Source organism: Actinomyces vulturis, from assembly GCF_001687305.1.
GTDB classification, from domain to species: domain Bacteria; phylum Actinomycetota; class Actinomycetes; order Actinomycetales; family Actinomycetaceae; genus Actinomyces; species Actinomyces vulturis.
Window position 1 is genome coordinate 1 of the sequence record NZ_LZRK01000008.1, and the last position, 45677, is coordinate 45677.

Annotated in this window: 58 protein-coding genes and 3 tRNA genes; 4 read left to right on the plus strand and 57 right to left on the minus strand. The window is 48.5% G+C overall.

Annotated elements, in window-relative coordinates; all coding sequences use genetic code 11:
• The 12 genes from A9753_RS08835 to A9753_RS09680 all read right to left on the minus strand — a co-directional run.
• Positions 1–2706 (minus strand): hypothetical protein (locus A9753_RS08835; protein WP_176702780.1); only part of this gene is annotated, 2706 nt, incomplete at its 3' end.
• Positions 2707–2854: 148 nt separating this feature from the next.
• Positions 2855–3190, minus strand: coding sequence for a hypothetical protein (locus tag A9753_RS08840; protein ID WP_067783566.1), 336 nt, complete (start codon positions 3188–3190; stop codon positions 2855–2857).
• Between the two features lie 19 nt (positions 3191–3209).
• Positions 3210–3449 (minus strand): hypothetical protein, encoded by a 240-nt coding sequence (locus tag A9753_RS08845; protein ID WP_141673390.1) that lies wholly within the window; start codon positions 3447–3449, stop codon positions 3210–3212.
• Complete coding sequence (locus A9753_RS08850) at positions 3446–3910, minus strand: YpsA SLOG family protein (protein WP_067783571.1); 465 nt, start codon at positions 3908–3910, stop codon at positions 3446–3448. Before A9753_RS08850 ends, A9753_RS08845 begins: the two co-directional genes overlap by 4 nt.
• Entirely contained in the window at positions 3911–4171 is a 261-nt protein-coding gene (locus A9753_RS08855) for a hypothetical protein (protein ID WP_067783574.1), read from the minus strand.
• A gap of 345 nt (positions 4172–4516) precedes the next feature.
• Positions 4517–4592, minus strand: a tRNA-Thr gene (locus A9753_RS08860).
• 256 nt (positions 4593–4848) lie between these two features.
• Positions 4849–4922, minus strand: a tRNA-Thr gene (locus A9753_RS08865).
• Positions 4923–5085: 163 nt separating this feature from the next.
• A complete protein-coding gene (locus A9753_RS08870; RefSeq protein WP_067783577.1) occupies positions 5086–6024 on the minus strand; it encodes a radical SAM protein in 939 nt (312 codons plus the stop codon).
• A gap of 11 nt (positions 6025–6035) precedes the next feature.
• Positions 6036–6185: a dihydrofolate reductase gene (locus A9753_RS09485; RefSeq protein WP_083090452.1), complete on the minus strand. Its 150-nt coding sequence runs from the start codon at positions 6183–6185 to the stop codon at positions 6036–6038.
• A 21-nt stretch (positions 6186–6206) separates the two neighbouring features.
• Positions 6207–6279, minus strand: a tRNA-Arg gene (locus A9753_RS08875).
• Between the two features lie 171 nt (positions 6280–6450).
• Positions 6451–6786: a DUF4313 domain-containing protein gene (locus A9753_RS08880; protein WP_067783580.1), complete on the minus strand. Its 336-nt coding sequence runs from the start codon at positions 6784–6786 to the stop codon at positions 6451–6453.
• Complete coding sequence (locus A9753_RS09680) at positions 6783–7115, minus strand: hypothetical protein (RefSeq protein ID WP_067783584.1); 333 nt, start codon at positions 7113–7115, stop codon at positions 6783–6785. The genes A9753_RS08880 and A9753_RS09680 overlap by 4 nt, the downstream gene beginning before the upstream one ends.
• A 147-nt stretch (positions 7116–7262) precedes the next feature.
• On the opposite strand from A9753_RS09680, the gene A9753_RS09875 reads away from it, so the two are divergent.
• A complete protein-coding gene (locus A9753_RS09875; RefSeq protein WP_067783587.1) occupies positions 7263–7472 on the plus strand; it encodes a hypothetical protein in 210 nt (69 codons plus the stop codon).
• Positions 7473–7561: 89 nt separating this feature from the next.
• On the opposite strand, the gene A9753_RS08895 is transcribed toward A9753_RS09875, so the two are convergent.
• The 43 genes from A9753_RS08895 to A9753_RS09095 all read right to left on the minus strand — a co-directional run bounded on the left by A9753_RS08895 (position 7562) and on the right by A9753_RS09095 (position 38231).
• Positions 7562–8005: a hypothetical protein gene (locus A9753_RS08895; RefSeq protein ID WP_067783590.1), complete on the minus strand. Its 444-nt coding sequence runs from the start codon at positions 8003–8005 to the stop codon at positions 7562–7564.
• A 53-nt stretch (positions 8006–8058) separates the two neighbouring features.
• Positions 8059–9018, minus strand: coding sequence for a hypothetical protein (locus tag A9753_RS08900; RefSeq protein ID WP_067783593.1), 960 nt, complete (start codon positions 9016–9018; stop codon positions 8059–8061).
• Between the two features lie 33 nt (positions 9019–9051).
• The gene (locus tag A9753_RS08905; protein WP_176702781.1) at positions 9052–9870 is read right to left on the minus strand and encodes a DNA adenine methylase; all 819 of its coding nucleotides are present in this window, start codon (positions 9868–9870) and stop codon (positions 9052–9054) included.
• Between the two features lie 27 nt (positions 9871–9897).
• Entirely contained in the window at positions 9898–10473 is a 576-nt protein-coding gene (locus A9753_RS08910) for a DUF6939 family protein (protein ID WP_067783599.1), read from the minus strand.
• A gap of 40 nt (positions 10474–10513) precedes the next feature.
• Complete coding sequence (locus A9753_RS08915; RefSeq protein ID WP_067783602.1) at positions 10514–11044, minus strand: ImmA/IrrE family metallo-endopeptidase; 531 nt, start codon at positions 11042–11044, stop codon at positions 10514–10516.
• Complete coding sequence (locus A9753_RS08920) at positions 11038–11691, minus strand: hypothetical protein (protein ID WP_067783605.1); 654 nt, start codon at positions 11689–11691, stop codon at positions 11038–11040. The genes A9753_RS08915 and A9753_RS08920 overlap by 7 nt, the downstream gene beginning before the upstream one ends.
• Before the next feature lie 22 nt (positions 11692–11713).
• Entirely contained in the window at positions 11714–12247 is a 534-nt protein-coding gene (locus A9753_RS08925) for a HEAT repeat domain-containing protein (protein WP_067783608.1), read from the minus strand.
• Entirely contained in the window at positions 12240–12554 is a 315-nt protein-coding gene (locus A9753_RS08930) for a hypothetical protein (RefSeq protein ID WP_067783611.1), read from the minus strand. Before A9753_RS08930 ends, A9753_RS08925 begins: the two co-directional genes overlap by 8 nt.
• A 77-nt stretch (positions 12555–12631) precedes the next feature.
• A complete protein-coding gene (locus A9753_RS08935; RefSeq protein WP_067783613.1) occupies positions 12632–13399 on the minus strand; it encodes a hypothetical protein in 768 nt (255 codons plus the stop codon).
• Positions 13399–13971 carry a hypothetical protein gene (locus A9753_RS08940; RefSeq protein WP_067783617.1) on the minus strand — a complete coding sequence of 191 codons (573 nt, stop codon included), beginning with the start codon at positions 13969–13971 and terminating at the stop codon, positions 13399–13401. Before A9753_RS08940 ends, A9753_RS08935 begins: the two co-directional genes overlap by 1 nt.
• Before the next feature lie 18 nt (positions 13972–13989).
• Positions 13990–14691: an LPXTG cell wall anchor domain-containing protein gene (locus A9753_RS08945; RefSeq protein ID WP_067783620.1), complete on the minus strand. Its 702-nt coding sequence runs from the start codon at positions 14689–14691 to the stop codon at positions 13990–13992.
• Positions 14681–15130 (minus strand): signal peptidase I, encoded by a 450-nt coding sequence (locus tag A9753_RS08950; protein ID WP_083090454.1) that lies wholly within the window; start codon positions 15128–15130, stop codon positions 14681–14683. The genes A9753_RS08945 and A9753_RS08950 overlap by 11 nt, the downstream gene beginning before the upstream one ends.
• Entirely contained in the window at positions 15127–15795 is a 669-nt protein-coding gene (locus A9753_RS08955; protein ID WP_067783626.1) for a hypothetical protein, read from the minus strand. The genes A9753_RS08950 and A9753_RS08955 overlap by 4 nt, the downstream gene beginning before the upstream one ends.
• Positions 15796–15865: 70 nt before the next feature.
• On the minus strand, positions 15866–16063 hold the full coding sequence (locus tag A9753_RS08960; protein ID WP_067783629.1) for a hypothetical protein: 198 nt from the start codon (positions 16061–16063) through the stop codon (positions 15866–15868).
• Positions 16056–16592, minus strand: a complete 537-nt coding sequence (locus A9753_RS08965) for a hypothetical protein (RefSeq protein WP_067783632.1) — start codon at positions 16590–16592, stop codon at positions 16056–16058. The genes A9753_RS08960 and A9753_RS08965 overlap by 8 nt, the downstream gene beginning before the upstream one ends.
• On the minus strand, positions 16589–17425 hold the full coding sequence (locus A9753_RS08970) for a HEAT repeat domain-containing protein (RefSeq protein ID WP_067783635.1): 837 nt from the start codon (positions 17423–17425) through the stop codon (positions 16589–16591). Before A9753_RS08970 ends, A9753_RS08965 begins: the two co-directional genes overlap by 4 nt.
• Positions 17409–18167: a hypothetical protein gene (locus tag A9753_RS08975; protein ID WP_141673398.1), complete on the minus strand. Its 759-nt coding sequence runs from the start codon at positions 18165–18167 to the stop codon at positions 17409–17411. Before A9753_RS08975 ends, A9753_RS08970 begins: the two co-directional genes overlap by 17 nt.
• A 91-nt stretch (positions 18168–18258) precedes the next feature.
• Entirely contained in the window at positions 18259–18999 is a 741-nt protein-coding gene (locus A9753_RS08980; protein ID WP_067783640.1) for a hypothetical protein, read from the minus strand.
• Positions 18996–19904, minus strand: coding sequence for a HEAT repeat domain-containing protein (locus A9753_RS08985; protein WP_067783642.1), 909 nt, complete (start codon positions 19902–19904; stop codon positions 18996–18998). Before A9753_RS08985 ends, A9753_RS08980 begins: the two co-directional genes overlap by 4 nt.
• A gap of 39 nt (positions 19905–19943) precedes the next feature.
• Positions 19944–20927: a DUF7007 domain-containing protein gene (locus A9753_RS08990; protein ID WP_067783646.1), complete on the minus strand. Its 984-nt coding sequence runs from the start codon at positions 20925–20927 to the stop codon at positions 19944–19946.
• On the minus strand, positions 20911–21633 hold the full coding sequence (locus A9753_RS08995) for a HEAT repeat domain-containing protein (protein ID WP_067783649.1): 723 nt from the start codon (positions 21631–21633) through the stop codon (positions 20911–20913). Before A9753_RS08995 ends, A9753_RS08990 begins: the two co-directional genes overlap by 17 nt.
• Before the next feature lie 19 nt (positions 21634–21652).
• Complete coding sequence (locus A9753_RS09000) at positions 21653–22153, minus strand: HEAT repeat domain-containing protein (protein ID WP_067783652.1); 501 nt, start codon at positions 22151–22153, stop codon at positions 21653–21655.
• A gap of 18 nt (positions 22154–22171) precedes the next feature.
• The gene (locus A9753_RS09880; RefSeq protein ID WP_176702782.1) at positions 22172–22330 is read right to left on the minus strand and encodes a hypothetical protein; all 159 of its coding nucleotides are present in this window, start codon (positions 22328–22330) and stop codon (positions 22172–22174) included.
• A gap of 150 nt (positions 22331–22480) precedes the next feature.
• Positions 22481–23197: a hypothetical protein gene (locus tag A9753_RS09005; RefSeq protein WP_067783655.1), complete on the minus strand. Its 717-nt coding sequence runs from the start codon at positions 23195–23197 to the stop codon at positions 22481–22483.
• Position 23198: 1 nt separating this feature from the next.
• Positions 23199–23423, minus strand: a complete 225-nt coding sequence (locus tag A9753_RS09010) for a hypothetical protein (RefSeq protein WP_067783660.1) — start codon at positions 23421–23423, stop codon at positions 23199–23201.
• Positions 23423–24172 (minus strand): hypothetical protein, encoded by a 750-nt coding sequence (locus A9753_RS09015; protein WP_141673400.1) that lies wholly within the window; start codon positions 24170–24172, stop codon positions 23423–23425. The genes A9753_RS09010 and A9753_RS09015 overlap by 1 nt, the downstream gene beginning before the upstream one ends.
• 28 nt (positions 24173–24200) lie before the next feature.
• Complete coding sequence (locus A9753_RS09020) at positions 24201–24983, minus strand: hypothetical protein (RefSeq protein WP_176702783.1); 783 nt, start codon at positions 24981–24983, stop codon at positions 24201–24203.
• A 16-nt stretch (positions 24984–24999) separates the two neighbouring features.
• Entirely contained in the window at positions 25000–26016 is a 1017-nt protein-coding gene (locus A9753_RS09025) for a HEAT repeat domain-containing protein (protein WP_067783669.1), read from the minus strand.
• 2 nt (positions 26017–26018) lie between these two features.
• Complete coding sequence (locus tag A9753_RS09030) at positions 26019–26699, minus strand: HEAT repeat domain-containing protein (protein WP_067783672.1); 681 nt, start codon at positions 26697–26699, stop codon at positions 26019–26021.
• Complete coding sequence (locus tag A9753_RS09035) at positions 26692–27840, minus strand: HEAT repeat domain-containing protein (protein ID WP_067783675.1); 1149 nt, start codon at positions 27838–27840, stop codon at positions 26692–26694. Before A9753_RS09035 ends, A9753_RS09030 begins: the two co-directional genes overlap by 8 nt.
• 35 nt (positions 27841–27875) lie before the next feature.
• On the minus strand, positions 27876–28157 hold the full coding sequence (locus tag A9753_RS09040; protein ID WP_067783678.1) for a hypothetical protein: 282 nt from the start codon (positions 28155–28157) through the stop codon (positions 27876–27878).
• Between the two features lie 254 nt (positions 28158–28411).
• Positions 28412–28861 carry a hypothetical protein gene (locus A9753_RS09045; protein WP_067783682.1) on the minus strand — a complete coding sequence of 150 codons (450 nt, stop codon included), beginning with the start codon at positions 28859–28861 and terminating at the stop codon, positions 28412–28414.
• Positions 28858–29607 carry a HEAT repeat domain-containing protein gene (locus tag A9753_RS09050; RefSeq protein ID WP_067783685.1) on the minus strand — a complete coding sequence of 250 codons (750 nt, stop codon included), beginning with the start codon at positions 29605–29607 and terminating at the stop codon, positions 28858–28860. The genes A9753_RS09045 and A9753_RS09050 overlap by 4 nt, the downstream gene beginning before the upstream one ends.
• A 3-nt stretch (positions 29608–29610) precedes the next feature.
• Positions 29611–30039, minus strand: coding sequence for a hypothetical protein (locus tag A9753_RS09055; protein WP_067783688.1), 429 nt, complete (start codon positions 30037–30039; stop codon positions 29611–29613).
• Between the two features lie 2 nt (positions 30040–30041).
• Complete coding sequence (locus tag A9753_RS10190; RefSeq protein WP_083090455.1) at positions 30042–30434, minus strand: zinc-ribbon domain-containing protein; 393 nt, start codon at positions 30432–30434, stop codon at positions 30042–30044.
• A 149-nt stretch (positions 30435–30583) separates the two neighbouring features.
• A complete protein-coding gene (locus tag A9753_RS09060) occupies positions 30584–31183 on the minus strand; it encodes a hypothetical protein (protein WP_067783691.1) in 600 nt (199 codons plus the stop codon).
• A gap of 163 nt (positions 31184–31346) precedes the next feature.
• Complete coding sequence (locus tag A9753_RS09065) at positions 31347–32690, minus strand: KTSC domain-containing protein (RefSeq protein ID WP_067783693.1); 1344 nt, start codon at positions 32688–32690, stop codon at positions 31347–31349.
• Positions 32691–32715: 25 nt separating this feature from the next.
• The gene (locus A9753_RS09070; protein ID WP_067783696.1) at positions 32716–33135 is read right to left on the minus strand and encodes a hypothetical protein; all 420 of its coding nucleotides are present in this window, start codon (positions 33133–33135) and stop codon (positions 32716–32718) included.
• 36 nt (positions 33136–33171) lie between these two features.
• Positions 33172–33702: a hypothetical protein gene (locus A9753_RS09075; RefSeq protein ID WP_141673402.1), complete on the minus strand. Its 531-nt coding sequence runs from the start codon at positions 33700–33702 to the stop codon at positions 33172–33174.
• The gene (locus A9753_RS09080) at positions 33680–35407 is read right to left on the minus strand and encodes a hypothetical protein (RefSeq protein ID WP_067783702.1); all 1728 of its coding nucleotides are present in this window, start codon (positions 35405–35407) and stop codon (positions 33680–33682) included. Before A9753_RS09080 ends, A9753_RS09075 begins: the two co-directional genes overlap by 23 nt.
• Positions 35404–35751: a hypothetical protein gene (locus tag A9753_RS09085; RefSeq protein ID WP_067783705.1), complete on the minus strand. Its 348-nt coding sequence runs from the start codon at positions 35749–35751 to the stop codon at positions 35404–35406. Before A9753_RS09085 ends, A9753_RS09080 begins: the two co-directional genes overlap by 4 nt.
• A gap of 9 nt (positions 35752–35760) precedes the next feature.
• A complete protein-coding gene (locus A9753_RS09090; protein ID WP_067783707.1) occupies positions 35761–36231 on the minus strand; it encodes a hypothetical protein in 471 nt (156 codons plus the stop codon).
• Complete coding sequence (locus tag A9753_RS09095; protein WP_067783710.1) at positions 36228–38231, minus strand: DEAD/DEAH box helicase; 2004 nt, start codon at positions 38229–38231, stop codon at positions 36228–36230. The genes A9753_RS09090 and A9753_RS09095 overlap by 4 nt, the downstream gene beginning before the upstream one ends.
• An 852-nt stretch (positions 38232–39083) precedes the next feature.
• Here A9753_RS09095 and A9753_RS09100 point away from each other — a divergent pair.
• Positions 39084–39524: a hypothetical protein gene (locus tag A9753_RS09100; RefSeq protein ID WP_067783713.1), complete on the plus strand. Its 441-nt coding sequence runs from the start codon at positions 39084–39086 to the stop codon at positions 39522–39524.
• Between the two features lie 51 nt (positions 39525–39575).
• Positions 39576–42344, plus strand: coding sequence for a DUF3854 domain-containing protein (locus A9753_RS09105; RefSeq protein WP_176702784.1), 2769 nt, complete (start codon positions 39576–39578; stop codon positions 42342–42344).
• Between the two features lie 64 nt (positions 42345–42408).
• On the opposite strand, the gene A9753_RS09110 is transcribed toward A9753_RS09105, so the two are convergent.
• Positions 42409–42627, minus strand: coding sequence for a hypothetical protein (locus A9753_RS09110; protein ID WP_067783719.1), 219 nt, complete (start codon positions 42625–42627; stop codon positions 42409–42411).
• Positions 42624–42800: a hypothetical protein gene (locus A9753_RS09885; RefSeq protein WP_176702785.1), complete on the minus strand. Its 177-nt coding sequence runs from the start codon at positions 42798–42800 to the stop codon at positions 42624–42626. The genes A9753_RS09110 and A9753_RS09885 overlap by 4 nt, the downstream gene beginning before the upstream one ends.
• Before the next feature lie 246 nt (positions 42801–43046).
• Between A9753_RS09885 and A9753_RS09115 the strand changes: the two genes are divergently transcribed.
• Positions 43047–45677 (plus strand): hypothetical protein (locus tag A9753_RS09115; protein WP_176702786.1); only part of this gene is annotated, 2631 nt, incomplete at its 3' end.

Sequence of the window (45677 nt, forward strand, 5' to 3'; positions counted from 1 at the left end):
TCCGGAGGTGGTGTTGCCAAATCTCATGGTCCAGCCGATGTCTGTTCCTGAGAATTCAAGGGTGTTGAGGCTGGCTTTAGCCTGAATAACCGACTGGATCTGTCGAATAGGAATCGTTATGACAGAGGTGTTATTGGATGCTCGGTTATTTTTTAAGCCACCACGCGTTTCTGTCCAGTTCGGGTTATACGTTGTTGAAATAGAAACCTGGTCTTTGGCTGTTGCGTAGTTAGGCACAGAGATTCTGGTTTTAATCTCAACCCAATCAAAATTACCTTTCTTTGATAAAATCCCTCGTCCACCATTGTCGTCGTTACGAGGGTTATATTCTTCAAACATAGATGGCTTAGTGGTTCCACTAATAATCCAGCCATGTATATCATCGTCAGTGCAAGCAAGCTCATCTGGACCGAAATCAGGCTTTTCTACCGAAGTGACCTCTACACGATCATCGGTGATTTCTGCTTTCTCGGCACAAGAAGATATTTTCATGTTAAATGATCCTGATGGATCGGTAAGAAGATTTTTATCCGGCTCATTGAGCCGAGAGTTTTGTGAAGAGACTTCAAAGCGGAAAATCGATCCATTGTATTCTTTCGATGCGCCAGCAATAATAGACTCTTTCTTATCTGGCCACCCAGAGATGCCGAAAGTAGGTGGTTCAATCCTGTGTGATGCATGAGATGTACCAATCGCTGTGTAACTACCATCATTTTGATAGCCAGTTAACCAGCGGTCATCGATTTCGTAGTAGTCCTTTTCAGAGAAGTTGTAGTGACTTGGTTCAAGACCTGTGGTGGGGATACCCACAACACCAACAATCTGATTAGAACTCACCCAACTCTTTTCTCCTGTAACGATAATCTTGGCTACATTAGAGTCAGACTTGATTTCGTTAGACCACTGAATGTTTTCATCAGTAACTATTGCAAGGCGAGCATCAAGATTTTTCTTGTCGTCATGACGAGATTCTGCCGATTCATTGGGTAACTGTCCCTCCATAGAGGGGTATTTCAAATTGGCATGCCCATATTGAATGGTAAACGGAACATCAACCAGATCACCGTTAGCCGATTCACGCCAAAGAACCCGCGCTTGGCGGTCTGCGTCAAACTTTTGATCATTATCAATGATTTCGTAAAACACTGGCTCGGCAGTTGTTAGTTGTGAATGAACCTTTGTTGTAGACCAGTATTTTGTTGATGGTGAACCAACAAGTTGTTGTCCGAAGTCTCCCTGTTCTTCAATACCGCCACTTTTTACGTTGACATTAAAAACAGGATCATCATTGTTTGGATATTCATTCTTTTTTACTGGACCATTGCCTAGATCAAAATGATATGGACGGATAGACCAGTCATTGTTGTTGTTGTCCATAAAATGCCATTGACTGTAATACGGACTTGTTTTTTCAACAGAACCAGTATTTTTGGTCAAAAAGTCATGTGGTTGACCAGCACCAGGCTGCTTGAAGTTTGCACCATACATGTTCATGTAGGGGCCACCATCATGTACTGAAGTACGGTCTTCTTTGATGTGAGCCTTTAAAACAATGTCTGGTGTTTCTTCAAGAGTTGATTTGGGGACAAATACTTTGAAAATAAAAGGTGTGTTGTAAAAAAAGAAGTCGTCTGTGGGTGATGGTGTGTTATATTTCCCGGCGTGCCCATTGATAGCATAATTTATTCCTGCTTTGTAATGAACGATATTCCCTTCGACAGAAACATTATTATCGTCGGGGATAAGAGCAGCCCCCTTGGGAGGATCTAAAAGTTCAACGTCAGTATCGTATTGAAGCGTTGCTCTTTTGTAATCAAACTTGCTTTGAATATAAAGAACACCATAAGTAAAAATCATCCCATCTTCGCCATTGTACGAGTAGGGGCGAGGTTTATCTCTACCACCGTTGATATATCCAAAAATAACAGGATCAATAAAAGGTGCGTCAACAACAAGGGTTTTGGGTGTCTTTAATGTTGACTCAGAGGTTGCGTTGGCGAGTTTCCATTCTGTTGAAACGTACCTATTAGCAGGAACTAAATCCACTCTGCCGCTATTATTTTCTGCGAGGCTAAATGTTCCTGCAAGTGATTGCTCTGATGCAGGAATAGTGATCGTACAGGTGGAACTCCCCCCTTCACCGAAAGACCTTTTGACAGTAGCGCCGGGGATAACACCGATGTCACAGAACTGACTAAATTTTTCTCCATCGACAGCATCCGCGCCATGTTTTCTTAATCCTCTATTGCCTACAAGATCGCGAGATGACTCTTCGTAGCCAGGAAGCGCTTCTGGATAGGAGTTCTGAGTAAAGGAAAAGGTTCGTTCAATATCACTCGGCGTAATTGAGTAAGAAATCTTGTAAAGATTGCTTGATTGTACGCAAGCAATACCGTCGAGAGGACCGTTGTCACCAACGGGGAATCCGTTATCAGAATTGATGAAACAGTGTTCGTCTCCCTCTCCCCAGTTACCGTCATAAGTCTTTTCGATTGAAAAGGTAATACCGTCATCTGTTTGAATTTGTCCCAATACTCCTTTTGATGGAACCTCAATATCAGGGATCGATCCGTATCCAGGGCCTTCTGAAAGTGCTTGTGTTTCTAGGACAGTATTCGATGCTGCTATTGTCGCAGGAAGCGGAGCAAGCACAAGGCCAATGCTTGCTATGACTACTACCTTAGAAAGAGTTTTTCTTACTAGCATAGAGTGCCTTTCTTTTTTATTAGCCCGCAAAGTTCTACTAGGTGTAGTCAAAATAAAACAGAAAAAATCGATCCCTTATTAGAAAACCTAATAGGGGATCGATTTCTGGTCTATCTATCTTCTTTTATAGGCAAGGTCTTTACGGCACTTAGTTTCCGATCAGCAACTCGATCAACTGTTCGTTGCTTAATGCCATAGTTTCTGTGTCTTCGTTCGACACAAACATCGTTTCAATGTTGCGCGAAGCGTAATTGATCTTCATGACCACTTTCGTCCACGCCTTGTTTGTGACCATCCACAGCACGCGCAGCTGTTCAAAAGCAACGTCATCAACGTTGAATGGTGCATCAATTTCGGTGATGTCTTCGTTGACTGTGCAGACGACGGTGAACTCATCATCGCTTTGTGCACTGCCGACCAAAAAGAGAGCAAACAGTCCAGTAATCTCATTGAGGAGCGGGGTGGATTCAAGAGTTTGTTTCATGATCAAGTCTTTACTTTTGTCAGAAAATGTTGAACTGATTTTCAACCAGAATGTCTTCGTATTGCTCTCGCTGAGCAATCCCTTCACAGGTGAAAGCCACGGGGGCAAGGTCGTCGGTGTTGAGATAGTGCAACTCGTTTTGAGCCTGTTGAATGACGGCGGCAATCTCTTGTTCGCTATACCGAGACAAGATCTCTTTTGCTTGAGTGAACACATAGAGTTGCCCAAGCCAGTATTGCTCATTGTTTGACGTACTCATGATTCACTTATGGTCGTGAACACCTGATCAAGCAGGTCTTTTGTTCGCCCGTAGATTCCAGGAGACTCACTTTGCCTGTCACCGGCCACATTGAGATCCATAGGTGTTTTCAGACTGCGCAGCCACGTGACAATCACGCTTCGATCAACGTCGCTAGGAACAATCAGACATGGCTTGTCTAGCAACTGGCATAGTTGGGCGGTAAGCAGTGTGCCAGGTGAGTCATTGTCACTGATAATCAATGTGAAATCGCTGTAGACCACGTTGAGCGTAGTGCGCACGTTGGGGTCGCTAGAGGGCGTTTTTGTCAGCGTCGGATAGTGTTTGGTTAGATCGTCAATGTCTTCTGCCCATCCGCCAGCGGGGGTGAAGCCACACACGGCGATACCATGCTTTATGGCGCAATCGAGTGCCGCCCGATCTACACCAGACTGTCCCCCGCTGCGAATGGCTGCAAACATTCACCCCACCTGCTCGTAGATTTCAAAAATGTTGTCAGGCAGAATGTCGTCATTCATCATGAGGCCAATCAGGTCTTTGACCTGACGTTTTGTTGGCTGCTTGCCACGCCAACACACGGTTCCGTTGCGCTCGACTGTGGCCGGACCGATTGCGTATTCACGAGTGGATCGGTTGTAGACGGCCTTGATCTCGTAGAGTGCTTGGACGTTGGCGACGATCTTTGTGCGCTTGTTCGCTGGCACGTTGTAGACGAAAATCATGATGGTTTCCTTATTTTTTTAAAACGGATAGACACTGTGCCAGGTTCGGTTCTATCCAGATCCCACGTTTAGCCACGTGTGCAACCTCTATGTGACGCTTTTCAGCAGTCAAGATCGCGCGGGGTGCGGGGCTTTCACCCGCTCTCACCACCTGCGTGCTTCCACATACACCATGAAGCCGGATTTGAACCGGCACCTCAAAGCGGTGAGTGCCGTCGAGCGGCCCCCGTGCCTTTGTGCAGAATCGAACTGCATTGTTTTTAAGCACCATGCTTCAGCAAAGGCGGATTGTTGATCCATCACATATATGGTCGGATCGGTTTTCTACTGGAGCATTTGTTTCAGTGGAGCCACCTAGAGGGTTTGAACCTCTGACCTGCCGACTACGAAACGGCTGCTCTACCAACTGAGCTAAGGTGGCAGGCACGAAGTAAGACAGGTTGCAACACTGCGTTTACTTCGTGGTTCTGGTTCTTCAAAACCATACCTGATAGTCGGCCAAGACTTCAGTGCTAAGGCTGGGCTACGTACCCAAGATACCGACAGTTCACACCTGGCTAGTATTCTCCAACCACTGACAGGGCCTCATTTCATCGCAGTCATGAGAGAACTGCTGGCAAATACTTATTTCTCCCTGTAGATCGGCTAAATCTACATTGTTTGCCAGTTTAAACCAGAGCCACCTATCGGACTCGAACCGATGACCTGCCGATTACAAAACGGCTGCTCTAACCAACTGAGCTAAGGTGGCATGTCGCGTAAGTGCTGAGCCTTGCCACAGGCCCAGCCTTTGATCACCCGACGACTTACGCTTCACCGGGAAGAGGTAATCACCGATGGTGCTGATGCAACGGCGAACAAATGAAAGCCCATCCAGCCTTCACTGTCATATATGGTCGGATAGTTTTTACTAACTAACTAGCGTGAATAATCGGCAAGTTGTGTCCGACAGAGGGGCGCACCTTATCAGGGTTGTTGCGCATCCACTCCTGGACATAATGCAACTGCCCACATCCACCGCCAATGTCGTCTTGACCGGCAGGATTGAAAACACGAGTAGTGAAGCCTGCTTCATCCATTTTGGCGCTGAAGGCACTGGTGAGTTCGCGCTGACGATCATGAGCAGCCTTCATGGTTTCATCGCGCTCACAGATCACACTGATTGTTGCGCGCCAGATGTCAGGGTTGAACAACTTTGCCAGACGTTTAACGTCTTCGGCAGTGTCGTTGCCTTCATGGACACAGTAGTTGAAGAATGGTGGGCGAGACGTGAGTTCATGAAAACGTTCCCCACGCTGAGCAATCTGTTCCAAAGTCAACTTGCGCTTGAACGGAATCAGTTCATCACGAGCCTGGTCAGTAGATTCATGCACAGAGAACTGTAAACCCACAGTGTCAATACGCTGAGCCACATCGAAGAAAGCATCGTAAGAAACATTGGGGCCAGAAGTGGAGACAAGAAGGGCTGCATGAGGATACTTCTCATGCAATTGCTCGATGGCTTCCACCAGACGCTTCTGGTTGAGCATTGGCTCCCCCATGGACATGAACATGATCTGAAGATTTTCAATGTCGGTTACACCGTGCTCCTTTTCGATCAAGTCAAGAAGGTAGACGCTTTGAGACACGATTTCCTCAGTAGTCAGATTGCGAGCAAAGTTGTCACCAGCCCCGCAGAAGCGACAACCTACAGGGCAACCGCTCTGTGTGGAGCAGCAAATGACAGTGCGAACGTCATAAGTCGGATAACGATAGAGCACAGACTCAGCCACGGCATTATCTGTTGAGAAAACGAACTTTTCGACATTGCCTTCGCTAGAAACTAAGCGTTCGATGTTATCCCAGGTGTTCATTTTTATTCCTTTCAAAAAGCGATCTGGTGGCCCATGATGACGGGCTTGCCCATAGTCAGTTCTTTGAACCGTTTCAAATCTTTTGGGCAATCCCAAGGCAAAGCACCATCCACGCCAATGACACCATTGATGTCTTGTGCCCACATGAGCGTGACCTGCATGACTGTGCCTTTCTTTTATCGTGCCCCCGGCGGGACTCGAACCCGCAACACCCGGATTAGAAGGCCGGTGCTCTATCCTTTGAGCTACGAAGGCGTGTGTTTGCGTAAGTGTCAGACCTTGCATCAGATCTGACCTTTGATAACCCGACGGCTTACGCTCCACCGGGAGAAAGGAGTGAGGGAAATCCCCAGGCCAACGTTGCTGAGGCATTGGCCCCGAAAGCCATGACAACCAGCTTTCACTGACATATATGGTCGGAAAGTTTTAGTAGTCCTCCATGCCAGGCATTGCATCCAAAACATTTGGTAAAAACTCCATGACCGGATATGCGCAAAAACCGCTGCGTGCGATCAATCCGGTGGACACAGCAATCTTGTTGTCAATGAGCCACTGTTCAATACTTTCGCCAAGATTGTTGGTGTCAATACATGCCTGACGGTCAGACAAAATCGGCGCATCTTCGATGTTTTTTGTCAGATTGCCAAACAACCCCTCGCCATCTAAAAACATGAAAACTGCCAAGCGACCGTTAGAGACATAGGTTGTTTTGGCGAGAGTCACCGTATAAATTCCCGAGCCGAATGGGAGACATACTTTCATTCGTCCTCCAGTGCAATCAGAAGCCCTGTCGTTGTCATGTCGTATGCGGTAGCAACGATCTTGCATTTCAGCGCATCATCGTCTGATTGATCAGATTCGCTCGCATTGAAGACGATGTATTGCCCTGGTTGATGCAACGCCTTGTATGCCGAGTCTTTTGCAGCATCAACAATCGTTTCAATGTTCGCTTCATTGTTGTTGGTGAACTTTTCGTAGAACGCCGCCGAAGTGACAACAGGGAATGACTCAGGGCCAACGCTGACATTGCCGAGCGCATACGCATCTCCAAACTCAATAAGATCGGACCAACCAACAAAAACTGTTTCCATGCCTTACTTATGGTCGGGAATCTGCTGGGCAGCGAACATTTTGGGCAGCCAGGCGCAGCTCACGAGACGGCTCATCTAGTCATCGTTGAATTAGCCCCAAACACAAAACGGATACTGGAAAGCCAGGCATAACAGCAGATGAACACCATGACCGCACAGAACATGCCAATGGATGCATACGCAACGTTTTTTGGGTGTCCAAGTGCAATCCAGGTCAGCGCAGCGTGCGCAAACTCTGTGCAGGCTTTCAACTGTAAAAAAGATATGACGGTTGAAAACAAGAAAAACATCATCGAGTACAGCAGGCGTTCAAGACTCATTTTTCACACCGATCCTGTGCGCCGTATAGAGGCATAAAACCAAAGCGAAAATGTTGAAGTAGGCAAATGATGTACTGCTCGATGTGATCAGCATGGTCACGGACACAAAGGCGCAGAAAACAATGATCAGCCCTGCCACAGTGACAGCCCAATCGTCATATTCATGGTGTAGCGCAAGTGTTCCAGCATTTTTTCAAACGCTTTGTTGTCAGTGACGCTCTCATAAAATAAGGCCACAGTTTCGCAGAGGTTAGCCACACATGTCATTGCGGCGAAACGTTGATCATTGTTGATGTTATGCCAAACCAGGTAGTTCTCCTGGTCATTGAAGCGCAGCGACGTAAAAGGCTTGCCTGCACTAGCGCAGACACTCTGATGAAAAACGTCTAGTTCTCGCGCGGCTCTGAGTGCAAAATCTTCACTCCTGTCACCACTGGCATGTTTAGCCATCAATGACGTGTAGGCAATCCACGAAGCAACCACTTGATTGTTGACATTCGGGATTCCTACGTCTTTGCGAACATCGAGGTGGTACAAGCCTTGTACTTTTTTGGTAGGAATGTTGGTCATGCTCAATATATGGTCGTAAAAACAAAAGCACCCCGTTCAGAGGTGCTTTTGTTTCACTTTTTGGCTGCGTTCAGTGCCGCATTCCAAAGATCGTCTGCGTTTTGTGGGTACTGCTTGAGCATGGCACACACACGGTCGCGCCCGTCTTCGTCCAGTCCAGATCCAAACGGTGCAAACAGTGCTGCTGTACCCTCGTCGTCTTCTGCTCGCTCCCAGGTGTCTACTGCGCCCAGAACACCACCTGGATATTCATTCATGATCGAGCGGCATTGAACAACAACACGTTGGTTGTAAGAGGCGCGTTGAACACGCGGAGCATTAGACATGCTTGCTAGTGCATCCCAAACCTCCAACTTGGCTTTCTCTTTTTGGCCAGAGTTGAGCAAATGGTTGGCTCGTCCCATCTCAGAATTTTGGTCTTCACCCTCGAAAGAGTCAGACGAAGTGAAGGCGTTAATACCTTCAACCATTGATCCGTCTTCACGAATAATGGTTCCCATTTGAGCCATTCGTGCCTTTTCCAGCAAGTTTTTGCTTGGGCGGTGGTTGGGATCATGCCAGGTCTGACGCACGTAGTCGGCCAATTCTTGATGTTCTTGGCTTGAAAGTTTGCGTCCCAACTCTTCTTCTCGCAAAGCCTTCTCTTCAGAAATGATTGTCATCGCTTTGCGGTCAGTGGGGTTTAAGTTCAAATGTCCAGATGAGCGTGACACTGCGCGCTTGACTGCTGTCGTCAGCACCGGCCTGGGTACTCCCCCACGATCTTTATAACTGGTCCAAAGGTCGGCAATGACGTTAGAAACAACGTCATCGTAGTCAAACGCGTTCTTAAAAACGCCCTGCCGGTTCATCTCATAGTGAGTCAGTTTTTGAACATGCGGAAGAATCTCATCGAACTGAATCTCTTGAGGTGTGTTCAGGCTGACTACAGGCGCGCCAGCCTTCTTGAAATCGAATTTGCCGTCGCGTGCGCGGTTGACCTTGGACTCATCGAAGTTGCTCTCTTTGCTCATGCCACCTACTAGGTGGCTCGGAGCGCAAACAGATTAGTTAGAGATCAGCACTTCTCTTGTCATGTATTGACCACGAGTTCTGGCAGAGATTTTTCTACGAACGTCAACAGTTTCAATGGTGAACCCTGCATAGAGGTCACGGACAATCTCGGTGTCAGAGTTTGACTGAACAAACTTTATTCCGCGACCATCTAGTTCTAAACACAGGTTTCTCAGTTCAGTGTGCTGCTTTAGACCAAACTCTCCGGGTTGATAGCCCACAAAACTTTCGCTCGCGCTGAGCGGCACATAGGGCGGATCTAGATAGACGAATGAGTTTTCTGGTGCACGCTTAATCGCTCGAACATAGTCCATACATTCGAGTTGTACGTCTTGATCCAGTTGTTTGCTGCATTGGCGAAGCAGACTGGCATTAAACAACTCTCGTTTCTCGTTGTGGTTATACGAGACGTTGCACTGGCCAGCACGATTGGTTCGATACAAGCCACAGTAGCCACGGCGGTTGATGTACATAAACCGCGCTGCGCGTTCTAAGTTGCTCAGTGATGCAAATGCTTGATCGTCTCTATCCAGGTTGCGGATAGCGTAGTAGAACTCTTGACAACTGCGTTGGCTGTACTCAGTTAACAGGTCAATCAGATTGTCCAGGTCGTCTCGCACAACACGAAACGTATTGATCAGTTCAGTGTTAATGTCACTGAGCAGAGCGTTGTTCAGGCCGTTTCTAAAAAAGACTGCGCCGCTACCAACAAAAGGCTCAACGTATGTTTGTGTGTTTTGAGGAATCATTGCACCGATACGCGGTGCTAACTGAGTTTTAGATCCAGGCCATAGCAAAAACTGTTTGTTCACGCCCATCTACTAGGCGCACAAGTTTGCTCACAGGCTGAGAAAAGACTCGTCTTCTATCGCCTGGGCCAAGACAAAAGAGTGCCCCATGATTCTGTCAGCATTGTTCACCACGTCAGCAAAACTCATGCCAAGTGCCTTGTGGTCATATCCGTCAAAATCAACGAGAGCAATGTCCATGTTTTTTATGGCGCGCCGGGTGCTCACAACAATCTCCATACTGCGCTCATTGTTGCTTAATGCTTGCAGATAGAGCGGAATATAGATCTGTTTGCGAGCCTCAATGTAGGAGAGTTTTTCACCATTGAAAAGGCTGTAGGCCACCTTGCCACGCTGACCATGGCGGATCGCCTTATGAGAGGCGAACATGAACCGCTGGTAGTCAAAAAACTCATCCGTTGGCTCGCCATTGTCGTCCAGCATGTGCTCATAGACCTTGCACCCCTGGTAGGCATTCTCCATACGAATGGACTTGCTACCGTCTGGCAAACAAACAGGTCCAAGATAGAACGGTGAAAGATACTGACCATATTGCCCACGGCTGGTGACATCGAAACGTCTGAAACCGTCGGGCAGAGCTTGAGAATACTTCAGCACTCTCAACATGAGATCCTGGCTTCTTTCTTGTCAAGAATAAACAAGTCAATCATTCGCCGTCTATTCCTAAAGTTTTGGATAAAAGCGTCTTGTTGAAGTTTTCGATGAGACGCTTTCGATATAAAGCATCGACCCTTCTCACACCAAAAAAGTCAGCAATCTCCTGTGTTTTCATACCTTTTTCAACCATGAGGTTGAACTGCCACCTGGGCATGAGCAGGGCCATGCTGAAAACGTGAGCGAAGTACTCATGCACACTTTGGCCTTTTTCTATGCGGTCGGGCGAATGGCATTCAAAAGAGTACCTGTGAGAAAAATCAGTAACCTCTCGCTCTTTCACGTGCCCAAGACCATGAGAAACCATGAGACGGCGTTCAACTGGCGTGAGTTTTTCGGACACAACGATGCACGGGTAGCGGTCATGAAGTTTCAGGGTGTAGGAAACTTCTTCTGGACCTGACAAAGCCACGCCAATGTTGAGTTTCTGCGCAATCTGGAATGGGTCGATGGCCTGAATAGGTATCTCCATATCACGACGTAGACTGTCTGCTGCGATTTCTGCGGCTTCAAAAGTCAGCATGTGTAATCAACACCTTCGCGCGCATAGATTTCTTTAGCGTCAGCAACACTTTGCGTTGCGATAGCAACAATCTGGTCACTGAACTCTTCATGGTTGCGGCAAATGATTTGCGCTGCCCCCAGCTGGCGCGCTACACGCTTGAGAAAAATGGTTGGCAAGTCACCAAACTGTTCGATCAACACCTCATCGTTTTCAGCGTATGAGTCCACAGTTTTTTGCATGACTTTAGGCATGTAGTGATAGCGACGCTCAGCCTTAGCGCGAACCTTGCAGGAACGGTCAGCAAGAAGCAGAGCCAGTTGTGCCTCATTGACGTTTTGAACAATCATGGTGCGCACCTTGCGATTGAGCGAACCAAGAGCCAACCACAAGGCTTGATCGCGTAAAAGCGGCGCTAGATTCTCATCTACATCTTTCAGATTCATCGTCAAATAGAGAGCCTGATATTTACCAGGCATGTTTTTTAGGCAAGCAATCGGATCGCGCTCAAAAAGAAGTGGCCACATACGTTCGTTTTGAGCAAGAACACAAACTTGCTCATCACTGAGTGTGTCAATCAGTTCATTAATTGCAGTGTCTGTACCAAAAGGTTCAACTCCCACGGCTTTAGCCGCGTTGTAAGCCAGATGTTCGTTAGCGGTTTCCATGCCTTATTCATGGTCGGATGAACTACGGCGAAACTGAAGAATTCGCCGTTTTATCGCCATGGTCGGACAAAAGTTCCTGCACGACATTGCCGCCGTACCGAGCAACACATGTACGAACCCACTCATCTTCGTCGTCAACTAAAAACATGCGCTGCTCATCGTTGCCACATACGGCAACTTCTGCTCGCACGATATAACTGTCGTCTTCGAGCAAAACCCACCGCTGGTTTTCATTGCCATAGGTGGCAACATTGAGCCTGACACGCTCATCTGGGTCATCAAGAAGTTGCTGGCGCTGCCTATCGTTTCCATAGCGTGCCACAGCAAAACGCACATTCACGCTCTTGTCATGAACAAGTTTGTCTCGGTGATGGGCATTGCCGTGCTGAGCGATAGCACTACGAACCTTGTCACTTACATCATCAATCAAAGCGTTACGCATTTTTGTACTGCCATAGACGGCAACAGCAGCGCGAACATTCTCATCCTTATGCTCCATCAGTAGAGCCTTTTGCTTAGCTCCGCCGATAGCGGCAACAAAACGTAAGTCATTCATTGCTCAGCACCAGAGCCATGTCATGTGCGGTAACGCGAGAATCTTTATCGACGGCAATCATGGATTCATCAAATGCATCCACCTGCGCCCCCTGATTGGCAAAAACTCGCCCACGGTTAATGGCTCGCCCTTTGCCACCATTGAGAGTAATCAGCGAATCATTTGCGACAGTCACCATGGAAGCCGGATTGTTAAACACCAGGTGCTCGCTGCTGTCCACAACAATGTCATGCCCTTTGGCTAAAGCATCGTTTGCCTCGTGTTGGGTGTGAACAATGGTTCCGTAATTACAGGAGTAGTCGATCATGTCTTATTTATGGTCGTAAAAACACGACAGCCCCAGACTTTTGCCTGGGGCTGTCGTGTTGATGGACCCATCAACCATCACTCGCTACTACACGCACCAGGGGTAGGTGTAGACAGACGAGAAGTAAAAGGTGTAACCGAAACCGCTGGCTGCTCAAGTTTTTTCGCTAACTCACTGTAATCAACAGTGATCGTATGAAAATCAGTTGTCCATGAATCAGACGCGCTGATTTCCATTGGTTCACCATCTTCGCCAGTTGTGGTGGCGTTGACCGTACCAACGTTGGTGTATGTACCATTTTCGCCGGTTTCACTGGGCAAAGTGGCCACCATACAATAGAGAGAAGTTTTCTTTCCGCCTGTGGCATCAGAGTCGGTGAGTTTGCCACCCTGATCGATCAGTTTCTCCACATTGGCCACTGAACATTCTTCACCTTCTGGCAACCAGCCCGTGTGAACCTGTGCCCCTTCGACACCTTCAAAGAAGTCTTTGAAAGCTTGAGAGTCAACAATAACGTTTGTTGAACGATGTGGTGTAGATGAACCAGTGAAACTGATTGGAACCGCCAACTCGTGAGAGCCTGTGGTCAACTGGGAGATTTGTTCGGCAGTTAACGTGCCCTGGGTGGTGGTGTAGGTGTGCGTGAAGTTTTCACTTTGCACTGACTCCCCCGTTGCTCCCTCAATTCCTGTCAATGGTGTTTCGACAGTAATGGAGGTTCGAGCCAGGCTTGCGCCAGCACCAGGATCGAGAGCAGTGTCATGCCAAAAAGCCGACGCTGTGCCACTCAATCCGGCACTTGCAACGGCGGCAAGTGCAAAAATTCCTGTCATGCGCTTGTTCATTACTTGGCCTCCTGATCCAGTGCAACGGTAAACGACAACGCTGGGGTGTCACGCACCTGATCAGAGTCATCGAAATCGCCATAGGTGCTTTCGACAATGACAGTGAACTGGGTACTGCCTGGCTTAATGCCAGTAACGTTCAGTTCAGTGCCAATCGGACTGGGACCAGCAAGAATTTCACCGGTAGATGAAGCCAAAGCGATGGTAGATGCGGCTTGTTCTGCGCCACCAGTAGAGTTCACCGTGAGTTTGCCGGTGATGGTTGTGCCCTCCAACTCCACGTTGAATACGGCCTTGCCTTCAACAATGTCACCAGGGGCAATAGGCGTGGTGAACTTCCCGCCCTCAACATGCAAATCATGAATAGGTTCACGGTCGCATGTCATCTCACGCCAGGAAATCACATTCTTTTCGCTCAAGTCGAGAGTTCCAGATTGCAATGTGATTGCCGGAATAGAGGCGGTGTCACGCCATGCGGAGTAGGCACGCTGCGTGCCCACACCAGCAAGTGATCCAACACCTACTGCACCAAACAAGCCTAAGAAAAGGGCGTTACGTCGTGTAAGTTCCATTTGTTATACTCCCCTTCCTTATTCGGAGTCGTTCTTACGGCGCGACAGCATAAAACCCGCACCGGCAACAGATGCGGCACCGGCAATGCCCAGCAAAGAGAGTGCGTCTGCGCCCGTCTTTGCCAGCGACTTCTTGGGCTGTCCGTCGATACGAACAAGCAGATCGACGTGGGCTTGACGGCTACCTGGTGTGTACTCGTTGGGTTTGTATTCCGAAGTAGTGGCGTTAGAGCCAGCGCGGTTGCCAGACTCATCTTCGAAGGCAAAAACAGCGTTAAGCGTGTAGTCGGCAACTTCACCTGGCGCAATCTTTCGAGAGTCGATTTCTACGCCCTCATATCCACCAATGTCTTTTGCCTGCTCGATCCAGTTGTTCACGCTCTTGTCGTTGATTTTCAGATCGGTGAACCAGGGGTCTTCCTGGCTGTCAGGTGAGGTGGTTTCAGGTTTGAGAAGGTACACGTGCATGGTTCCGGCACTAGAGCCAGAGTTTTTTACATGCGCAATACCGCTCACCTCATCCCCTGGAACCACCATGATCGGCTTATCCGGGTCGCCACCAGGTGAGCGCAGAACCACCGGAATAACAACCTCATGGGTGTATGGGCCGTCCTGGGTGGAAACATCTACGCTCACCCCATCGGCCAGCGCTGTTGGTGCGATAGATACACCAACAACACCTAACGCAAGCGCGCTAAGCGCATTTCGCCTAGTCAACATCGTCTTGTTTTCCTTGTTTTGTTGAAAAAATGATGGGTAAGAGGGCCATACACATCGCACCGACAATGACTGCCGTCTTATGGATCAGTACGTACCCCATGAAAGGTAAACGTGGCCCAAACATGACTCCTGTAATGTGGTCGTAAGAGAAAGAAACATCATTAGCTCCGTTCGCATCTCCACGTGTGGTCACTAAAGAACCCAAATCCACGACACGATGAGCAATACTGACTCCTTCAGCGTTGGTGTAAGTGATCACATCACCCACATGGACTGATGAAGGGTGCGTCAAAATTGCATCCCCGGCATGGAACGTTGGAACCATGGAGTCAGAAAGAATCGTGACCGTATGAACGTCCAGCAGTGGGAATAGGACGGTCAGCGTGACCAACACGCATAGAACACCTACCCCCACCCGCTGAATAATTCTCAAAATCACTGACCGAGCACCTGATCGAGTTGTACGAGTGTTTCGTCAATGACGGCGGTGGTTTTCACACGCGTCTGCTCAGGTGTTTCAGGATCGAAAAAGGCAGTAATGACTGCGGTGTAGTCGGCAGTACCGTCGATTTCTGGGGTGATGAACTCACTCTTAGGTTTCAGAGCAATCGGGTCAGTTGCAGTGGAAGCACCATAGACTTCCTTGCCACTGCGATCAACAACGCTCAGGCTCACGTCCACACCCTTGTCCGATGTACCAGGATCGCCTGCGGAAAGTTCCTGCTCAGCGCCCTCGTGGGAAACCACGGGGTTGCCCTTCAAAAGATCACCATTGCCAGAACCGAGAGTCTGAGACAACTTTGCCTTCAATGTGTCACCATCAAGACCAACATCCAGACCATACTTGCCCACGATCTTGTCACCGGGAACCATCTTGAAGGTGGACAGGTCAATCTTTTGGGGGGAGTCAGGGTCATTGATCAAGAACCATTCACCCTCGCCAACAACGGCCACGTCCAAGTTACCGGAGGTGATTGTTGCGCCAGGAATCTTAACCTCATCGTGCCAGGCAGAAAATGCGCCAGAAGAACCAGCAAGAATTGTCAGGCCACCAAGGCCAAGCACACCTGCACCGGCAAGAACATTACGTCGAGTCGTTTCCATGGGTTTATGTCTCCTAAAGTGGTGAGGAATATCGACACCACCTACTAGTGGACGAGACATGTCAGTGAGCTTATACGTCGTCATTTGACGCGTATTCTTGCGCCCACTCGCGCACAGATTCACTGTCGTCATTGAGCAAGATTTTGAGTTGTCTTTCATTGGCGTTAAGCGCACAAGCACTACGCACCATCGGATCTGGGTCCCGCATAAGGTGTTCACGCGTTTCATCGCGCTGGCGGTTGACCTTGGATTCGTCGAAGTTACTCAAAATATTCACCTGCTTCAAAAGCGCGTTCCTCAAAAACGTTTTCCCACAACTGCCTGCTTGCTTGACGGTCAAGACGCATACGAGCCTTAGCTGAGCCAAAATGTCCTTTCATTTCGGCTTTTTCACTGTAAGGATCGAATTCAACGTCAATACAAGGGCCACCACCGGAATAGTTGATCGATACGGGTCTGCCGATCTTGAAAACTGTGTATTCGCCTTCCAAATTGTCATAAGCACTATACTCATCAGCAAACATGTCACTGTCTTGATCCCGCATTTGCTCGCGATCCTCGTCGTTTGCATGGCAGTAGGCTAGGTTTTGGTAAATGTAGTCACGGGTCGCTTTCATCGCGTTTTCAAGCCTGGTGTTGAGTTCTTCTTGACTATCACGAGACTTAAAAACGATTGGTGTCTCGTCGTAGCCAAAAATAGTGCGATCTTCCAGGCTCGCAGCCGGTGCACCAGCACTCTTAAAACCGAATTTTCCATCGCGCTGGCGGTTGACCTTGGATTCGTCAAAGTTACTCATTTTCTGTTCAGATCCTCGATAGTGCTACGAAGTAGCCATGACGGGTTGTTGGCAAGCATGTGGTTGCGATGCTGTTTGTTGCCATACTTGGCAACTGCGTTTTTCACCATGTAGTCAGGGTCGTCCACCAGTTCCCAGCGCAACTCATCGCTCCCTCGCTGAGCAACAACGCTGCGAACGGCAGCGTTGTCATCGGTACTCAGGTAACTGAGAACTTCTTCGTCACCGTATTTGGCACACTCATAACGCACGGTGTGATCGGGAGACTGAGCGCACTCGAACAGTTCGCTCTTGTCTGCATTCTCGAAGTTAAAAGTCTTGCTATGTAGGCGCTCGTAGACGCTCGCACTACGTCTAACCGACTCATCTTTGTCATTTTCCAGTCTGGCGAGCAGATCCATGTTTTTCGTATTTCTAGCCACGCTGGAACGAACGTAAGGCTCTTTATCTTTGGCAAGATACTGAAGCAGGCGCTCATCGGCGTTGTAGGCGCACGCTCCGCGCACAATCTTGTTTTCGTGATCGAAAAGACGATTCACCTGAGAACTGTTGCCGTTTTTAGCAACGGCACTGAGCACAGATACATCGGTGTCGCTCATGAGCATTTCACGGTGAACGTCTTTGCCATGGACAGCAACTTCATAACGCACAGCGGCATCAGGATAGGTGGCGTAGACGGCCATTTGTTCATCGCCACAATCGCGCACTTTGTCGGCGTGATCTTCGAAACTGTTTCCTAGTGCGTCAAGTGAAGCGGCAGGTCGTCCAGCGGCCTTGAAGCCAAACTTGCCGTCAGACTGCCGGTTTACCTTGGACTCATCGAAGTTGCTCATGAGTTCTCCTGTGCGGAAAAGCAAAAAAGTCTGATGTGAGCGCGTCAGCAATTTTTTCTACGTAGAAACCTTCTTCACGAAGAAGGTCCATGTCATAGAAGCAGCAATTGTCGAGGGCCTTTTCGACAATTTTTTCATTAGTTGTTTTACGGACGATTTTCGCGCAAAACTCACTGGGGAAAAATGGCATTGATTCGATTACGGCTTCGTCGTTGGCTATCTGATCAAGCATTTGTTCCAGAATCTTTTCTGGCGCGTGTGCGTAGGCAAATCCGCGCACCGAAGCATCTTCGTCGTCAAGCAAAATACGTAGTTGCCTAGTATTCGCCCTCGCAGTGCACGCATGGCGCACACAACTAGATGGGTCATTGATCAATGCATCGCGCTGAGCGTCGTTGCATTTTTGTGCAACAGCCGAACGTACTTTCTCGCTAGGGTGGCTCAGAAGAATAGAGCGGTGAGTCTCATTGCACGCAAAAGCCACATTGCGCATGACTTTCTCAACGTCGTAGTGATTGTCAATTAAGTATTGGCGGTGAGAGTCTGTGCCGTAGAGAGCAACTTGAGAAAGAACTTTGGGAATACCGCTTTTAAGCAGCGCAGTTCGGTGTTCGTCGTTGCCACGTTCAGCAATGCAACAAAGCACCTCTGAATGCTTAGAGCTCAGCAAGGCAATGCGGTCATCGTCATCGCCACTGTAGGCCAGTTTTATCTCTTCTTTTTTGCTCAGCATGATCGCCAATCTTTTTTTTGCCAATCGGATGCTTTATTGATAGTCGGAGAAGCAAAAACAGAAGCCACGTCTTTGCTAGTTGAGACGTGGCTTTTGCTTGTCAGTTCATAGCGCCGAGACGAATTTTCGCTCCATTACTGACTATGGGAATATCGCAACGGGAAAGATGCTCGACAACTGAGCGGTCTTTAGTGGCGGCAAGAACATTGGAAAGAACTCTAGGGTCGGTGTCGTTCATGAGTTGTTTCTTTAGGTTCTCTCCCCCACGCATTGCAATGATCGCTCTAACACGCTGATCTTTGTCGGTGACGAGCATGTTCATAGTTTCTTCATTGTTCGTGAACTTTGCGACGCTGTGGCGCACAAGATAGTGCTCATCTTTTGCTAGCTCACTGCGCAGTTCTTCGTCTGCCCCTTCTCCGGCGCAGGCTTCTCGAACCGATGGTTCTTTGTCATTTTTGAAAGCACGCTTGACTTCCACCCCACCGTCAAAAACAGCCGTGTAACGCACAAAGATAGACGGGTCATTGACAAACATTTTGCGCTGCGCGTCTGTACCAAAAGAAGCGACTGTGGAGCGCACGCTGGGGTGTTCGTCATGAATCAGCATGTCACGGTCTGTGTCCGATCCGTACTGAGCAGCAACCTTGCGCACCTGTGGATTGTTGCACGCAACAAGCGGAGCAAAATCGGTAATCTCGCCACTCTTGGCCTTCTTTTCCAGGTTCTCTGGGCTTTCACCTGAAAGGTCTGAAAGGCTTGCCGTAGGCACACCAGCACTCTTGAAACCAAACTTGCCGTCGCGCTGACGGTTGACCTTGGACTCATCAAAGTTGCTCATAGTCCACGTACTTCCCTATTGATTTCTACATTCCTGCGAACATCTTTGCTCTCGTCGTTAGCCAACTTTTCAAGAAGTTTCTGGTCAGACGTTTTGAGCGCAACGCCAGATCGGACATTGCTGGAAGGATCGTCTGAAAGTTCCTGGTGAATACTTAGATCTTTGGTCTGTCTGGCCACGCTCTCACGCACAAACTCGTCCGGATCGTTTTTCAGATGCTCATGCACTGCTGGGTTATTGCACGTTGCAGCCGCTCTGCGCAAAACGCTGTCTGGCGAGTTGGCAAAACCGACCCGAATGTTTTCAGAGACGCTGCAAGCCAGAGAGTAGCGAACAGACTCATCCCTCTCTTTTCCTATGTATTTAGTGCGCAACTGGTCAGTGATTTTGTCTGAGAAAGCCGCAGATTCTCTGACCTTCTCATTGCCATTAGTAAAAAGGTAGTCGTAATCGTCTTCGGTGAGATAGTCGTTGTAAATCGCTAAATATCTCAGTTCCTCTTGGCTAAGACCACCAATGACTTTGCTGGGATAAAAAGTTACACCGAGAGCGCGTTTGCGTGCCCCTGGATCACCACTACAAACGACATGGTGGGCATACTTGTTGTAGTCACACAGCGGTTTAAGGTCTTCAATGTTGCCACCTTTGAGCAGTTCGTCAACAACCTCGTCTCTTTCGTATTCGTCAACAAGATAGAGACTTTCTGCTACGGCGCGACGAACAGACGGATCTGTGCTGCCACTGTATTCTTCGATCAAGTCCTCGTTCTCGGAAAACTTTTCCACATACTCGTTGTATAGCCCCTCATCAAACGACGAAAGGCTCGCAGCAGGCTTGCCAGCGCTTTTGAAGCCGAATTTGCCGTCGCGCTGACGGTTGACCTTGGACTCATCAAAGTTGCTCATACACTCATCTGTGCGGAGAAAGCGCATGAGCACTTTGGACTACTTGCCCTTTTCTCCACCCAGACACTTAAACAACTCAGCGTTGATTTCGTAGCAGTCGTAGTGGTTGTTGCCATCGGCAGGCAGTTTGAGCAAATAGTGGTTTTTGCCGTTATCGGTGTAATGCTGCACGCCAGCAAACATGCCACTCTCGATACCTTCTTCGAAGGTGATGATTTCACCGCCTTCAGTACGGATACGTTTGTTCAACTCTTTTTTCAGCCGTCGATGTCCGGCTGGTGTTTGAGGCTGACGCACCAACTTCACTGGCTCATAGGGCTGGATCTGCTTTGCTTTCTCTTCGCGGTCAGCCGTGTAGTCCAGGTCTTCGATCACAGACTCTGGCGGAATAGAAACGACATTGCCCTTGTCGTTGAGTTCAGCCTTGTCTGGGTCAAAGGTGAGTTTATGGCGGTGTCCGTTTTCAGAGTAGGCGGTGATAAATGCGCGCCCCTGATCGTCATGAAGATAGGGCTGTGGTCTGCCCAACTCAGGAGAAAAATGGCCTTTGGCAAAGTTGTTTTCTTTGAACAGTCGGCGGTCTTTTTCGTAAGACTCACCTGGTGGGATCGTTTTACCAGTGAGTTGTTCATACTTGTCTGGGTAGTAGTTTTTCATGCCCTTTTCAGCGATCTGGCAAACTTCATCGCTGCTGTAGTCCTTGCTGCCCATCTCATTGCCATAAACGAAGGCAACCTTATTCCATTCACAGTCTTCTTCGTAGATCCCGCCCTTTTGCCGCAGGCAACTGGGCATGGCTGCGTTACGCTCAGCACTGAGTTTGATACCGCCATGTGAAGCGGTGAAGAACTGCTCGATACCAGGAGCCAGGGTTTCCACATGCTGAACCTTGCCAAAAGGCGTATTGGAGCCGGTATGCAGCATTGGCTGGCAATCAAGAGAAATCTGCGGCGCACCGGCAGATTTGAAACCGAATTTGCCGTCACGCTCGCGGTTGACTTTGGACTCATCGAAGTTGCTCACGATTCATCTCCCTGTTTACTACGCAAATTCGTTCGAGTGCTTCTCTGGCGATTCCATTGTTTCTTTCGCGCGCACACTGTTGAAGTACTTGGATGTTACGAGACCTTCTAGCAACAACCATTCTCACGTCATCGTCAGGATCGTTGGCGTAATAGTCAACGTCAGATTCGTTGCACTTCCAGGCAACAGATTTTCTTACCTTTGGACTAGGATCGTCTTTCAGCGTTTGAAGAAACTCAGGTTCTCCCGTTGCAGCGATACAGGAACGAACCTCGTCATCGTCGCTGTTAATGAGTTCTCGCCTTTCTTGTAACGAAAGCCCGCAACATGCAAAATGGCGTGTAAGAGGATGCTCATTTTCTGATAAAAGCATTTGCTTCAAGATGTCTTTTTCCACAGAAGGATTGCAAGACAGGGCTTGACGAACACCAGTGTCTTCGTCTTTAGACAAGGCTCTCTGATGTTCAACTGGCAGATCTGCTCTTTGTGCATAGCATGAACGAACATTTGGATTGCTATGCGTAAAAGCCAAATCTGGATATTCGCTGGCAATAAACTCTGCCGCTTCGTCGGAAGTCTCGTCGTTACTCAAAATCATGTCAAAGTATTCATCGCGACTAAGGGTAACAACGGGGCCACCGGCTTTTTTGAAGCCAAACTTGCCATCTTTCTGACGGTTAACTTTTGATTCATCGAAGTTGCTCATGGTTTCTCCTTGTAGCGCTCTACTGCTGGGCAGATGTGCGAACATGCTCATTTTCATCGTGCATAAGAGCCTGGCGTTGCTCTGGTGTGCCGAATTTAGCCACGGTTGCGCGAACCATCCAGTCGTCGTTGTCAATGAGAGCCTGGCGCTGCTCGTCATTGCCGTGTTCTGCTATGGCAAGCAAGACATTGATATTGTCATCGTTAATGAGAGCCTCACGTTGCTCGTCAGTTCCATTCTCAGCTACACCACTGCGAACCAATCCATCCTTATCGTTCATGAGAGTTTGACGCTGTTCTTCAGTGCCATATAGGGCCACGGTGTAGCGAACCCACTCGTTTTCGTCATTCATAAGAACCTGACGTTGCTCATCAGTACCATGTTCAGCCATGGCTCGACGGTCACGAATATCCATGGATGAAAGATCATTATCTAAAGACGCTGCTGGCGCACCAGCAGTCTTAAAACCGAATTTGCCGTCGCGCTGACGATTGACCTTGGACTCATCAAAGTTGCTCATACACTCATCTGTGCGGATTCACTCCCCTGACAACATGAAACGCTCATAATCGCTGACAGTTTTAGCGATAGCCCGACGAACGCTTTCGTCTGGGGCGTTGAGAAGTTTGTCACGGAGAGTTTTCGATCCGTTAACTGCTAAAGCAGCACGAACACGTGGACTGTTATCATCAAGCAAAACACTCTTGCTGAGTATTATTGCCGTCTTTGATTAAATGGATTTTCTCAAAGTGGGTCATGTTTTGAAGGCAACTAGCAGGCTCGTCAGCGCACTTAAAACCGAATTTGCCGTCGCGCTGTCGATTGACCTTTGATTCGTCAAAGTTGCTCATCTAAACAACGCCAGCTGTCCTGGTAGCGGCTCGTATTTCTCGCGCTCGCGCAACGTGTCAAGGTCAATGTATGGCTCTTTGGTTTCGTCATAGTTGATGAAAGACGAATCCATATCACCGATCACAGCGGGGTCAATGAAAGGTCCACTGCCAGGATCAACAACCTGATCATCTTTGTTGTGCACCCTAAATCCGTCGGCAATGTAGACACGCTTGCCATCGGGGAATTGGTGTGAAAGGTCAACAGCCTTCTTGTGAGTCAAGAACGATGCCGAATCAACAAACTTGTTGTAGAGCTCGTCGGCTTTCTGCTGGGCTTCTTGAACATCGCAACGAACAGCCTTCTGGGGCGGGGCGTAAAGTTCGTAGTCACAATCATCGTAGTTTTCATCCACACTGAAAACTTCCGGGTGCTTCCACGGGCCACGGCATCGCTGGTAGATGTCTGCATCTGCCCATGATCCGCCTTCGCCCAAATGAACCTTGTTTCCGTACACCTCGAAAGATCGACGATCCGGTACAACCTTGTGTGCCTCTTCAAAGATTCGCCCAGCAAAGGCACGGTTGTTGGCTTTCAGAGCCTTCACGCCAGCGTTCTTGACTGTCTGAATCTCATTGTCGGCATTGAGACGCACAACCGGCGTTCCTGCGATCTTGGCAGCAAACTTGCCGTCTCGTGCTCGGTTGATTTTTGACTCATCAAAATTGCTCATGTTAGAAGCCTCCTGAAAGTAAAGCATGTAAAAGCATTGGTGCGCTAAAAAGCAGATAGAGCGCCCAGGAAACTTTCATGGCTTTAGACCAAAAGGTTTCTTTAGCGTTCTTCTTTACTGACCACACAGCAGTAACGGCTAGAGGGATCGGCCACAGAAAGAAAAAGATGTAGTAGCCACACAAGACCGTAGTGACAACTACAACCTCAAACCAGGACAGATGCATTACTCACCCCACAGTCGCTTCTGGGCAGCTTGAGCAACATCTGGGTCTTCATCAAGGCACATGACATCAAGGAGTTCATAGTCCTCGGTGTTTTCAGCAACAATCTTGCGAACCCGTGGATCGTCATGATCGGAAAGAAAAACGTGCATGTCGTCATGGATGCATAGGTTTTCAACAACTTGAAGATCGTCATTTGCCATAGAGCAACGCAATTCACGGTCGTTAGACAGCAGTGCCACTCGTGCGCGCACTCGCACGTCTTCGTCATTAACCAAAATGCTTTGATAGCGTGGCTCACTTGCTGCACCTGCTCGTTTAGCCCAGTCTGGGCTTGTCAAAGCCTCAGATTTGTCGCTCAGTTTGCTCACAGCAATGGTGCGAACATTCGGGTTGCCGTGATTCAGCAAATGCATCGCAACCTGTGGAGTTGCTTTGCGCGCCAACTGTTCAGACACGTATTTGTCGGATTCATGGCCAATTAGGTTCATTCGATCTTCATCGCTGCCGCGATCAATGAACATCATTTGAACAGAGCGTGAACCATTTTGAGCAACATATAGGCGTTCATCGCCTTCAAGAGCATTGAATCGCCCCCAGTTTTCTTCCTCCCATTGTTTCGTGTCGAATCTGTTCATCAATGCCGGGGTGGAAAGAAAATCGTCTAAACTCGCCTGCGGTTTTCCAGCCTTTTTGAAGTCAAACTTGCCGTCACGTGCGCGATTGACCTTAGATTCATCGAAGTTGCTCATGCTTACTTCTGTGCGGAACATGCCTCACTTATGGTCGGGCAAGCGCGTTTTTCAGTATGGCTTTAATTAACTCGTCTTTCTCTTTGAGCACCATAATTCGGGCCGTATCTCGATTGCATGTCTCAGCCACCGCTACACGAATGCGAGCGTCTTGATCAAACATGAGACGCTGTTTTGTTCTCTCATCTCCATATTGTGCAGCCGCCCGACGGTACGCAGGGTTTTTATTGGTTACGCCGAAGTTGATGATTGCATCTGACGTGGGCTGCTTAACAATGCGTTCATAGTTTTCCACTGGCATATCCGGGTACAGGTATGCCTCTTTGATACTGGGACATCCGTCGTTCATGAGTGCAGCGTCCACCTTCGGATTGCCACCATAGTCATGCCAGATATCTTCTTGCATAGCGTCAGGTAGTTCGCTGACCATGTAGGACAGTTCATCTTCGGTGTATCGCTCGCTATAACGCATAGCGTACATCTTGCAATCATCTGGACAGTCAAGGGAGATGTCTTGCGCGTCAATCTTGTCATTATCAATGAAATCGCGGATTTCATCGACAGAGCATCGACGCAATGCTTCAGTGATCAGCTGTTGGCCGTCTGGTTCTTTCTTCAACTCTTTGCCTTTTTCAGCAATCAGCTTTTTGCTGCGTGAAAGAGACGAAGCACGAACATTTTCAACAGGGCTGTCTTGGAGCAGGCTCAATTCTTTGTTGCCTAAACTGACCGTTGGCTTGCCAGCAGACTTGAACCCAAACTTGCCGTCTTTCTGGCGGTTGATTTTTGATTCATCGAAATTGCTCATCATTGTTCTTTGCTATCTGTCACGAGAAAGATTCGTTGTTCAGACGGTTTTGTGCTTCGTGAGAAACAATCGGGTCTTCATCCGCACTCAAAAAGGCAAGAATGGCTCTGTCATGGGTTGTATCAACAACAGATAGTCGGACAATCGAACTTGGGTCATTTGCCAGTTTTCTTGTCGTAGCGGTGTCGCATTTGCGCACTGCTCCTTGGCGCACACGCGGGGAGGGATCATCAGCCAAAAGGTTTGCTTGCTCTGTTGTTCCATTCCATGCAACCGCACAACGAACAACGTCACTCTCATCGTTAATGAGTGCCTGGCGCTGCTGATCGGTTCCGTTCTGAGCAACAATCATGCGCACCTGTGAATCGCTGTCGTTGATAAGCCGTTCACGTTGGGCATGTGTTCCTTCACGAGCAACACCCATGCGAACTCCTGAGTACGGATCGTCAATGAGACGCTCACGCTGAGAGTCATTGCCAAAGTTGGCTACACTCATGCGCACATGACCTTCTGGATCATTGATGAGTCGTTCGCGCTGAGACTCACTGCCAGACATGGCAACGGCATAGCGCACGTCCTTATTTTCGTCATCAATGAGTTGTTCTCTTTGACTCTCATTGCCGTACCTGGCAACGCTGGCGCGAACATGTGGCTCTTTATCATTGACAAGAGTCTGGCGCTGTTCATCGGTTCCATATTGAGCAACATCAGCACGGACAAACATGTTTTCGTCATGAATCAACTGCCAGCGTGCTTCTTCATTGCCATGCTTGGCGATTGATACGCGAACAATCCACTCTGGATCGTCGATGAGTGCACGACGATGCTTATCGTTACCGTAATGAGCAACATCGGCACGAACAGAAGGCTTGCTGTGCTCTATGTACTCCCAACGCTGAGCGTCTGTAGCAAGATGAACATCTCGGGAAGAAACCTGCTTGTCAAAAGAAAGACCGGCCACCGGATCGCCAGCGCTCTTGAAGCCAAACTTGCCGTCTTTTTGGCGGTTGACCTTGGACTCATCAAAAGTGCTCATGCCTAGTTTCCTGCCAGTTCGTCTAGTCGCTCTTGCGCCACTTTACGGACACTTTCATAGTCTGTTTTCTCAACCAACTGACTCAGAGCCTCAACATTGTTGGACTTTTTAGCCACCGTCTTCACAATGTCTTTTTTCTTGTCATCCATCATTTTGTCGGTGGTTTCATTGGGACCAAAAATGGCCAACATGCCACGAACCTTGTCATCTGGATCTTTCACCAGTTTGTCTGACAATTCCGGATCGGTGGAGTGAATAGCCACAGATCGGCGCACAAGTGCAGACTCGTCATCGACAAGTTGAGTCAGAACCCTATTGGAAGCCTGGTTTGCAGCCATGAGCCTGACGCTCTCATCTGTATCGCCAGCCAGTTCCATCTTTATGTCCTCATTGCCATACTGAGCAACGTTGGCGCGAACCTCTGGGCTGGGGTCATTCATGAGTGCACGGCGATGTTCGTCGTTGCCTTTTTCTGCCACATTGGCGCGTACATCTTTGTACTGACTGTCGATCAAAGCGGCTTTCTCATCGTCAGTTCCCCACTTGGACAGACGATCTTGCTCAGAATATGGCTGGGTGAGCAAACTGTCTTTTGCCAGGCTTACCGCTGGCGCGCCAGCGCTCTTGAAACCGAATTTGCCATCGCGCTCGCGGTTGACCTTGGACTCATCAAAGTTACCCATGGATTAGTCTTTCTCTGGCTCGACGAGAAATCTCTTCATCTTCGCTGTCAATGAGTTCGCGAAGCAAAGAAAAGTCGGTTGAATGATTGACAACAGCGAATCTCACATGGGGATCTTCGTCTTTTGCCAATTTACGTAAAAGTTCACGATCTTTTGTTCGCTTCGCAACAGAATAACGGACAATAAATTCCTTATCGCTTGCTAGACGGCGAAGAATGTTTTCGTTGTCTGTATTTGTAGCAGCCCAACGCAGACGGTAGTTATCAGCCGTAGCGAAGTGCTCCTTGTCTTCGTCAGGCAACTCTTTGGCCAAATCGTAAGTAACCATTCCGTTTATTTCATGGCGAAGAAGTTCTCGACGCTGAGAGTCGCTAAGAATCGAGTTTCGAGCAATAGCGGAACGAATATCTGAATCATGATGTTTAGCCAACTTCATTGCATCTTCGCTGGTGAGGTTATTGTTGAACCAGGCAACGGTTTCCAGATCCTCTTTTCCCAGCGATTCCAAAAAATCGGAAGGATTACTCGCATGGATGAGCGCAATTCTGCGCACTTTTTTGTCTGGATGAGAAACAAGCATGTTGGCATAGTGCGGATCGTGAGAAAGACTCTCTAAGCCGTCGATCCCGCCGTTACGAATAAGTTCATCAATGACCTCTGAGTAGTCATCTTTATGTCTCCATTGAACGTAACGGAAAACGGCGCGCCTGGCAGCAATATCTTTGGTGTCAAGATATTCATCAACTGAGTCTGTTTGAAAAAAGTAATTAACAAATGCCTGTTCACGAACACCGTCATCTTCATCGTTAATCATGCTTTGAGGTGAATTAGTGTACTCAGCAATATAGCGTCGCACGTTCACATCGGGGTCTTTTTGTAAAAGTTTTTCCCCCTCTTCATCGCACCACTCAAAAGCCTCCATGCGAACCTCTGGATCGGGATGGCGTAAGGCGTACTCATTGTGGTTATAAGAAAGATTTTCCATAGCCTTTTTGCGCAAGGAAGGGTCTAGCAAATCTTTTTCTAACTGACCAATCTCGCCGTTAGTTTCAGACAGTCCTACTGCTGGCTCACCGGCACGCTTGAAATCGAATTTGCCGTCGCGTGCGCGATTGACCTTAGATTCATCGAAGTTGCTCATGCCTACTCCTGTGCGGGTTTGCCCAAGCGCAGTTTTCAGCGAGCACACAAAGACTCAGTGGCAGAAACAGAGGCTTCCTTCGCTGCGACAGCATCTCCTAGACGGAATGTTTCAGCCATCATGAAAATAAGAATCAATGCGATAGGTAGATACCACGGGTTTCCTGCGTGCTCGAAAACAAAAAGAAGGACGCTCAACAAACCAAAATAGAACGTGAGACGGTTGATCATACGGCTCCGCTTATTACGCATACCGACAAAAATCAATACTGCCCAAATCAAGGTCGATACAAATCGTGCAACCGGGTAGAAAATCATGACAGGCTCCTTAAAAAGTTCAAGACCGTTGAGACTTCTTATCTATGGTCGGATCGCTGTCAGGTTTTTAATTTTTCTCTCTTACCGCTCAGAGCAGGTCTTCTCAAGTTCATGTCGAATCCTTCGACATATTCACACGACGTGTCGATTTTTGGGCGATTCTTCGACACGTTCGACATTCCACAAAAAATGAGGACCGGCCCTGGACCTCAAAAAGAGGCGGAACCGGTCTTGACAAAGCAATTCTATGCCGACTACATGCTTCTTGCAGCCTTTCTTACGCTCGAATCAGGATCGTTAGCAAGCATGAGTCGCTGCTTATCAGTGCCGTAAATAGCAACGGCTTCACGAACACGCCGGTCTTCATCATCAATAAGTTGTTGCCGCTGCTCATCAGTGCCGTAAATAGCAACGGTTCTACGGACATTGTAGACACGATCGTTAATGAGTTGATCTCGCTGTCTAGTGTTGCCAAATTCGGCAACCAAGACTCGAATAACAGCGTTTTTGTCGTTAACAAGATTTTGACGCTGCCACACATTGCCGTCAATCGCTGCGAAGACGCGAATGATCCAGGCTTTTTGCTCAATGTCCTCGTCCGACTTAAACGCTTCGTCTAAAATCCAAACCCCTAGCGCACCAAAGGCAAACGTGAGAACAAGAGCAAGAAGAAACGCATACCACAGCGTCAGTGCTGTGCTCATTCTTCAACCATGCCTAAACGAATCATGGCCTTGTTACGAACAGAAGCGTACTTGTCATTCAACAAAAAATGGGCCTGCTCTTTGGTTCCATAGAGAGCAACGGCTGCGCGAACATCTTCGCTTTGGTCGCGTTTGAGTTTTTCGCACAGATCCGAAAAGCCACGCTCAGCAACCGCTTTGCGAACAATATAGGACTCATCATCCACTAACGCCTCACAATGCTGCTTGTTTCCACTTAAAGCAACACCTGAGCGAACGTATGAATCGTTGTCGCTAATAAGACGATCACGAAGCTTATCATTACCGAACCGTGCCACGTTGTAACGAACAGACGGATAAGAATCTTTAACCAGTCGGGTTCGCATAGCATTGTTGCCGTAGCGCGCGACACTGCTGCGAACAACTGGATGGTCATCGTGAATGAGATTTTCGCGCTGAGTCGTTGAACCGTAATGGGCAACCTCGCGGCGAACCCCGAAATCGTCGTGACTGGCCAGTTCTTCTCGATGTTCCTTAGTGCCAAAACGCGCAACAGCCTGAACAACAAGCGGATCAAGGTCATTGATCAACTCATTATGAACTTCCTGATTGCCGTACTTGGCAACGTCATAGCGAACCAGACGGGAGTCATGATTAATCAGCATCCACCGATCATCATCACTTCCATCTCGTGCCATGAGACGGCCCTGAAGTTCAGAGATTTGGCAGAGTGGATTTTTGGGAACGAAAGTCTGTTTTGTGCTCATGCCCTACACATGGTCGGAGTACCTACCGATTTCTTCAAGTAACGCTTGCTCATCAAAATCAGGTTCACGAAGCAGATCTTCGCGGTTAAATGATCCTTCGATGGGATGCGAGCCAACGTATTGTTCTATCGCCTCAATATGGGCGAGGTTGTTGGCAGAAACATCAATGTCAGTAACCACTCCCCCGCGAACAGTAAAACTGTTCACCTGGCCAAACTCTTCCACCAAGTGTCGCGCCCGAACCTGATTCAAGTGCCAAGTTGCTGCTTCCCACTGTGACTGTTCGTATGTTTCAGGGTGGTCATCAAACTCTAAAGGCTCTTCTTCGCTTCGAGCACACTGGGGCAGGCTGGCAACAGGGTGGCCAGCGTTTTTAGGCGCGAATTTTCCATCCCGTGAACGGTTAATCTTGGACTCATCGAAGTTGCTCATGTCTACTCCTGTGCGGAGCAACAGGGACAATAAGGGTTCGCCGTAAAAGATTTAACACACTGAGAAAAATCAGTGTTGCACACCGAACAAAACCAGTACGCATGATCGACATCGTTGTAGGCGTATGTGCTGGGGTCGCATGTGTTGCGCATTGACCACCAACGACGTAACTCTGGATAGATCTCAAACACTCGCTTGTGTTTTGCTACCCGAACACGACTCCTGCCCGTGCAATATGGGCAACCAGTACCAGACATTCGATGATCAAGTCTGGCAAGAAAATCTTGACCACACGTTGAACAAGTCCACCAAAAATGTCTGTTAGAAAACGGTGAAACATCGCGCAAACTTAGCTCATTGCGGGCAGAATACTCCGTGGCAAGTTTTTCTTTCACACAACCAACTAGGGCATTTGCTCCAGCTTACGACCATAACTATTACATGAGACATAACGCATGGCTTTATCTAGGAGTTTTTCTAGCCACCACGGCACTCACAATGGCTGTGCTTGGCATAAGCGACCCGCGCGCTGGTAGCGCCACGCTCAAAGTGCTTGTGATGAGTGGTGCTCTCGTGTGTTTTGCGATCTGGCAGCATCGCACAAGCGATTAAAGTCGTTAGCACACGCAACATCCCAATGCGGAAAGAATGCAACATCGTCGTCTAAGCCGCGCACAATGCTCACCCCGTCCTCATCAGCCACCGCGTAAACATCAACGCCCACGTATTGACCGGCTTCGCGCTGAACTTGTTCTATGCGTCGTTGCCTGTTTTCCTGTGCGACGCTGGCAACATGTTCAAGAAGAAGCCGTTGGTCAACATGTCGTTTTTTGACCACCACATGCCCACTTGCTACCAGCGCAGGATGAGTGTTTTCCAAAAAATCTATGGCAGCACCGATCTGCTCGATGTCTTGCCCCTCAATAGCTGTGACCTCAACGGTCCCATAGTCATCAACCTCCCAATCGAAACTGGTGATCGATGGAAACATTTCCGATACAGCATTAGACACCATGGCAGTACCCAACACTTTAACTTGTTTCTGGTGATCAATCGTCAGCACAGCAACTGGCAAACCTGACGTTTTGGTAGCAAACTTCCCGTCACGTGCACGGTTAATCTTGGACTCATCGAAATTGCTCATCGTTAACTTTCACGCTTAAATGTCGTTGTTTGAGAGCGAGCCACACATGATCAGTGGTTGTTGGTCCACATGGGTTTTTCAACACAATGGTTTCGCCATTGACTAAGACTTTGAGTGCGCCGTCAGGCAGATGAAAAAGTTTCATAGTCGATTTATGGTCGGATCAAGCGACCTGGCTTGAATTTGCCCACCAAAAACGCACCTGCTGCCCTTGAACAACAGTGCGGTCAGGTTCAGGCATGCCCGACAAAACCGGATAGGAGTTTTTCAGGTTCTCCCATGCACACTCAGTGTTCTCTGTTTGGTACACCAGTTCTTCTGCGCGAACACCTTGTGAATCAACGCGTCCGTTAACACTCAACTGTGGTGAACGTGCTGCCTTGAGCAGCGTGGATGAGAAACGGTCATTTTCCAGGCAGTCAGCCAATTTTTGTGCATCGTTTCCGCTTACGCCGCGCCAGCGTGAGGTTTGAACATCTTTCGGTTTTAAACCTATAGCACCGATACGTGGAGTTTTCACCATGAAGTTTTCCACGAGTTGAGCAGGATCGGCCTTAACGCGGCGATCACGACGGATGTCAGCGAATGCTGCCCAATAGCCATCATTACCAGTAGTTGTGGGGTCAGGGACTCTCTTTGGGCACACATGCTTGTCAAAGTAAGAGTTGAATCGACCGCATGTGGGGCATTGTTGAGCTGGAACAGAGGGGGCAGTCCTGGCCAACTCTTTAGAAAAAATGCGTCCAGGATGATCATCAATGAGGAGGCGGTCATACACGTCTGCCGGTGCTTGATAGCCGTATGCTGATCCGTCTTTGGTTGCCACGTAGACGGTCTGGTTTGCTGAGTCGTAGGCAACCTCAGAAACAACAGACGATTTCAGCGGCGCAGGCTCACTACCATGTTGAGCATCCTGGGCGGCAATAACACCAGCCATGTCAGCATATTCATTGAGAGCAAATGAAGGCTTCTCGTTGCCTAAAACCCAGGACACTTGACGAGTCACGTATGAATCAAACGGGCTGTCCATGCCCATTGCTTGAGCCTGCCATACGCCGTTTTTGTCACGATGTACGCGCGCCCAACCAGCGATCATGTTTTTCCCGTTGGAAGCAGACACGGGAATATCGAATGTTTCTACGCCACTGTCAGCCATGCGGTTGAGAGCAGCGATAGAGGGCATACGAAGGTTCCCCGCCGCACCAGAGTAAGAGTGTTGATAGGTCTGAACGCCGTTAATCACGCGCTCAATCTTTGGTGCGGGGTTGTCTAAATCAATGGGAGCAGTACGCAAAGCATCTGCCCAGAAGTGTTTGCGAGAGTTAACCGTGGGACGATTAATGGAGATGGCCGGTGTTTTGCCGCTTTGGGTCAGGTCGTTTTCACGCTGAAGACGGATTTTTTCATAGAACTGACCCAAACTTGCCTGTGGTGCCCCCGCCTTCCGACCGGCAAACTTGCCTTGGGCATCACGAATGATGTCTGCTTCATTGAATGTGTGGCTCATACCCTTCTACTGTGCGGATATGTGCTCACTCTTGTTTAGATTGCAGGACACCAGCATCAAGCAAAGACGACACCAGGTTCATCTCCGTTGACGGATCAATGGCAATCACGTTGCCTTCGGGGAGTGGAATATCACTATATGGTGCATAGAACGTGGCAATGACATAGAGGGGAATGTCATGACCCCACTGCGCAACCACACCGGTTCCACGCACAGACAGTGCACGTCGCACATCATCTGGGTAGATGGCCACCTCGTATGAATCAATAGAGTTGGCTTGCAAAGCTTCAACAACCTGCTTAGCAAAACGGTGTCGCAGGGCATAAGCAGCCTTTTCATCTACTCCACCGTCAATGTCGTAGTCAGCAATCAGTTCGCTGAGAACCTGACGCGGAGAGTCATAGAAGACGTTCTGGCCGTCTTGGCTTACGAGGGTAATGAACATGTTTATCTCCAAGAAAAGAGGATATAGGACAATGTTTTAATAGTCGGATTCGGATGCACTTTTGACATATCCAAGCAGTGCTAACGCTTCAAAATCGCCGTTCGATGTCATTTTTTGCACGAGAGAGTTGAATTCTTCACTGGTGATCGACAGTTTTTTGACTCGACTATCACCGGCTAGACACAAAGTGTGCACGATAACCATCCGAGCGCGCTTGGAGAGTGTGTCAAAATTGGCTTGAACATCTTCGAACACCGCATGACTGTCAAAATCGTTGAAAGCCATATAAATGACTGCGTTTTCAAGCACAGTCTCTGGTGCAAGTAGAGGACCATTGCTGTGCGTAGACCCTAATAAAACGTCAAGCCATTTTTCACGCATGGGTAATTGAATGTCTTGACACGCCTGACTAACCATCTCGGTGGTTTTGACACGCCAAACCAGATCCATTGCCCCTAAACAATTCGTCAAAGCTTGCTGGCAGTTAACAACACAAAACTGTGTTTTTCTCCCCAGACAATAGGCCGTTGCTGCATACAAGGTTTCAGATTTCAGTTTCAGCATCACGCTTCTTCGCTTTCAATAGCGCTGCACTCATTGCTAAGTCATGACTGGCTTTGGCTGCACCGCGCAACTCAGGCTCACTACCATCTGTATAGCCATAGCCCTCCACTTCTGCGCGAGAGGTGGCTTCATAACTGGACCCGTAATCGTCAAGAGAGGGCACAATTCGCGCAATGTCAGTGGCACTGGGACGAGAGTTTTCACTTGTGGGAAGCCCAAGTTTGCGCAGGTTCTCCTGAAACTCGTTAACGGAAGCAAAGTAGGACTTGAACACCCCTGGACGTGCGCCTTCAAAATCGAAGGCTCCACAACCACGGCTGATATTTTCATCGCTACGAATGTATTCGGGAACGACAGGAACAGCAGTCTCATCGGGGAAAATCAGGTTTCGCTGGCTCTTTGACGCTCGCGAACCAAGCAGCATTTTGTTTTGCAGGTTGATACGAACATTGGGACCAAGGCCAGTGGACGATGATGCCACCTGTGTACCGAGCAAAAGGCCGATACCGACGAAGCGCAACTCGGCAGTAATGCGCATGATATAGCGCTTCAGCATGGTTTTTTTGAGGTTTTCCTCCTGTGCCTCGATACGCAAAGGGTGGTCTTTAGGCAACATCTTTGGTTCTTCGACAGCAGAAAGCAGGCCAGTGACCTCATCGCACACAATGGAGTGTGGAACAACCTCATCTTCAACGTCGATAGGCAGATCGCGATAGTTGGTCACTCCATACTTTTTCAGCAGCGCTGAGCGTCTATCGCCTTCCTCCATGATCAGCCCCAGTACGGTGACTGCTTCATCGAGGTTTTCACACCCCCACCCCATGTTGGGGGTTAGCCATGGGCGCACCCAGGCAAAGTCCACGCTTTTAGCCGGAAGGTCAATGATTGACAATCGGAAACCGCGAGAAAGCCAGCCATAGATTGCGGCGTTCATGGTGACAGATTTACCTGCACCAGACAGGCCTCCAACTTGAGTGTGTACGCCGTTAACAAAATTCAGGTTGCACATCGTATTGGGCTTATCACCACGGGTTGCCAGTGTCACGCCAATAGGAATGTCTGCCCAATCTTTGTTTTTGAGTGTGAAGCGCGGAGTGGGAGCGTCAAACGGATATTTGTAGATCGGTTCAAAAATTGGCAACTCACCTTTACGGATCTGCATGGTGAGTTTGGGTGCGTCAACATCAAAAACCCAACCGGGCTTGCCAATAATGGTGGTGACTGCTTCTTCAAGTTTCTTATCATGGCGTGAAGCGGAATAGACCGTCGGCAGGTCCACATTGAAGCCACCTTTCACCTGTTTTACTCCCACATCCCATGGCTTGACAGAAAGTGCGTTAGCCAGTGCCAGGCGTGCACGCAACTCTGAGGGATTGAGTTTGGCAACATGAGCCACTTTCCCATAGGGGTCAAACTTAACCATGGTGAAACCCTCATAGATTTCTTCCAAGGTTTTTGCTTGAGCCGGACCGTCAGAAGGCTTGACCGTTTCTGGTAGGCGAATAATCTTGTGATCGCCCTGATCTTCGACGGTGGAGACAGATGTGGTGGAAACAAAAATGGCTTCACGCTTAGTCATGTCAATGGACTCTAAACGCCAGTCAGATCCGAGTTTTTCACGCACTTTGCGCTCTAATGCCCCACTTTGCTTTTCAGGATCGGTAAATGATGCAGGGAGTCGAACAGGCTGAATTTTTCTTGCGCTCATTTTTCATCTCCAACCCGTGCTCTACCAGCCCACACGATTTCTCCACGGCACAGATCGGACAGGGTACACCGTTTAGGCAGTGACGTTGAGGGGGTGCGTGTGTAGGCTTTTCCACAGTTGTCACACACAGCCAGTGTTGCTTCCGGCTTCAAGGTGAGTCGATCAAGGTGGTATCGGGACTTAATCAGCAGTTCGCGTTGTTCATCGCTCAACGAGGCCACAGAGGCAAAGTTTTTTAGTTCAGCAAAAGTTTTTGCGCCAGTGGCTCGCATTAGTGCCATTGCGATACAACTGGCTCGACTAAGACCAGGTGCATCGGTGTTTTTTTCAATAACAATCTTCATAACGCTCTACTAGGACAGGCCGATGATGTCTGCGGCAATGTCAGAAAAATCGCCTGCTAACGTGGACAAAGAAAAATCTGCGCTACGCTGCTTATCAAACCGCCATGCTTCAATACGGTTGTTCACCGCTTCTTTTTCAATAAAAATGCTCAGTGCCTCTTTAGCCTGATCTGCGGAATAACCTGACGAAACAAAGCCCTTGTTTTCGACTCGGCCACACATTTGCACGCTCTCACCGCTGAAAAATAAGCACATGTAGTGGTTGTCTTTGCCTGGTGAGATTGCGCCAGCCACAACGCGGGTGTCACGAAAAGCAACGAGGGCGCGAGCAAGATCCTCTTGGCTCACGCTGTTGTCGTCGATAGCAAAAATGGTGCACGAGTTTGAATTTTTAGGCTTGAGCCTGTCAACAACAAAGTCTGGGCAAAAGCAGTTAATGACGGCTTCAACGCCTTCACCGTCTGTTTGTATTGTGATCATCGTTTCTCCATCCGCTCTTTGACCATAGAGGTCAGCAACTCCCGTGCACTCAATGAATAGTCGTAACCGGCCATCATGTTGTCTGATGAGTAAGCGATGGCGTTGAGCGTTGCACCTTTGCGCAAAAGAACGTTGTTAATGTGCTCATCAAGAGTTTTGGTGGCAATGAGCATGTGAGAGATCACTGGGCGTTTTTGCCCGATACGCCAGGCGCGTGCAATTGCTTGAGCAATAATGGCCGGAGTCCATTCTTGTTCGACAAAAATCATGTCTGAGCACGCAGTCAAAGTAATTGAAGCGTTGGCTGCTCCGATAGAGGCCACCAGCACGCCGATTTTTCCAGCCTGAAAGTCTTTCACGATGCTATCGCGCTGCGCTTTAGACGTTGCCCCGCTATAGACGGCAACATGTTGACATTCCTCTTTTGCCTTCGTATTCATGGCCAGACCAACGTCTTTATGGTGAACCCAGACAATCAATGGACGGTCATAGTAGCCATCCACAGGCGGGTTGTTCGATAGGTGCTCGGCAATCATCTGCTTGGCATGGTCAATCTTTGATAATCCTGCGCCGTTTCGAAGCATGGTGATCAATGAAAGATTCGATTGAACAAAGTCAGTGATGTCTTGGTTGTTTAAATCTTTGCCCACTTGACGTAAGTAGTCATCAATTTTTTCAATGACCTGTTTGTGGCAGTCACGGTAGATCTTGGTGTCTACGTCAATAGAGTCGTGACTGATCATCCTGGGGGGAAGTTTGCTAGAACCGTCGTCGTTAACAAGGGCTTGGTCTTTTGTGCGACGGACCCATACGAGTTGGTCAAGTAGAAGCGAGAGTTCTTTGAGGTTTCGTTTACGTGGTTCCCATGAGCCAAAGGGTGTGCGGAAGCAGTAGCGGCGCATGAAGCCTGCATAGCCATTGAAGACGCGCTGAAGATCGCCTGTGTAGTCTAATTGCGCGGCCAGTTGAGCCGGACCGCTCATCATGGGAGTTCCAGAGATTGCCCAGTGTGGACCGTCAATTGTTTTTGCTATGGCTCGCACCGCCTTACTGCGCATGGATGCATAGTTCATGAGCATGTGTGCCTCATCAACAATGCAGCAATCTGGTTGCCAGTCAATAACACGCTCTTTCAAGCCTTGACGACGCGAAAGCATGTCCATGGAGACAATGGTTAAGCCGTCATGATCTAAAAGTGGCTCTTTGCGACCAGAAACAATGGTGCGGATTGGTCCGACATTTTCTTCAAATCCACACAGGTGAGCTTCTTTCTCCCACACGCTCAGGGCTGCCGCTGGGCAGGCTATCAAGATTCGTTTGCGTCCAGTGATCGCGGCTGCTGCGAGAGTCTGGACGGTTTTGCCCAATCCCATCTCATCAGCAATGTAATTAACTGAATTGGCCAGTGCCCAGGCTCCGTTTTTTTGATAGTCGAACAAGTCCATACCAAACCACTGTGGCAAACCGAGATCTCGCCCCAAATCTTTGCCAGCGTGCATGGCTTCAACCAGCATGGGATCTGGTGTGGGACGAGAAAACTTTCTGTTTTTAAGTGCCTTTTTTAAAGCAGCGTTCATGATGAAGTTTTCTTCTAACGTTGTCCCATCAATGTTAAAAAACTCATCAACTGTTGTCATAAAGTATCGTTTATTTTTATCCCATTGTGCGCCGGGTAAAAGGTTTGCTACATATTCGAAGCCGCGTAGGCGTGGACGCACAAGAACGTTTCCACTGTCGAATAAAAAAGCGCATGGATCAATGAGTTCATCAATGTCATACTCCGCTAATTCACTTTCTTTATCAATAGTGATTTGAAAACGATTAGACTTGAGCCATTTTTCAGGGTTGTCCCCTATTCCGTCGGCAATCCAGTTTTTATTTTTTGAATCAAAATAGCGTCCCGGTAATTGTCGCACTTTTGCATCCACTGAGGATCGCCAGGGGTAGGTGAGGACGAATTTTGGGTGTGTGTACGTGCCGGTGAGCAGTGCATGATTCATGCTTCATGAATGGTCGGAGGCTCCAACTGAAACTTTTTTGGCTCACAACCCAAATGTGATGCAGGACAACTTACTGTGACAGCCGTTACAGTTGCATAGTCTTGTTGCACGCGTATTTCATGGAGTTTCAGGGCCGTGAAACCACTTTTTCGTTCGTATATCAACGAAAAGTGGAGGTCGTTTCCAGTTTCACGTTTCTCAGGTAAATACATGTATAGAGAGAAGGAAGAGAAGTGGTAGAAGTACTTCTCCTACTTCTTTCTCTATCTATATATATATTATTTTTTGAAACTTGAAATAATAATAATAATAGAGAGAGTAATCAGCGAGATTCCAACAAAAAGTCTGGTTTCACGTTTCAGCCAAAACTTGAGATCAAGTGTAACCAGGCAGGCTTTTTGCCTACTTTTCGTTGCAGTCTCAACATGAAACTCATTTGAGGGGCTTGGATCGTCTTTTTCGCCCCGTTTGCAGACTCGGAACCGACGCAGGTCACTATGGCCGATAAGCACACTCTAAGCCACGTAGAGCGACTTTTAGAGCCACTTGGCTATCGGTGTAGGGTAAGGCTCTAAAAGTGGCTCAGTTTTCCTGCTAGACCCCTTAACGGGCATGTTGCGTTTTTGAGCAAGGCGGAGAAAACCAGCCAGCGCAAGGGCTTTCAGAAAATATGTAGGCTCATACCCCTACGGGGTATGAGCCTACATATTTTTTCACCGGCCTTTTATCGGCTCAACCTGCGACATTTTGTGTCATGCTGAGGTGTGTGCCGCACAAAAAGCGCCAATTTTCACATATTTTTGTGATAGGTAACACAAGTACCGCTCCTCTATTCAAAGGAAAAACGACACGATGAAGAAAACAATTCCATCACTGATTCTAATTGGCTTACTCGCCTTGTCAGGGTGTGGAACATCAAGCGTCGATCAAAGCACACCAAGCGCGCTATATCAATCCATTATTGAAAAAGTCAATGACGGTAAAACAAACGATATTGCACAATATCGTTTAGCAAATAAAGCATGGGCTAAAGATTCGCTAGATAACGCCATTGACCCCACCACATGTCAAGATTCATCTAACTGCAAACCTTTTGTTTTACCTAAACGCTGCCCCAGTAAAGAAGAACAGAAGAAAGCTTTTGAAAACATCGGCAACCAGATTGGCTTTGGAGCCATCGATGAAGTCGATGACAACGGCAACATGGCAACAGTGTGGATCAGACAAGGTGATGACTTACTGTGCAAGATCGACTTTGCCAAAGTCGGTGATAAGTGGTTCGTCAACCAGTAGCATTTTCGTCTCATGCCTATCTCACTGATCTTGATTTCCTAGTAGATGGGCATGAGACGCTTCCATAAGAAACTTGACTCTAGTGGGATTCACCCCGCTATTGCCTCTTCGCGTAACTACGTTGTTTCCGAGGATAAAAACGACATCCAAGAATCCATTGAAGCCACCACCTACGCTCCCCCATCGCGTTCATGGTATGGATATCGCCAACTAAGCAAGTGCACTGCTGGTGGCCCGGTGCTTCTCATGCCTTGGTACTGCCCAGGAGACAACAAGCCCACGCTTTTACAGTTCCGGCCAGATGAACCACTGACCAACAAAGACGGATCGCAGTCAAAGTATGTGATCGTCAAAAACTCTCCCACCATTCTCGACGTACACCCTTGCGTGCCTGAAGAATGGTTGAGCGATGAAAACGTGCGCCTGCTGATCGTCGAAGGACTGTTGAAAGCAGACTCATTCTTGTCTGCCATGGTTGCCGGACTCGACGAGAACGCCACACCTGAACAAATCACCGAACATTTGCGTTCACTACCTCCACAAGAACGCACCGTGCCGGTAGCAATTTTTGGTGTCACCACTTGGCGTAACTGTGCGCAGTGGGCAAGCCTGCCGCGAAGAAACAGAAACGTCTACCTAGCCTTTGACGCAGACGTAGAAACCAACCACAACGTTTACAACCAAGCACGACAGTTCTTTGATTTTTTGGAGTCTTCTCGTGCAACGCCCTGGCTGGTGCGCCTAAGCAGCGTTGGCGCAAAAGATAAAGACGGCATTGATGACTACCTCGCATCAGGTGGTTTACCCGGTGACATTATTGCTTCAGCAACCGTCGAACTTCCTGACCCTCCCGCAGCAGCCGCTGAGGTTGGAAAGCCATACGTCAGCGAAAACGGTTGCGCGGTTGAAGTGGTCAAAATTGACCCGCTAACCGGCTCTGGAACAGTGAAACGCCTCATTGACGTTGGTGGTCACATTGATGCCATTGAATTACAGCGAGCACCCTCACAAGCAGAAATCGTCAACGGCCTAATTGACGAAACTGACTCTGGACGCTCCACCAGTGATGATCGCATGGTTCGGCTCCACGTTGGCTGGATAGACCCAGATCTTGGTGAAACCTCTGGCTACATCATCGGCCCAGAGCGCATGCTTCAAGTCAGCCCCGACCGTTGGGATCGACTTCATGTAGAGGTTCCTTTCGGTGTTGCAGCAACACCTGGATGGCCACCAACGCGCGAATGGCTTGATGCGGTTAAACGAGAAACACAATTGAACTGGCCTAAGCCCACCGCAGAGGTGCGCTGCACTGTCAATGGCTGGGTTCCAGGAACATCTGGCTTACCTGTTTTTGTGCTAGGTAAAAGTGTCATTGGCTCAAACTCCACAGTGGCCCTGTCTCCAAGCCGGTTGAACGTCCCCATGATTGATCGCTTCGGCCTTGAAGATCCGGGCGAAAACTGGCAGGAGAAAGCTAGAGAGGTTCTACCAGAAGTTGTCTACACCATGCTCAGTAAAGGAGCATGGACCAATAAAGGCGTAGCAATGATGACAATGAGTGCTGGATTGCGTCCGGCGCTACCACTGCGTCCCAAAACCACATTGTTCTATGTCGGTTCACGCGGAGCAGGTAAATCATGGTCTGGCTCAAAAATCAGCGGCTTTTGGGCACGCTACCCCGATGCTTTCAACCCACGTAGTGCCGGTGGCAGCGCCAATGACACTTACGCCTCACTAGAGCACGCAGTTGGGTGGATGCCTGTTTGGGTTGCTGATGATTTGGCCCCAGACACCTCCCGTAGCGCGGCAGAAAACCGGGAGTCATCGATTTCATCGATTGTTCGAGCAATCGCTAACGGTCAAGGCCGTAGCCGTATGCGTCCAGACGGCAGCGTGCGCGAAACAATCCTGCCCCGTGCATTGTTGGTGGTGACAGCAGAAAACTCTCTTGGTGTATCTTCTGCACGTGACCGTGTGGTTCCTGTGGTCATTGAGCCTGGCTCGCTAGGCTCACAGCAGGGAGTCGATTGTGTCAACGACCTGTTTTCTCTCACCACTCTTCCATCTGACCTTTCGGCGTGCATGATCCGCTACATCCTGTCTATTGCTCAAGAACGGTCATGGGAGGGCGCAGTTGACTTTATTCGCAAATGTTTTGAAGGCATTGACCGTCGAACCGTAGAGTTTTTGGAAGCGCAAGGTTTAGATAAAGGTGCAGCCACTCGTTTTCGTGAAATGGCAGCAGACCTGCTCTCCCCCATTATCGTGTTGCGCAACATGGCAAAAACTGTTGGTCTAGCAGACGATGATCGTATCTCTGACCTATTTGACGAAGACGTTTTAGGCAAGGCTCTTGGCATCGTGGTTGACGCTGTGCGTGAGCGCGCCCATTTTGCCCCTGGGGAGCAGATGCTTGAAGCTCTACGCTCTCTTTTATCGAGCGGCAAAGCTCACGTAATTCCTGAAAACTCCGCAGCACCGTTCAGTGGCAATGAGTCAAAATTCAACACTGATCTTGGCTGGTCATTTGATCAGTCACGTGGATGGACACCTAGTGGTGTACGTATTGGCTGGTACGACAAAGAAAATGATTGCGTCATTTTCTCCATGACCTCAGCCTTCACTGAAGCCAGCAAGCATTTTTCTCATTTGGTTCCACCAGGTACAAAATGTCGCGAAGTGTTTAAGGCAATGGAAGCAGAAGGGTTGGTTCACTATAAAGGAAAACAAAAAGGTGGACCCAACTACATGTTCAAACTCTCCAATCAGCAAGTTCGAGGTGTGCCGGTTCCACTGAAAATTATTACCGCAGGCGAATAGCAGCCTGCCCAACAAGCCCACTAATCCCCTTGATGCCCGTCTCATCATCAAGGGGGTTAGTGTTTTAGACCAGAGGTTTCATCGTGGCGAAAGCCCACACTTTTGCGTTTTTGCCAAAATCTACGCGAAATGTCACGGATGAATCGACAGACAATCTGTTGACTGTTGCAGCGCTACGCAGTTGTGCTTCGGCACGCTGTTTGTCAAAAGCCAAGCATGATTGCTGATCGGGGCTGACCCACGTCCCCATCTTGTTGCCATGTTTGTAAAGGAATGCGTTCACCGAACACCTGCCAAAAAGTAGCCGAACCAACCTAGAGTCATTCCTAGTGCTACGGACAGCCCAGGGGAAACAATGACAGCAAGTGCTGTGGACAAGCGTTTTGACGCGAAGGTGCGGGAAAAACAATATGCACCAATGAGCATGAAAGCCCAAGTCAGAGAATAGATGAACATGTTTTATACATGGTCGTAAGCTCTGAGTGTTTTTCGTCGTCTAGTAGTGAGGTGAATGCTAAACCACATAAGGAGTTTCACATGCTTCTAAGGAGCACCCCTCCTCCGCGTAATCTAAAACGCAATGTTTCGGTCCTACTCACACTAGGCGTACTTGCCAGCGGTGGACTGTTTACACTGCCCAGTGCGTCAGCCGAGGATCTGCCTTCCCCCGCTCCTTTAGTCGAAGGCCCCGGCTATGGCCCAATGCCGGACATCCAGGTTCCGCAGAAAGGTTCTTTCGGCCAACTAAGCACTGATGATGGAATTACCTTCTCCATTGAAAAAACCATGGATGGTGACTGGGAGAAAGGTAGCCAGCCGTGTTACATCAATGAAGAAAATGGCTTCCCTGTTGGTGACAATGGACCGTTAGACGGCGTTGCCTGCTATGGCAGCAAAGTAAAGTACAAAGCCACCTACTCTATCGAACCAAGTGATACAGAGCGCACCTTCACTTTTCAGCAAAAGTCGTGGTGGAAGACTTTAGATGGCTATGAAAATCGTCGAAAGATTAACACTGAAAACAATAACTATGTCGTAAACGACGATCTTTTTAAGTCTTTTTGCTCCGATGGGTCAATTCCTGGCGCAAAAATGGAGTTGCAGGGGAATGTTGGATACAACGCCAATTATGTCTGCAAGGTGACAATTCCTCCAACAAAACAGTCTGCTGCCGGGACTTTTGATTTTGAGGAGTTGACATATCCTACACACTGGTCAAATGGAAAATTTCCTGCAAACCACTGGAATAATACAACCTTTGTTTTAGCACAAGGTGAAAATGTTCAAGAACTCCATGCACCAAAAACCTATGTGGTTGCTATCAATGATTTAGATCCTGCCATTGCTGGTTATGAAGGTGAAAAGGCTAAACAGGAGATTGGTTATCTCAACGGGAAACGGGGAGTTTTTCTTGACTATGCTTTGTTCTTCATCAAAGAAAGCAAATTAAAGAATAATTACAAAGACTACTACTCAGACGTTACGGTGAAAATATCAGGCGTTCCAGATGGGTTCACAATCGTTCCAAAGATGCCTGAAGATCAGACATGTGTCTCGGCTTCTGGCGATACTGTGAGGGTTCAATGCGTGGGAGATTTTGTTAAGGGAGGCTCCAAACACATTGGATACCCCTACGAATCTAATGCAACTGTTTCCAGCAACTATTTTCCCTACTACATAGAACACAATGAGTTCACTGCTTTTCGGGTCTTTGTGCCTATTGACGTTTTGGAAGAACACCCTGAGTTCACACCTGTTGCCCAGATCGTTGAGGACAATTCAGGTTTACATGAAGGCTCTATTTATGACGGCATGTTTTTGAAAAATAAGCGCGAACCTGGTTACAAACTTGACCAAAATTCACGCACATCAAACTGGGATATCGTCGCTTCAGATGCACCTGGCTACAACAGATGGCATTACGAAAACAGTTGGAACAATGATTGGGCGGTGAAACCTTATTCTTTCGAAGTTGGCGCAGGGCTAGTGAAAAAGAGGATCTACCATGATTCAATACCTGGCTCCGAGCAACACATGGATGTCAATCGTCAAACAGGCGATCCCATTAACTCCTATGATTCCGAATGGTATCAACGCAGAGAAAACAGTCCTTTCACAAAACTCTGGTCATTCACGCAAGTACAAAAGCAACTGACTGAAGGTGTTCCCACCTTCTACGACATTATTGACTCCGATGGAAAATTCGACACTTCACGCAAACCAATCGTCTTGTGGCGAGAGAGTCCAGAGGGAGATTTGTCAGAGGTTCCTCATAGAGTTGAATATGCCCACCTAGACTTGAGTTCACCCGACTTTGAGAACGGTAAGGTTACTGATCTTGAGCGCGGAATCGATCTAGAGAAAAACATGAATGCGCGCGCAAAGGCAGTCATGGACCCGAGTGTTCAGTGGTCTACTCAGGCAAGCGAAGACTCCAATGTAGTTCGTGTGATTTTTGACGAGTCACAAGACTGGTTTTCTTCGCGTAGTACGGTTGGTTTCATCGGTATTCCCACCGTTGGGCGAGAATTCGATTACTACGACTTCACCAACAAAAACAAGTATGAAGTCAGTGATCGTTGGCTGACTGGCTACACAGATAGTTCAGGCCAACATTGGGTTGGAACTTCTAGCGCTTCAACTGCAATCGTCGCACCAGGATTAGGTGTGAGAGGCGAAAGGACGAAAAATTCATCCGTCAATGCTGGTGGATCTGGCTTAGTAACATCAACGAGATTTATGATCGACGTTACCTCCCAGCCAACTCGTTACGATCTTCCTCTGGATGAGAAACTATTCCCTTCCAAAATTCTTGGTGATATGACCACAGAGTTTTCAACATGTGCAGAGACGGTAGAGGCACTACCTGAAGACTCTTATGAAAAGAGTTTTGAGGTCGTTAGCACACAAAAGCCAGATTTCGGCCCCGATGGCCTTGCTTGCACTGATGACGATGTTCACGGTTGGATTATCCATTCTCGTCTAACAGATAAGTCCTACACAGAAAACTATGATCCAAAAGGTTCCGATACAGGAACAGGAACATTGAGCATTGGGTATCGGGATACACGGTTCACACCCAGATTCAAGATCTCTGTGCCCTCGTATGCCACAAGCAAAGACCAGGTGACAGTCTCTTCGACGATTACACCAGCCTTCACTGAGACTTTCGGTGGAGATCCGAAAAACCACGCCTCCAACAACACGTCTGTTGTCACAGTACCGATCAAACAGATCCAGTCGGTTATTCAGGCTAAAGCCAGCCTCAACACCCTTGAATTCTCAGGAACAGACATCGGCTGGACCATGAGATTTGGCAACACCACCTCCGGA

Bases quoted from the DNA above. Each gene is read 5' to 3' on its own strand.
- A9753_RS09095 (WP_067783710.1), bottom strand. From the start codon at position 38,231: ATGAATCATGCACTGCTCACCGGCACGTACACACACCCAAAATTCGTC.
- A9753_RS08850 (WP_067783571.1), bottom strand. From the start codon at position 3,910: ATGTTTGCAGCCATTCGCAGCGGGGGACAGTCTGGTGTAGATCGGGCG.
- A9753_RS09040 (WP_067783678.1), bottom strand. From the start codon at position 28,157: ATGATTTTCTACCCGGTTGCACGATTTGTATCGACCTTGATTTGGGCA.
- A9753_RS09030 (WP_067783672.1), bottom strand. From the start codon at position 26,699: ATGGGTAACTTTGATGAGTCCAAGGTCAACCGCGAGCGCGATGGCAAA.
- A9753_RS08945 (WP_067783620.1), bottom strand. From the start codon at position 14,691: ATGTTGACTAGGCGAAATGCGCTTAGCGCGCTTGCGTTAGGTGTTGTT.
- A9753_RS08840 (WP_067783566.1), bottom strand. From the start codon at position 3,190: ATGAAACAAACTCTTGAATCCACCCCGCTCCTCAATGAGATTACTGGA.
- A9753_RS09050 (WP_067783685.1), bottom strand. From the start codon at position 29,607: ATGAGCACAAAACAGACTTTCGTTCCCAAAAATCCACTCTGCCAAATC.
- A9753_RS08955 (WP_067783626.1), bottom strand. From the start codon at position 15,795: ATGGAAACGACTCGACGTAATGTTCTTGCCGGTGCAGGTGTGCTTGGC.
- A9753_RS09035 (WP_067783675.1), bottom strand. From the start codon at position 27,840: ATGAGCAACTTCGATGAATCTAAGGTCAATCGCGCACGCGACGGCAAA.
- A9753_RS09105 (WP_176702784.1), top strand. From the start codon at position 39,576: ATGAGACGCTTCCATAAGAAACTTGACTCTAGTGGGATTCACCCCGCT.
- A9753_RS09060 (WP_067783691.1), bottom strand. From the start codon at position 31,183: ATGAGCAATTTCGATGAGTCCAAGATTAACCGTGCACGTGACGGGAAG.
- A9753_RS08880 (WP_067783580.1), bottom strand. From the start codon at position 6,786: ATGAAAGTATGTCTCCCATTCGGCTCGGGAATTTATACGGTGACTCTC.
- A9753_RS08870 (WP_067783577.1), bottom strand. From the start codon at position 6,024: ATGAACACCTGGGATAACATCGAACGCTTAGTTTCTAGCGAAGGCAAT.
- A9753_RS08910 (WP_067783599.1), bottom strand. From the start codon at position 10,473: ATGTTGAGAGTGCTGAAGTATTCTCAAGCTCTGCCCGACGGTTTCAGA.
- A9753_RS08900 (WP_067783593.1), bottom strand. From the start codon at position 9,018: ATGAGCAAAGAGAGCAACTTCGATGAGTCCAAGGTCAACCGCGCACGC.
- A9753_RS08940 (WP_067783617.1), bottom strand. From the start codon at position 13,971: ATGGAACTTACACGACGTAACGCCCTTTTCTTAGGCTTGTTTGGTGCA.
- A9753_RS08895 (WP_067783590.1), bottom strand. From the start codon at position 8,005: ATGACCAACATTCCTACCAAAAAAGTACAAGGCTTGTACCACCTCGAT.
- A9753_RS09080 (WP_067783702.1), bottom strand. From the start codon at position 35,407: ATGAGCGCAAGAAAAATTCAGCCTGTTCGACTCCCTGCATCATTTACC.
- A9753_RS08995 (WP_067783649.1), bottom strand. From the start codon at position 21,633: ATGAGCAACTTCGATGAATCAAAAGTTAACCGTCAGAAAGATGGCAAG.
- A9753_RS09065 (WP_067783693.1), bottom strand. From the start codon at position 32,690: ATGAGCCACACATTCAATGAAGCAGACATCATTCGTGATGCCCAAGGC.
- A9753_RS09045 (WP_067783682.1), bottom strand. From the start codon at position 28,861: ATGAGCACAGCACTGACGCTGTGGTATGCGTTTCTTCTTGCTCTTGTT.
- A9753_RS08845 (WP_141673390.1), bottom strand. From the start codon at position 3,449: ATGAGTACGTCAAACAATGAGCAATACTGGCTTGGGCAACTCTATGTG.
- A9753_RS08920 (WP_067783605.1), bottom strand. From the start codon at position 11,691: ATGGAAACCGCTAACGAACATCTGGCTTACAACGCGGCTAAAGCCGTG.
- A9753_RS09025 (WP_067783669.1), bottom strand. From the start codon at position 26,016: ATGAGCACTTTTGATGAGTCCAAGGTCAACCGCCAAAAAGACGGCAAG.
- A9753_RS09000 (WP_067783652.1), bottom strand. From the start codon at position 22,153: ATGAGCAACTTTGATGAGTCCAAGGTCAATCGTCAGCGCGACGGCAAA.
- A9753_RS09020 (WP_176702783.1), bottom strand. From the start codon at position 24,983: ATGATGAGCAATTTCGATGAATCAAAAATCAACCGCCAGAAAGACGGC.
- A9753_RS09090 (WP_067783707.1), bottom strand. From the start codon at position 36,231: ATGATCACAATACAAACAGACGGTGAAGGCGTTGAAGCCGTCATTAAC.
- A9753_RS09100 (WP_067783713.1), top strand. From the start codon at position 39,084: ATGAAGAAAACAATTCCATCACTGATTCTAATTGGCTTACTCGCCTTG.
- A9753_RS08915 (WP_067783602.1), bottom strand. From the start codon at position 11,044: ATGCTGACTTTTGAAGCCGCAGAAATCGCAGCAGACAGTCTACGTCGT.
- A9753_RS09015 (WP_141673400.1), bottom strand. From the start codon at position 24,172: ATGAGCAACTTCGATGAATCTAAGGTCAATCGCGCACGTGACGGCAAG.
- A9753_RS08930 (WP_067783611.1), bottom strand. From the start codon at position 12,554: ATGATCGACTACTCCTGTAATTACGGAACCATTGTTCACACCCAACAC.
- A9753_RS08970 (WP_067783635.1), bottom strand. From the start codon at position 17,425: ATGAGCAACTTCGATGAGTCCAAGGTAAACCGGCAGTCTGACGGCAAG.
- A9753_RS08985 (WP_067783642.1), bottom strand. From the start codon at position 19,904: ATGAGCAACTTTGATGAGTCCAAGGTCAACCGTCAGCGCGACGGCAAA.
- A9753_RS08965 (WP_067783632.1), bottom strand. From the start codon at position 16,592: ATGAGTAACTTTGACGAATCCAAGGTCAACCGCCAGCGCGATGGAAAA.
- A9753_RS09485 (WP_083090452.1), bottom strand. From the start codon at position 6,185: ATGCAGGTCACGCTCATGTGGGCACAAGACATCAATGGTGTCATTGGC.
- A9753_RS08980 (WP_067783640.1), bottom strand. From the start codon at position 18,999: ATGAGCAACTTTGATGAGTCCAAGGTCAACCGTCAGCGCGACGGCAAG.
- A9753_RS08935 (WP_067783613.1), bottom strand. From the start codon at position 13,399: ATGAACAAGCGCATGACAGGAATTTTTGCACTTGCCGCCGTTGCAAGT.
- A9753_RS09680 (WP_067783584.1), bottom strand. From the start codon at position 7,115: ATGGAAACAGTTTTTGTTGGTTGGTCCGATCTTATTGAGTTTGGAGAT.
- A9753_RS09070 (WP_067783696.1), bottom strand. From the start codon at position 33,135: ATGTTCATTACCCTCGTAAGCCAAGACGGCCAGAACGTCTTCTATGAC.
- A9753_RS09085 (WP_067783705.1), bottom strand. From the start codon at position 35,751: ATGAAGATTGTTATTGAAAAAAACACCGATGCACCTGGTCTTAGTCGA.
- A9753_RS08925 (WP_067783608.1), bottom strand. From the start codon at position 12,247: ATGAATGACTTACGTTTTGTTGCCGCTATCGGCGGAGCTAAGCAAAAG.
- A9753_RS08855 (WP_067783574.1), bottom strand. From the start codon at position 4,171: ATGATTTTCGTCTACAACGTGCCAGCGAACAAGCGCACAAAGATCGTC.
- A9753_RS09055 (WP_067783688.1), bottom strand. From the start codon at position 30,039: ATGAGCAACTTCGATGAGTCCAAGATTAACCGTTCACGGGATGGAAAA.
- A9753_RS09005 (WP_067783655.1), bottom strand. From the start codon at position 23,197: ATGAGCAATTTTGATGAGTCAAAAATCAACCGAGCACGAGACGGCAAG.
- A9753_RS09885 (WP_176702785.1), bottom strand. From the start codon at position 42,800: ATGTTCATCTATTCTCTGACTTGGGCTTTCATGCTCATTGGTGCATAT.
- A9753_RS09875 (WP_067783587.1), top strand. From the start codon at position 7,263: ATGACCGCACAGAACATGCCAATGGATGCATACGCAACGTTTTTTGGG.
- A9753_RS09010 (WP_067783660.1), bottom strand. From the start codon at position 23,423: ATGCATCTGTCCTGGTTTGAGGTTGTAGTTGTCACTACGGTCTTGTGT.